This is a genomic window from Natronocella acetinitrilica (genome assembly GCF_024170285.1).
GTDB classification, from domain to species: Bacteria; Pseudomonadota; Gammaproteobacteria; order Nitrococcales; family Aquisalimonadaceae; genus Natronocella; species Natronocella acetinitrilica.
Genome location: NZ_JALJXV010000006.1, coordinates 109,156 through 165,066, shown reverse-complemented (window position 1 = coordinate 165,066; position 55,911 = coordinate 109,156). Strand labels below are relative to the sequence as shown.

General features: G+C 63.2%; 53 protein-coding genes (2 of these 53 cut by a window edge). 26 read left to right on the top strand and 27 right to left on the bottom strand.

What is annotated here, in order from left to right; translation table 11 throughout:
• Both J2T57_RS13305 and J2T57_RS13300 read left to right on the top strand, forming a co-directional pair.
• Positions 1-2,227, top strand: partial view of a hypothetical protein gene (locus J2T57_RS13305; protein WP_253479079.1) — the 3' portion only. 548 nt of this gene lie to the left of the window's left edge; the window shows 2,227 of its 2,775 coding nt (coding positions 549-2,775); its start codon lies off the left edge, out of view; its stop codon occupies positions 2,225-2,227.
• Positions 2,228-2,279: 52 nt separating this feature from the next.
• A complete protein-coding gene (locus J2T57_RS13300) occupies positions 2,280-2,633 on the top strand; it encodes a rhodanese-like domain-containing protein (protein WP_253479077.1) in 354 nt (117 codons plus the stop codon).
• 16 nt (positions 2,634-2,649) lie between these two features.
• On the opposite strand, the gene J2T57_RS13295 is transcribed toward J2T57_RS13300, so the two are convergent.
• Positions 2,650-3,213: a histidine phosphatase family protein gene (locus tag J2T57_RS13295; RefSeq protein WP_253479075.1), complete on the bottom strand. Its 564-nt coding sequence runs from the start codon at positions 3,211-3,213 to the stop codon at positions 2,650-2,652.
• A 69-nt stretch (positions 3,214-3,282) separates the two neighbouring features.
• Here J2T57_RS13295 and J2T57_RS13290 point away from each other — a divergent pair, with 69 nt between their 5' ends.
• Positions 3,283-3,597 (top strand): antibiotic biosynthesis monooxygenase family protein, encoded by a 315-nt coding sequence (locus tag J2T57_RS13290; protein WP_253479073.1) that lies wholly within the window; start codon positions 3,283-3,285, stop codon positions 3,595-3,597.
• Here J2T57_RS13290 and cydC read toward each other — a convergent pair.
• The 5 genes from cydC to J2T57_RS13265 form a co-directional block, all read right to left on the bottom strand.
• Positions 3,569-5,242: a thiol reductant ABC exporter subunit CydC gene (cydC, locus tag J2T57_RS13285; RefSeq protein ID WP_253479071.1), complete on the bottom strand. Its 1,674-nt coding sequence runs from the start codon at positions 5,240-5,242 to the stop codon at positions 3,569-3,571. The genes J2T57_RS13290 and cydC overlap by 29 nt on opposite strands.
• Positions 5,235-6,983 (bottom strand): thiol reductant ABC exporter subunit CydD, encoded by a 1,749-nt coding sequence (cydD, locus tag J2T57_RS13280; RefSeq protein ID WP_253479069.1) that lies wholly within the window; start codon positions 6,981-6,983, stop codon positions 5,235-5,237. The genes cydC and cydD overlap by 8 nt, the downstream gene beginning before the upstream one ends.
• Positions 6,983-7,999 carry a cytochrome d ubiquinol oxidase subunit II gene (cydB, locus tag J2T57_RS13275; protein WP_301289379.1) on the bottom strand — a complete coding sequence of 339 codons (1,017 nt, stop codon included), beginning with the start codon at positions 7,997-7,999 and terminating at the stop codon, positions 6,983-6,985. The genes cydD and cydB overlap by 1 nt, the downstream gene beginning before the upstream one ends.
• 2 nt (positions 8,000-8,001) lie before the next feature.
• Positions 8,002-9,396, bottom strand: coding sequence for a cytochrome ubiquinol oxidase subunit I (locus tag J2T57_RS13270; protein WP_253479067.1), 1,395 nt, complete (start codon positions 9,394-9,396; stop codon positions 8,002-8,004).
• Between the two features lie 76 nt (positions 9,397-9,472).
• Entirely contained in the window at positions 9,473-9,640 is a 168-nt protein-coding gene (locus tag J2T57_RS13265) for a helix-turn-helix domain-containing protein (RefSeq protein WP_253479065.1), read from the bottom strand.
• A 191-nt stretch (positions 9,641-9,831) separates the two neighbouring features.
• Here J2T57_RS13265 and J2T57_RS13260 point away from each other — a divergent pair, with 191 nt between their 5' ends.
• Together J2T57_RS13260 and J2T57_RS13255 are read left to right on the top strand one after the other, a co-directional pair.
• Positions 9,832-11,313 carry a PAS domain-containing sensor histidine kinase gene (locus tag J2T57_RS13260; RefSeq protein ID WP_253479063.1) on the top strand — a complete coding sequence of 494 codons (1,482 nt, stop codon included), beginning with the start codon at positions 9,832-9,834 and terminating at the stop codon, positions 11,311-11,313.
• Entirely contained in the window at positions 11,310-11,960 is a 651-nt protein-coding gene (locus J2T57_RS13255) for a response regulator (protein WP_253479061.1), read from the top strand. The genes J2T57_RS13260 and J2T57_RS13255 overlap by 4 nt, the downstream gene beginning before the upstream one ends.
• Before the next feature lie 21 nt (positions 11,961-11,981).
• On the opposite strand, the gene J2T57_RS13250 is transcribed toward J2T57_RS13255, so the two are convergent.
• Complete coding sequence (locus J2T57_RS13250) at positions 11,982-13,913, bottom strand: ATP-binding cassette domain-containing protein (RefSeq protein WP_253479059.1); 1,932 nt, start codon at positions 13,911-13,913, stop codon at positions 11,982-11,984.
• Positions 13,914-14,028: 115 nt separating this feature from the next.
• On the opposite strand from J2T57_RS13250, the gene J2T57_RS13245 reads away from it, so the two are divergent.
• Complete coding sequence (locus J2T57_RS13245; RefSeq protein WP_301289378.1) at positions 14,029-15,249, top strand: cyclic di-GMP phosphodiesterase; 1,221 nt, start codon at positions 14,029-14,031, stop codon at positions 15,247-15,249.
• Here J2T57_RS13245 and J2T57_RS13240 read toward each other — a convergent pair whose 3' ends face one another.
• Complete coding sequence (locus J2T57_RS13240; RefSeq protein ID WP_253479055.1) at positions 15,250-17,172, bottom strand: ATP-binding cassette domain-containing protein; 1,923 nt, start codon at positions 17,170-17,172, stop codon at positions 15,250-15,252.
• Positions 17,173-17,302: 130 nt separating this feature from the next.
• On the opposite strand from J2T57_RS13240, the gene J2T57_RS13235 reads away from it, so the two are divergent.
• Together J2T57_RS13235 and J2T57_RS13230 are read left to right on the top strand one after the other, a co-directional pair.
• Complete coding sequence (locus J2T57_RS13235) at positions 17,303-19,336, top strand: oxidoreductase (RefSeq protein WP_301289377.1); 2,034 nt, start codon at positions 17,303-17,305, stop codon at positions 19,334-19,336.
• Between the two features lie 16 nt (positions 19,337-19,352).
• Positions 19,353-20,252 carry a DMT family transporter gene (locus J2T57_RS13230; RefSeq protein WP_253479053.1) on the top strand — a complete coding sequence of 300 codons (900 nt, stop codon included), beginning with the start codon at positions 19,353-19,355 and terminating at the stop codon, positions 20,250-20,252.
• 71 nt (positions 20,253-20,323) lie between these two features.
• Here J2T57_RS13230 and J2T57_RS13225 read toward each other — a convergent pair whose 3' ends face one another.
• Positions 20,324-20,983: a hypothetical protein gene (locus J2T57_RS13225; protein WP_253479051.1), complete on the bottom strand. Its 660-nt coding sequence runs from the start codon at positions 20,981-20,983 to the stop codon at positions 20,324-20,326.
• A 142-nt stretch (positions 20,984-21,125) separates the two neighbouring features.
• On the opposite strand from J2T57_RS13225, the gene recQ reads away from it, so the two are divergent.
• On the top strand, positions 21,126-22,955 hold the full coding sequence (recQ, locus tag J2T57_RS13220; RefSeq protein WP_253479049.1) for a DNA helicase RecQ: 1,830 nt from the start codon (positions 21,126-21,128) through the stop codon (positions 22,953-22,955).
• A gap of 28 nt (positions 22,956-22,983) precedes the next feature.
• On the opposite strand, the gene J2T57_RS13215 is transcribed toward recQ, so the two are convergent.
• Genes J2T57_RS13215 through J2T57_RS22440 form a run of 4 tightly spaced genes read right to left on the bottom strand, consistent with a single transcriptional unit; the run spans position 22,984 to position 26,460 of the window.
• Positions 22,984-23,601 (bottom strand): ABC-type transport auxiliary lipoprotein family protein, encoded by a 618-nt coding sequence (locus tag J2T57_RS13215; protein WP_253479047.1) that lies wholly within the window; start codon positions 23,599-23,601, stop codon positions 22,984-22,986.
• Between the two features lie 3 nt (positions 23,602-23,604).
• Complete coding sequence (locus J2T57_RS13210; RefSeq protein ID WP_253479045.1) at positions 23,605-24,531, bottom strand: MlaD family protein; 927 nt, start codon at positions 24,529-24,531, stop codon at positions 23,605-23,607.
• 3 nt (positions 24,532-24,534) lie between these two features.
• A complete protein-coding gene (locus J2T57_RS13205; RefSeq protein ID WP_253479043.1) occupies positions 24,535-25,323 on the bottom strand; it encodes an ABC transporter ATP-binding protein in 789 nt (262 codons plus the stop codon).
• A gap of 3 nt (positions 25,324-25,326) precedes the next feature.
• Positions 25,327-26,460 (bottom strand): MlaE family ABC transporter permease, encoded by a 1,134-nt coding sequence (locus J2T57_RS22440; protein ID WP_253479041.1) that lies wholly within the window; start codon positions 26,458-26,460, stop codon positions 25,327-25,329.
• A 90-nt stretch (positions 26,461-26,550) separates the two neighbouring features.
• On the opposite strand from J2T57_RS22440, the gene J2T57_RS13195 reads away from it, so the two are divergent.
• Positions 26,551-27,435 carry a PHP domain-containing protein gene (locus J2T57_RS13195; protein ID WP_253479040.1) on the top strand — a complete coding sequence of 295 codons (885 nt, stop codon included), beginning with the start codon at positions 26,551-26,553 and terminating at the stop codon, positions 27,433-27,435.
• Here the strand turns inward: J2T57_RS13195 and J2T57_RS13190 are convergent.
• The gene (locus J2T57_RS13190) at positions 27,409-28,308 is read right to left on the bottom strand and encodes a DMT family transporter (RefSeq protein WP_253479038.1); all 900 of its coding nucleotides are present in this window, start codon (positions 28,306-28,308) and stop codon (positions 27,409-27,411) included. The genes J2T57_RS13195 and J2T57_RS13190 overlap by 27 nt on opposite strands.
• A gap of 176 nt (positions 28,309-28,484) precedes the next feature.
• Here J2T57_RS13190 and J2T57_RS13185 point away from each other — a divergent pair, with 176 nt between their 5' ends.
• Genes J2T57_RS13185 through J2T57_RS13175 form a run of 3 tightly spaced genes read left to right on the top strand, consistent with a single transcriptional unit; the run spans position 28,485 to position 29,823 of the window.
• Positions 28,485-28,907 carry a DUF2750 domain-containing protein gene (locus J2T57_RS13185; protein WP_253479036.1) on the top strand — a complete coding sequence of 141 codons (423 nt, stop codon included), beginning with the start codon at positions 28,485-28,487 and terminating at the stop codon, positions 28,905-28,907.
• A complete protein-coding gene (locus tag J2T57_RS13180) occupies positions 28,904-29,350 on the top strand; it encodes a PaaI family thioesterase (protein WP_253479034.1) in 447 nt (148 codons plus the stop codon). The genes J2T57_RS13185 and J2T57_RS13180 overlap by 4 nt, the downstream gene beginning before the upstream one ends.
• Positions 29,347-29,823: a PaaI family thioesterase gene (locus J2T57_RS13175; RefSeq protein WP_253479032.1), complete on the top strand. Its 477-nt coding sequence runs from the start codon at positions 29,347-29,349 to the stop codon at positions 29,821-29,823. The genes J2T57_RS13180 and J2T57_RS13175 overlap by 4 nt, the downstream gene beginning before the upstream one ends.
• Here the strand turns inward: J2T57_RS13175 and J2T57_RS13170 are convergent.
• Entirely contained in the window at positions 29,805-30,119 is a 315-nt protein-coding gene (locus J2T57_RS13170; protein ID WP_253479030.1) for a hypothetical protein, read from the bottom strand. The two genes, J2T57_RS13175 and J2T57_RS13170, sit on opposite strands and share 19 nt — an antisense overlap.
• Positions 30,120-30,220: 101 nt before the next feature.
• Between J2T57_RS13170 and ubiG the strand changes: the two genes are divergently transcribed.
• Together ubiG and J2T57_RS13160 are read left to right on the top strand one after the other, a co-directional pair.
• Complete coding sequence (gene ubiG / locus J2T57_RS13165; RefSeq protein WP_253479028.1) at positions 30,221-30,982, top strand: bifunctional 2-polyprenyl-6-hydroxyphenol methylase/3-demethylubiquinol 3-O-methyltransferase UbiG; 762 nt, start codon at positions 30,221-30,223, stop codon at positions 30,980-30,982.
• Entirely contained in the window at positions 30,979-31,344 is a 366-nt protein-coding gene (locus J2T57_RS13160) for a thiol-disulfide oxidoreductase DCC family protein (RefSeq protein WP_253479026.1), read from the top strand. Before ubiG ends, J2T57_RS13160 begins: the two co-directional genes overlap by 4 nt.
• Positions 31,345-31,381: 37 nt before the next feature.
• On the opposite strand, the gene J2T57_RS13155 is transcribed toward J2T57_RS13160, so the two are convergent.
• Positions 31,382-32,755: a pyridoxal phosphate-dependent aminotransferase gene (locus tag J2T57_RS13155; RefSeq protein ID WP_253479024.1), complete on the bottom strand. Its 1,374-nt coding sequence runs from the start codon at positions 32,753-32,755 to the stop codon at positions 31,382-31,384.
• 294 nt (positions 32,756-33,049) lie between these two features.
• Here J2T57_RS13155 and J2T57_RS13150 point away from each other — a divergent pair, with 294 nt between their 5' ends.
• The 5 genes from J2T57_RS13150 (at position 33,050) to J2T57_RS13130 (ending at position 40,962) form a co-directional block, all read left to right on the top strand.
• Complete coding sequence (locus J2T57_RS13150) at positions 33,050-34,045, top strand: TAXI family TRAP transporter solute-binding subunit (RefSeq protein WP_436262703.1); 996 nt, start codon at positions 33,050-33,052, stop codon at positions 34,043-34,045.
• Positions 34,046-34,144: 99 nt separating this feature from the next.
• On the top strand, positions 34,145-36,907 hold the full coding sequence (locus J2T57_RS13145) for a TRAP transporter permease (RefSeq protein ID WP_436262702.1): 2,763 nt from the start codon (positions 34,145-34,147) through the stop codon (positions 36,905-36,907).
• Between the two features lie 237 nt (positions 36,908-37,144).
• Positions 37,145-38,452 (top strand): conjugal transfer protein TraF, encoded by a 1,308-nt coding sequence (locus J2T57_RS13140; protein WP_253479022.1) that lies wholly within the window; start codon positions 37,145-37,147, stop codon positions 38,450-38,452.
• Positions 38,453-38,460: 8 nt separating this feature from the next.
• Positions 38,461-40,203, top strand: coding sequence for a hypothetical protein (locus J2T57_RS13135; protein WP_253479020.1), 1,743 nt, complete (start codon positions 38,461-38,463; stop codon positions 40,201-40,203).
• A gap of 96 nt (positions 40,204-40,299) precedes the next feature.
• The gene (locus tag J2T57_RS13130; protein WP_253479018.1) at positions 40,300-40,962 is read left to right on the top strand and encodes a 7-cyano-7-deazaguanine/7-aminomethyl-7-deazaguanine transporter; all 663 of its coding nucleotides are present in this window, start codon (positions 40,300-40,302) and stop codon (positions 40,960-40,962) included.
• A 148-nt stretch (positions 40,963-41,110) separates the two neighbouring features.
• Here J2T57_RS13130 and J2T57_RS13125 read toward each other — a convergent pair whose 3' ends face one another.
• Positions 41,111-41,434, bottom strand: coding sequence for a VOC family protein (locus J2T57_RS13125; RefSeq protein WP_253479016.1), 324 nt, complete (start codon positions 41,432-41,434; stop codon positions 41,111-41,113).
• Between the two features lie 293 nt (positions 41,435-41,727).
• Between J2T57_RS13125 and J2T57_RS13120 the strand changes: the two genes are divergently transcribed.
• Positions 41,728-42,456, top strand: a complete 729-nt coding sequence (locus J2T57_RS13120) for a hypothetical protein (protein WP_253479014.1) — start codon at positions 41,728-41,730, stop codon at positions 42,454-42,456.
• On the opposite strand, the gene rlmM is transcribed toward J2T57_RS13120, so the two are convergent.
• Positions 42,440-43,549, bottom strand: coding sequence for a 23S rRNA (cytidine(2498)-2'-O)-methyltransferase RlmM (rlmM, locus tag J2T57_RS13115; protein WP_253479012.1), 1,110 nt, complete (start codon positions 43,547-43,549; stop codon positions 42,440-42,442). The two genes, J2T57_RS13120 and rlmM, sit on opposite strands and share 17 nt — an antisense overlap.
• Positions 43,550-43,644: 95 nt before the next feature.
• Here rlmM and J2T57_RS13110 point away from each other — a divergent pair, with 95 nt between their 5' ends.
• The 4 genes from J2T57_RS13110 (at position 43,645) to J2T57_RS13095 (ending at position 47,666) form a co-directional block, all read left to right on the top strand.
• Positions 43,645-45,105 carry a lyase family protein gene (locus J2T57_RS13110; RefSeq protein ID WP_253479010.1) on the top strand — a complete coding sequence of 487 codons (1,461 nt, stop codon included), beginning with the start codon at positions 43,645-43,647 and terminating at the stop codon, positions 45,103-45,105.
• Positions 45,106-45,207: 102 nt separating this feature from the next.
• Complete coding sequence (locus J2T57_RS13105; RefSeq protein WP_253479008.1) at positions 45,208-45,990, top strand: slipin family protein; 783 nt, start codon at positions 45,208-45,210, stop codon at positions 45,988-45,990.
• Between the two features lie 16 nt (positions 45,991-46,006).
• Positions 46,007-46,891: a site-specific tyrosine recombinase XerD gene (gene xerD, locus J2T57_RS13100; protein ID WP_253479006.1), complete on the top strand. Its 885-nt coding sequence runs from the start codon at positions 46,007-46,009 to the stop codon at positions 46,889-46,891.
• Between the two features lie 46 nt (positions 46,892-46,937).
• Positions 46,938-47,666 carry a DsbC family protein gene (locus J2T57_RS13095; RefSeq protein ID WP_253479004.1) on the top strand — a complete coding sequence of 243 codons (729 nt, stop codon included), beginning with the start codon at positions 46,938-46,940 and terminating at the stop codon, positions 47,664-47,666.
• A gap of 80 nt (positions 47,667-47,746) precedes the next feature.
• Here J2T57_RS13095 and fdxA read toward each other — a convergent pair whose 3' ends face one another.
• The 8 genes from fdxA to J2T57_RS13055 all read right to left on the bottom strand — a co-directional run bounded on the left by fdxA (position 47,747) and on the right by J2T57_RS13055 (position 54,673).
• Entirely contained in the window at positions 47,747-48,070 is a 324-nt protein-coding gene (fdxA, locus tag J2T57_RS13090; protein ID WP_253479002.1) for a ferredoxin FdxA, read from the bottom strand.
• A 108-nt stretch (positions 48,071-48,178) separates the two neighbouring features.
• The gene (mutS, locus tag J2T57_RS13085) at positions 48,179-50,713 is read right to left on the bottom strand and encodes a DNA mismatch repair protein MutS (RefSeq protein ID WP_253479000.1); all 2,535 of its coding nucleotides are present in this window, start codon (positions 50,711-50,713) and stop codon (positions 48,179-48,181) included.
• 17 nt (positions 50,714-50,730) lie between these two features.
• A complete protein-coding gene (locus tag J2T57_RS13080) occupies positions 50,731-51,690 on the bottom strand; it encodes a tyrosine-type recombinase/integrase (protein ID WP_253478998.1) in 960 nt (319 codons plus the stop codon).
• A gap of 35 nt (positions 51,691-51,725) precedes the next feature.
• On the bottom strand, positions 51,726-51,926 hold the full coding sequence (locus J2T57_RS13075) for a DUF4224 domain-containing protein (protein WP_253478996.1): 201 nt from the start codon (positions 51,924-51,926) through the stop codon (positions 51,726-51,728).
• A 2-nt stretch (positions 51,927-51,928) separates the two neighbouring features.
• Positions 51,929-52,435, bottom strand: coding sequence for a PHD finger domain-containing protein (locus J2T57_RS13070; protein ID WP_253478995.1), 507 nt, complete (start codon positions 52,433-52,435; stop codon positions 51,929-51,931).
• Positions 52,432-52,656 (bottom strand): hypothetical protein, encoded by a 225-nt coding sequence (locus J2T57_RS13065; RefSeq protein WP_253478993.1) that lies wholly within the window; start codon positions 52,654-52,656, stop codon positions 52,432-52,434. Before J2T57_RS13065 ends, J2T57_RS13070 begins: the two co-directional genes overlap by 4 nt.
• Entirely contained in the window at positions 52,653-54,101 is a 1,449-nt protein-coding gene (locus J2T57_RS13060; RefSeq protein ID WP_253478992.1) for a DNA cytosine methyltransferase, read from the bottom strand. The genes J2T57_RS13065 and J2T57_RS13060 overlap by 4 nt, the downstream gene beginning before the upstream one ends.
• Positions 54,098-54,673, bottom strand: a complete 576-nt coding sequence (locus J2T57_RS13055; RefSeq protein ID WP_253478990.1) for a hypothetical protein — start codon at positions 54,671-54,673, stop codon at positions 54,098-54,100. The genes J2T57_RS13060 and J2T57_RS13055 overlap by 4 nt, the downstream gene beginning before the upstream one ends.
• A gap of 148 nt (positions 54,674-54,821) precedes the next feature.
• On the opposite strand from J2T57_RS13055, the gene J2T57_RS13050 reads away from it, so the two are divergent.
• Positions 54,822-55,451: a hypothetical protein gene (locus J2T57_RS13050; protein WP_253478988.1), complete on the top strand. Its 630-nt coding sequence runs from the start codon at positions 54,822-54,824 to the stop codon at positions 55,449-55,451.
• 288 nt (positions 55,452-55,739) lie between these two features.
• Here J2T57_RS13050 and J2T57_RS13045 read toward each other — a convergent pair whose 3' ends face one another.
• Positions 55,740-55,911: the 3' portion of a hypothetical protein gene (locus J2T57_RS13045; RefSeq protein WP_253478987.1), read on the bottom strand. It continues 77 nt past the right edge of the window; the window shows 172 of its 249 coding nt (coding positions 78-249); its start codon lies beyond the right edge, outside the window; it ends in the stop codon at positions 55,740-55,742.

The following is a 55,911-nucleotide window of genomic DNA, read 5'->3' as shown; positions in this document are numbered from 1 at the left end:
CACGCTCCTTGCCTTGCTTGCCTTGCAGTTGCCTTACATCCTCTTCGGCCTCATTGATGGCGTTCGTACACCGCTGTTGCGTATCCACGAACCGGTGCTGGTGAGTCCCTACGTGGTACCTGCCTTGGCTGCGCTGGCGTTGCTGGTCATTCCCAGCGGTTGGGCCTACTGGCTGGTGGGTCACGCCCGCGGGGTGACCCGCCGCGAGCTGCGCCTGCAACTGGCCGGACCGGTGCTGCTCGTTCTGCTGGCCGGTTTTGCCATCCACCTGTTTGAACTGCAGGGGAGGTCTCCGGCATCCCTGTTGGCCTGGACCCTTGGCCTGATCGGGATTATCACCCTGGTCATGGCGGGCATGGTGGATCGACAAATGCTCCGACGCTGGCGATTGCGCCGCCCAGGTGAGCGCAATCCGGCCGATGAGCAGGCCAGTCGCCAACGCCAGAAAATCTCGCAGCTGTATCTGCTCCTGCTGCTCGTCTTCGTGGCGTTGCTGGTGATCACCCTGGTGGATTCGGCCGGTGCCAGCATTTTCTGGTGGTTGTTTGCCGCCGAGGGGCTGGATATCGGGCTCACCGGCCTGTTTGCCGGCGGTGCCGGGCTCGTCGGCGTTCTGGCTGCGGTTCAGCAGCTTGTCACCCGGTTCGTGCCGCGCACAGAAAAACGGCCCCCGGCTCCCAAGCTGGTGATCGCCTGGGCGATTGCGATCGTCCTTCTCGCCACCTATCTGCTGGTGATGTCGACAGTCGCCCACGGTATCAGCCAGGGCTATCGGATGCTGACTCCTGCGGTTGCAGCGGATGTGGGCGCCATCGCGCTGCGTGCCGGATTCGCGGTTTTCGTACTGGGACTGGTGGTGTCGTTGCTCGGTCAGTTGCATGGTTTCGTCAATCGATCCGGCCATCATGCCCTATACATGGCGCGATTGACGCGGGCCTATCTGGGAGCGTCAAACCCCAGGCGTCACCGGGGGCCAGACCGTTCCGTGCTGCACGTTGTCGAGGATGATGACGTGGCACTGGCCGATTATCATGCGCCGCTGGGTGAGGCCGCCGGCGCTGCCTGGCGAGCCATGCCGCTGCACCTCATCAACGTGACTGTGAATGAGACCATCGATGGCAGGTCCCAGTTGCAGCAGCGGGATCGCAAGGGAATCGGGCTTGCATTCGGCCCCTGCGGCATGAGTCTCGGGGTGCGTCATCATGCGCTTTTTCCGGTAGCGGGCTCGGAGGGCGGGGCTGATGCAGACAGTTGCACCGTCCTCCCCGAGGATGCCTCCGCTTATCGTGTGTTCGAGTTTCGCCGCCGGGGTGATGAACCACGATGCGCCTGGGAGCGGCTCTCTATCGGGGCGTTGGTTTCGATCTCGGGGGCAGCCTTCAGCACCGGTCTGGGCTCCCGAACCAGTCTGCCCATCAGCGTGTTGTCTGCGCTTGCGAACATTCGCCTGGGCTACTGGTGGTATTCAGGAATTGATCCCGCACTGCGTGGAGACAATCAGCCGCGCCGGTCGGCGGCACGACGGCTGCTGGAGCGTGCGTTTCCTGTCTACAGCTTTCTGATGGCGGAGATGCTGGCCCGGTTCCGGGGCACTTCGCTGGCGCACTGGTACCTCTCCGATGGCGGCCACTTCGAGAATCTTGGCGGTTATGAACTCATTCGGCGGCGCCCCGGGGTGATGGTGCTGGTTGATGCCGAGGCGGATCCGGACTACACCTACCACGGCCTGGCTGGACTCATCCGCAAGGCGCGGCTGGATTTTGATGCAGATATCCGGTTTCTCGGGGTTGAAGAGCTGGCTGCGCTGAATGTTGGCCATCTGTTCGGCAGCCTTGAGCAATTGCGGCGGCAACGCAATCGCAACGAGACCGTCACCGCTTCCGGGGCGGCTGATGCCCCGGCGCGGTCGCTGCGACACTTCGCACTGGCCCGAATCGCCTATGCAGACGAAAACACCGGGACGGCGGGAGGTGAGCACTGGCTGGTCTACGTCAAGCCCACGCTGACCGGGGCTGAACCGGCGGATCTTGCCGAGTACCATGCCAGTAACCCCAGCTTTCCCCATCAACCCACCAGCGATCAGTTCTTCGACGAGAATCAGTGGGAAAGCTACCGTATGCTCGGGGAGTACATGGCTGATCTGTTGTCTCGCGAGCCGGTGCGGGGTGATGGAAGCTGGCATTTTGCCAGTCGTCTGCGTGGCGCCCAGGCAGGCCATGCGTGCTGACCCGGTCAGTATTCGATAAGGTTGCGATACTGTTCTACCAGGGAGATTACCCATGACAACCCCACCCCCGGAGTTTCTTCGCATGGCCGACGAGGCCCGCGAGCGGATCACCGAAGTCTCCCCGGAGGAGGCGAAGCAGAGAATTGCCGCAGGTGCGCTGGTGCTGGATGTGCGGGACAAGGAGGAGTTCGACCAGGGTCACCTGGACGGCGCTGTCAATATCAGTCGCGGTACGCTGGAGATGCGCATCGGTGAGGCCGTGCCGGACAAGGATACCCAGATTGTCTGTCACTGTGCGGCTGGTAATCGGGGTGCGTTGGCGGCGGATAACCTCAAACGCCTCGGCTATACCAATGTAGTCAACGTCGCGGGTGGCCTGCGTGCCATCCAATCATCCGAAGATTAAGGAAGCGCTGAAGTATTCAGTCCGAGGATGGCGCAGGGATGCGCCCTACCTCGATAATGCCGCCATTGTCGTCGGCACGGACTACCACCGCCTCTCCCGAGTTGACCCAGTTACTCACAGTTCCCGTGATGTTCACCTGATGTGTGACCATGACCACTGATGGCCCACCCTGTAGTTCGATAATGGCCTCCCGCATGCCCCGCAAGGCCGTATCGCGCCGATCCCGAAAAGCGAAAAATGAGTCCAGGGCTTCGAGTTCGGTCACCGGACCCAGATCCAGGGCCTCCGCCGTGTCACGCGACCGGCACCATCGGCTGGTGTATACCGTGAGATCGCCAAGACCCTGGGCACGGAACAATTCTCCCATACGCTCTGCCTGACGCCGGCCACCGGCGGACAGATTGCGCTGGGTGGTGCAATCCTCCAGGACAAACCCGGCCGGGTCACCAGTGCCCGGCGCCAGGGCATGGCGCATCAGCACCGCATGTCCCCCTTCCTGGAGTGCTTCCCAGACGGCATCGGTGGCCGTGGCGGCCATCGGCAGTGACAGTAGAAAGAGCAGAAGCAGACGTTTCAGCATAAGCTCAGAGACCAGCGAACGGGGCTTCGGTTCCGGCTTCGATGTCGACGTATCCGGGAGGTGGAAGGCATGTACACGGTGGTCAACAGGGTCTGGGTTGCTTCGGACTGGTGCGAGACGTTCGAAGAGCGGTTTCGCAAACGTGCCGGTGAGGTCAACGGGCAGCCAGGTTTCCTGCGTATGGAGGTATTGCGGCCCCTGAGCGACGGCGCACCCTATCAGGTGCTGACCGTATGGAATGACAAGGCAGCCTTCGACAGCTGGGTAGGCAGCGACGATTTCCGTGCCGCCCATGCCAACCCGATGCCCAAGGAAGCGTTCACCAGGGGTAGCGAGATGGAGCGCTTCGAGACAGTCACAGCGGCGACAGCCGACCCTCGCTGAGGCGCAGCAACCGGTCCATGCGGGGAAAGCGGCTGGGGTCATGGCCTATGACGATGAGACTGCGCTCGCCCACTAGCCGATCGATTCCCCGCAGAACCCGGCGCTCCGTGGTGCCGTCCAGGCCTTCCGTTGGCTCATCCAGCAGAACGATGGCTGCGGGTTTGAGCAGGGTACGGGCCAGTGCCAGCCGCCGTCGCTGACCACCGGACAGGCCGCTGCCTGCTTCGCCAAGCCAGGTCGACAGACCCTCTGCCGAGCGCTGCACCATGCTGGTCAGGTCCACTGCAGCGAGTGCGTCCATGAGTTCATCCTCGTCCGCGGCGGGTCGACCCAGCCGAAGATTCGCGGCAAGGCTGGCAGAGAACAGGGTGGCGCGCTGGTCCAGCAGGGCAAAACAGGCCTGCCGCTGATCGTCGCTGATCTGCCGGAGCGGCGTGTCACCCAGCAGCACATCACCGTGCTCCGGGTCCAGATCCCCCATGAGCACGGACAGCATTGTGCTCTTGCCCGCGCCGCTGGGCCCGACAATGCCGATGCGCTCGCCAGGTTTCAGGGTGAGTGATGCATTGTGCAGGCAGGGTGTCTGGCCGGGTCGGTGGCTGAAGCTCACGCCCTGCAGGATCAGTGTCTTGTCTCCGGGAACAGCTGCGTTGCCGGCGGAAACAGGTTGGCCGCTGTCGGCGAGGCCGCGCAGGCGGCCAGCGGACCAACTGACCCTGCCCAACATCTGGTAGGCCAGTGGCAGGGGGGTTAGCACCTCTCCCAGGGCCAGCAGCCCGAGCACCACTGCCACCATCACCGGCCCGGACACTGAACCGGAAGCCACCGTAATAACGCCTACCACCAGCCCCGCCCATAGCGCTAGCAGCGTCGCCAGGCGCACGCCGGATTCGGCGAGGCTGCGTTGTTGCAGCAGACGCTGTTCGTCCCCGGTGTACTTGTGATCAAGCGCTTCAAGTTCGTTCAATCGGCGAGGGACAGCGCCGAAGGCATGCAGCTCCGCCTGGGCCTGCAGGTCACCAATGACCTGTTGGCGCAAGCTGCTCGCCGTCTCTGCACCTGCCGCGGCGAGGGGGCGACCCGCACGATAGGTGAGCCAGGGCACGAGTAGGGCCGCCGGCAGCAGGACCAGAAGCGCTGCAATCGCCTGAGGCGGTGACAGCCAGGCGATGAAAGCGAGGCCCAGGCACAGCGCCAGCACCGCGGTCACCGTTGGGCCGATGACCCGCAGGTAGAGATGATCCAGGGTGTTGATGTCGGTTGTCACCCGATTGAGCAGTTCACCGTCCCGGAAGCGTGACAGGTGGGCGCGGCTCTGGGGCAGCAGCGCACGAAATAGCCAGGTGCGCAGGTCGGCGAGAATCCGGAACACCGCCTCATGGTTGACGAGTCGCTCGCCATAGCGAGCGACAGCCCGGCTGACCGCAAAGAACCGGATACCGGCCCCCGGGCGGTAAATGTCCAGCGTCATGGCACCCCCGGCGGCGAGAGTGAGCCCCATCAGCCCGGTTGCCGTGATGAACCAGCCGCTTAGTGCCAGCAAGCCGAAGCCTGCGGCGGCTGTAAGCAGCATCAGGGCCGTGCCGGCAGCCAGCCACCAGCGTCGACGGCCGAGCAGGACAAGGAAGAAGCGCAGGTCACCCATTCTGCGACTCCAGGGAGATGCGCTGATCCGCCCAGGGGAACTGATCCGGCTGATGGGTCGCGATGACGATGGTGCAGTCGCCGGCGCTGGCGCGTTGTTGGATTGCGGCGAGTAGGTAGCGACGGCTTTCCGGGTCCAGGCTGGCGGTGGGCTCGTCCAGCAAGAGCAGGTTCGGACGTCTTATCAGCGCGCGGGCAAGGGCGACTCGTTGCGCCTCGCCGCCAGAGAGGCCATGGCCACGTTCGCCAACGAGGCAGTCGAGTCCGCCGGGGAGGTGGTCCGCGAAGCGCAGCACGCCGGCTGCTTCCGCGGCATTGCGGACTGCGTCCTCGCTGGCGTCCGGCAGGCCCAGCAGGATGTTGTCACGAATGCTGCCTGGCAGCAGGTGGGGGGTCTGGCCGAGCCAGGCGGTGCCGCGCTCCAGGGCGCCGGGAGCGTAGTCTTGCAGCGGGACACCATCAATGGTGATCGTGCCTGCCGTGCTTTTCAGAAATCCGGTGGCGAGAAACAGCAGTGTGCTCTTGCCGCAGCCGCTAGTGCCCGTCAGCAGGGTCGTGCTGCCGGCAGCAATCGAGAGGTTCACCGGCTGGGGGAATACCGGTGGGCTGTCGCCGTAGCAAGCCTGCACTGCTTCGAGTTCTATGGTGGGCGCCGCTGGCGGACTCCCATGATAGCCCGAGCGCACCGCCATGGGGCTTGGTTTGGCGAGCAGCGGCGCGAGTTCCGAGGCTGCACCCATGGCTGCTGCCCGGTCGTGGTAGCGCTGACCGAGGTCGCGAAGCGGCGCAAAGAACTCCGGCGCAAGCAGCAGGATGAACAAACCGGAATAGAGGGTCAGCGCCCCGGCGGGACCTATTTGCTGGAATCCCAGCAGGCCGAGGCCGATATAGATTGCGATCATCGCCACGGCCACCGCGCTGAAGAATTCCAGCACCGCCGAAGACAGGAAAGCCACGCGAAGCACGGCCATGGTTCGCCGGCGATAGTCGTCGGATGAAGCAGCAATGTCGCGGGTCGCGGCATCCCCGAGCCCATAGTGCTTGAGCACGGCAAGGCCCTGCAGTCGGTCGAGGAAATGCCCGCTCAGGCGTGCCAGGGCCTGGAACTGGCTGCGGTTGACGGCGGCAGCTCCCATGCCGACCAGTGCCATGAACAGGGGAATCAGGGGCGCCGACAGCAACAGCAGCAGTCCTGCCAGCCAGTCCAGCATGAATACGGTGGCCACGATCCCGAGTGGCACCATGACCGCTTGCATGAGTTGTGGCTGGTAGCGGGCGGCGTAGTCGCCGAGGCTGTCAACCTGCTCGAGCAGGGCGCTGGCCAGTGGCCCGCTCTGGGCCTGGCCGACGCCTACTGGCCCAAGGCTGTAGAGGTGGCGGGCCACCGTAGAGCGGGTTCGCTGCCGGATGTCGGTGAAGACGCCCGCCGCCAGGCGATCACGCCGCCACTCGCAGACGCCGCGTAGCAACAACACAAGCAGCAGAAGGCCAAGTAGCAGAGCCAAGTGGCCTGGCTCCTGCTCGGTAACCAGCACACCGGAGACGGTTGCCGCGATCAGACCCGCCTGGGGAATAACCAGCCAGCCGCCCAGGGTTCCGAGCAGGGCCGTTCTGCGGATGCCTCGCCTGACCGGAGCGAGTTGTTCGCGAAGCCAGCCACTGACGGCCGGGTCCACGCCACCGGCCCGGGGTGGATCCAGGCTGGCATCGGCCTCGGTTTCGGTCCCAAGCGGGGCCGACACTAATGGTAGCCCACCGAATCCCTTGTGACCTTGCCGCGAAATACCCAGTAAGCCCAGGTCGTGTAGCCGAGGATAATGGGAATGACGAACAGCACGCCAAGCAGCAGGAACAGCTGGGAACCCGGTGATGAGGCAGCATCCCAGAGGCTGATATCCGGCTGTATCACGTTGGGCCAAAGGCTGATGGCAAGCCCTGTATAGCAGAGCACGAACAGCCCCAGGGAACAGACAAAGGGCAGGCCATCCTCGCGCAGCCGAATGGCGCGGATCATCAGCAAAGCCAGGCCGACGGTCACCAGCGGTACCGGTGCGAAGTACAGCAGGTTGGGGAACGAGAACCAGCGTGTCGCGATGGCTTCCCGCATCAGCGGCGTCCAGAGGCTCACCAACGCGATGAACAACAGGACCAGCGCGAGCAACAGCGGCGCCCTGGCATACGCCCAGTCCCGAACCTCGTCCTTGGTCTTGAGAATGATCCAGCTACAGCCGATCAGGGAATAGCCGGCCATCAGTCCGAATCCCGTGAGCATGCTGAAGGGTGTCAACCAGTCGAAGCCACCCCCGACAAATCGGGTGCCTTCCACCTCGAAGCCTTGAATGAAGGCGCCCAGGATGACGCCTTGCATGAACGTGGCAAGCATGGATCCGCCGGTAAAGGAGATATCCCAGAGCCACTTGGACTGCTTGGCCTTGAAGCGGAACTCGAAGGCCACACCGCGGAAGATCAGCGCGATCAGCATGAACAGGATCGGCAGGTAAAGGGCCGGCAGCAGTATGGAGTAGACCAGTGGGAAGGCGCCCAGCAGCCCCGCGCCGCCCAGCACCAGCCAGGTCTGGTTGCCATCCCACACCGGTGCCACGGTATTCATCATGGTGTCCCGCGCCGCCTCGTCCGGGGCGAAGGGAAAGAGAATACCAACGCCCAGGTCGAACCCATCCATCAGCACGTACATGAAGACGCCGAAAGCGATGATGGCTGCCCAGACCAGTGTCAGGTCAACGTTCAGTTCTTCCATCGTTACCGCTCCACTGCATCGAAGGGGCTGTCCACCGCAGATAGTGGTCGCGCCGCGCGTCCCTGGCTCTCGGTTTCCGCCTCTTCCTTTTCCGGCCCGCCGCCAAGAATCTTGCTGATATAGTAGCCACCAGCCACGAATATGACCGCGTAGACAATGAAGAACACGATCAGCGACGTCAGTGCCATACCGCCTGTGAGGGACGGCGACAGAGCGTCCTCGGTGCGCATGATCTCATACAGGACCCAGGGCTGACGTCCGATTTCGGTGGTCAGCCAACCGGCCAGCACTGCGATGAAGGGCGCTGGCATCATGGCCACGCACACTTTCTTGAACCAGGGTGTGTCGTAGAGCCTGCCCTTCCAGCGCAGCCAGAGCCCGATCATGGCAACGCCCAGCATGGCCATGCCGATACCCACCATCACCCGGAAGGCCCAGAATACGGGCCCGACCGGCGGCCGGTCCTCCGGCGCCCATTCCTTGAGGCCGGGGACTTCGCCGTCCAGATCGTGAGTCAGTATCAGGCTCGCCAGTCTGGGAATCCCGATTTCAAAGTGATTGGTTTCCGCCGCGGAATCGGGTATCGCAAAGAGCAGCAAGGGTACCCCGCGACTGGTCTCCCAGTTGCCCTCCATGGCAGCGACCTTGGCCGGCTGATGCTCGAAGGTGTCGAGGCCATGCATGTCACCGATGAAGATCTGCATGGGCGCCAGAATGGCCACCAACCACAGGGTCATCGAGAACATCTTCTTTGCGTACTGCTCACTGCGCTGCTTGAGCAAGTACCAGGCGCTGACACCGATGACGAAAAATGCGGTGGTGAGATATGCCGCCAGCACCATGTGTGCAAAGCGGTAGCCGAAGGATGGATTGAAGATCGCCTCCATCCAGCTCACCACATGGACGATTCCATCCCGCATCTCGATGCCGGCGGGGGTCTGCATCCAGCTGTTGGCGGACAGAATCCAGAATGAAGAAATCAGGGTGCCTACCGCCATCATGATGGCGGCCAGCAGATGACCGCCCTGGGGCAGCTTGCTGCGCCCGAACAGCAGGACGCCGAGGAAGGTCGCCTCCAGGAAGAATGCCGTTACCACCTCATAGCTGAGGATCGGCCCCAGGAAATTGGCGGAGGCGTAGGACAGCTCACTCCAGTTGGTACCGAACTGGAATGACATGACGATGCCGGACACCACGCCCATACCGAAGGACACGGCGAACACCTTGATCCACATTTTCGACAGGCGCAGGTAGACCGGGTTACCGGTCTTGAACCACAGGCCTTCGAGCACGGCGATGTAGGAAGCAAGGCCGATGGTGAAAGCTGGGAAAATGATGTGAAACGAGACGACGAACGCGAATTGAATACGGGATAACAATAACGGATCGAGATCCATCCACGCGCACCCTGAGTCAGAAGTTTGACAGGGATTATACAGGGTCAGTGCGCGTCAGACCATGCATTGCACCATTCTAGTGACCGGCCCCTGCACGCTTCTGGTGCGAGCTGCCTCGCCCCACAAGATAGTGGATGGAACCGGGGTGCAGCCCCAGGAGATCCGCAATGCGCTCTGCGGTGTGGCCCTGGCGGTGCAGGTCGAGTGCCATGCGGCGAAGTTCTACGGGAGATTTCCGTGCCATGGTGATGATTTCCTCAATCAGACTGGTTCTTGAAACGGCACGCTACCGGCCTCCGGTGTCGGCGCCATGACAGCCAGGTGACAATGCCGTGACACGACAGCCCCACCCGCATGGGTGCCATGCCATGGCCTTTCTTGCTGTATCGCGAGTAACATCGGACTTTCCATTCAGCCTGAACGGCCGGGTTGCTGATGAATGCATTTGTTTCCACCTCTCTTAACGACGTCGTGGGTCCGGTGAGCCATGACGTGGACCTGGCCGACCTGGTATTCGCCTTCCAGAGCGAGGCCTTGCTGGCACTGGACACGGATGGCCGCATTGTCCGCACCAATCGCGCGTTTGACCGGCTCTGGGGGGGCAAGTCGGAGAGCATGCCCGGTCGCAGTGCAGTAGAACTGTTTCCCGCCCACGATCAGGATAGGGTCCGGCGCTGGATGAAACGGCTGCACGATGACGGGGCACTGACCTGCCCTGTGGCCATCACCCGCGCCGGCGGCCGTGCCATTCAGGTTCAGCTCGAATGGCTGCCCGTGCCCCCGGGCGGCTGGCTCATGCTCCGTGATCACACCTTGCTCGGTGCGCTGGAACAACAGCTCAGCGAGAGCGAACTGCGATTTCGCAGCACCTTCGATTATGCCGCGGTGGGCATGGCCATTGTCGCCCTGCCGGATGGGGAGCTACTGCGCTGCAATGATGTACTGTGCAACCTGCTTGGCCACAGTCAGGCCGGTATGCGTGGCCGCCGCTACGTGGATTTGCTGTTCGCCGATGACCGCGGGCCGTTTCTGAATGCCGTCGCCCGACTTGCCCGAGGCAGCGAGCGCCAGGGCCTGACCCTGGAGCAGCGCTGTATCGCCCGCGAGGGCGATATCCGGTGGGTGCTGTCGAGCCTGGCCGTGCTGCGCAGCGCCTTTGGACAGGCGCAGTACCTGGTGGTGCAGTTGCAGGACCTGACCGGCCGCAAGGACGTGGAGCGCAAACTCGAGGAATCGCGTCAGGAACTGCAACGCCTTTACGCCGCCATGGAGTCGGTGCGTGAGAACGAACAAAAGCGCATTTCCCGAGAGTTGCACGATGAACTCGGGCAGGCCTTGACCGCACTCAAGATGGACATTGCCTGGTTACAGGCCCGCCGGGACCCCGGCCTTGCCGAGGACGCGCGGGAGAAGTTGACCCGTATGCTGGGCCTGGTCGACCGGACCGCGGAAGGTATCCGCCGGCTGGCCGGTGCGCTGCGTCCTGGAGTGCTTGACGATTTTGGTCTCGCTGCCGCTGCCGAGTGGCTGGTGAAGGAGTACGAGGAAAGCGCGGGGGTGCAGGTCGATCTGCACCTCGGGCAGGAGGAGTTCGCGCTGGGCGATGTCGTGGCCACGGCTGTATTCCGGATACTCCAGGAGGCGTTGACCAATATCGCCCGCCATGCTCAGGCCGATCGCGTTGCCGTGCGGCTGGTGCTGGAAGGGGAGATGCTCTGCCTCGAGGTGCGGGATGATGGCCGCGGCTTCGATCCCGAGCAGGCTGGTCTGCTGGAGAGCTACGGCCTGCTTGGCATGCGTGAGCGGGTCAAGCTGCTCGACGGAGTCATCGAAATCAACAGTGAACCCGGGCTTGGCACACGAATAACCGTTCGTGTTCCGGCGACAACGGTGGATCCGTCGGAGGAAAGTTCATGATTCGCGTGTGTCTGGCCGATGATCACACCATTGTGCGTGACGGATTGAAGCAGATCCTGGCGGAGGAGCCGGATATCGAGGTCCGCGGTGAGGCTCATGACGGGGAGCAGACCCTGGCGCTGATGGATCAGGTGGACTGCGATGTCCTGGTGCTGGATATCTCCATGCCGCCGCCCAGTGGGGTAGAGCTGATCCGCCTGTTGCTGGGTTCCCATCCCGGACTGAGCATTCTCATTCTGAGCATGCACAGCGAAAACCAGTACGCCGTGCGCTCGATACGCGCCGGTGCCCGGGGCTATCTGGCCAAGACCAGTGCTGCCGAGCAGTTGGTGTCCGCCATCCGGCGCGTGTCCAGCGGACAGATCTTTCTCAATGCCAACCTCAACCAGAAACTTGCGCTCAACATGCTGACCGACGACGACTCGGAGCCCCACCGCATGCTGTCCAAGCGCGAGTATCACGTTTTCACCCTGCTGGTGGGTGGGCGCACCGTCAGTCAGATCGCCGATGAGCTGGAGGTCTCTTCCAAGACAGTCAGCACGCACAAGACGCGCATTCTGCAGAAAATGGGCATGGACAGCGTCGCCGCCCTGGTGCGCTACGCCATGGAGCATGATCTCATCGAATCCGGCATGGAGGGATCCTGAGGCGCTTCTGGGGGCCTGCACTCAGGCCCGGTCTTCCAGTTCCGTCCAGCGCTCCAGAGCCTGCTCCAGCTCGGCTTCGATCTCGCTCAGTCGGGCGGTGGTCTCCGCGACCACATCGGCGGCATTACGGAAAAACGCAGGGTCTGCCAGTTGCTCGGCAAGAGTGGCCTGCTCCTGTTCCAGGGTTTCGATCTTTCCGGGCAGGTGTTGCAATTCGCGCTGCTCCCGATAATTGAGTTTTGCCCGCCGACGGGGTTGTGCCTCGGGTTTCGACGGTGAGTCGGGTTTGTCAGCCACCAGGTTGTGCATTGCACGGTCGTCGGCCGGCTTGCTCTTGCCTGCCGTCACGCCATGCTGGCTCTCATAGTCACGGTAGCCGCCAACGGTCTCGATGATCCGCCCGTCGCCCTTGAAGACCAGCGAGGACGTGACCACGTTGTCCAGGAACTCCCGGTCGTGACTGACCAGCAGAACCGTCCCCGGAAAGTCCACCAGCAGGGCTTCCAGCAGTTCCAGGGTTTCCAGGTCCAGGTCATTGGTTGGCTCGTCCAGAACCAGTAGATTGGCGGGCCGGGTGAACAGCCTGGCCAGCACCAGGCGGTTGCGTTCGCCGCCGGACAGGGCGCTGATCGGTCCGCGCGCCTGGGCCGGTGTGAACAGGAAATCCTGCAGATACGAGTAGATGTGCCGCTGCTCACCGTTGATGGTGACTGTTTCGGCGCCGCCGGAGACGTTTTCCGCCACGCTGTGGGAGTCGTTCAGGGTCTCCCGCAACTGATCGAAATAGGCCACATCGAGCTGCGTGCCGAGCCGCACGGTGCCCTCGTCCGGTTGCAGGCGTCCCAGCAGCATGTTGAGCAGCGTGCTCTTGCCGCTGCCGTTGGGGCCGATCAGGCCGATCTTGTCTCCGCGCAATATGGTGGTTGAAAAACCCTGCACCACCGCGCGGCCCCCGAAGGCCTTGCTGATGTTGCTGGCCTCCAGCACCAGCTTGCCGGAGCGCCCGCCATCCTGCAGGGCGAAGTCTGCCTTGCCCTGGACAGTGCGCCGCTGGGCGCGCTCCCGGCGCATGGCCTCGAGTGCCCGAACACGACCTTCGTTGCGGGTCCGCCGTGCCTTGATGCCCTGTCTGATCCAACGCTCTTCCTGGGCCAGTTTGCGGTCGAACTCGGCGTGTTGACGGTCCTCGGCCTCGAGTTCCTGGGCCCGGGTGCGAAGAAAACGCTCATAGTCACCGGGATAACTTGTCAGCCGGCCGCGGTCGAGGAGCAGTATCCGGCTTGCGACCCGGCGCAGGAACGCACGGTCGTGGGTGATCAGCAGCAGAGCGCCCGGGTAGTCGAGAATGATGTCTTCAAGCTGGGTAATACCGGCGATGTCGAGATGATTGGTGGGTTCATCGAGCAGCAACAGCTCGGGTTGTTGCACCAGGGCCTGAGCCAGCAGGACTCGGCGGCGCATGCCGCCGGACAGGGACTCATACAGCGCCGCCCCATCAAGGTTCAGGCGACTGAGCGTGGTCTCCACGCGCTGGTGCAGTTGCCAGCCCTCACTTGATTCCAGCGCCTGCTGAACCCGCTGCATCTCCTGGAGGTTTGCGTCGGAAGGGCTTTCGGCAACGGCCTCGGTGGCATGTCCATACTGTTGAAGCAGGGTGCCGGCTTCTCCCAGACCTGCCGCGACCACGTCGTGAATCCGTTCGCCCTGGCCATCGGGCATGGTCTGACCAAGGCGGGCCACGTGGGCGCCGTCGCGCAGGATCAACTGCCCATCCTCCGGCTGCAGTTCGCCACAGAGCACTTTCAGCAGGGTGGATTTGCCTGCTCCGTTGCGGCCCAGCAGCGCGATACGCTCCCCGGCCTCGATGGTGAACGACACCTTGTCGAGCACCGGTTCGGCACCAAATCCAACGGTCAGGTCACGGGCATTGAGCAGCAAAACGGCATCCTTCAATCAGAAAAAAGAGACCCAACGCACAAGTTGAGCCGACGATGGGGCGTAAACTGCGCACCAGAGTAGTGCGTTTACAGCACGACCCGGAACAGGCAGCACAGTATAGGGACTCCTCTTGGGGCTGATAAGAATACCCGTGGAGAATCTTCGCGTCGGCATGTATGTGGCCGAGCTGGACCGTGCCTGGACGGATACCCCGTTCATGTTTCAGGGTTTCACTGTTGACGGTCCCGAAACCCTTGCCGAGCTGAGGCGGCTGTGCCGCCATGTGTATGTTGACCAGACCCTGACGGCGACGACGGTATCAGAGGAACTCGTCGGGGACACGGTCACCGCCACCCCGGTGCAGACCCGCCAGCGTCGTCTGCGTCGGCATGTGCGAGATGGGCTCACCCGACGTGATGCAGCCCATGACTACCTGGGGCGGGTCATGACTGACATCCGCCTGGGTCGGAGCGTCGACGCCGAGGAGGCCCGCGAGCAGGTCACCGGTCTGGTGTCACTGGTGACCAGGGATGCCTCGGCCGCCCTGTGGCTGACGCAGCTCAAGAGTCGCGATGAATACACCTCCTTGCACTGCCTCAACGTCTGCGTACTCAGCATTGCCTTCTGCCGCGAGCTTGGCTACGGCCAGGAAGACCTGAAAACCATCGGGCTCGGGGCCTTGCTGCATGACATCGGCAAGGCGCGGACGCCGCTGGAGATTCTCAACAAGCCAGGCAAGCTGAGCCGTGACGAATTCGCCATCATGCAACGCCATCCGGAGGACGGTTACCGGATGATGCGGGCGGGCGGCAAGGTGCCGGCAGAGGCGCTGGATATCATTCGCCATCACCACGAACGTATCAGCGGCCACGGCTATCCCCAGGGCCGGCTCGGTGGTGAACTGGCGCAACCGGTTCTGGCAGTGGCCATCGCCGATGTCTACGACGCCATGACCAGCGACCGGGTCTATCGCCCGGGCATGGCCAGCGACCTTGCCTTACGCCTGATGTATCGGGAGGCCGAGCAGACTTTCGGCGTGGAACTGATGGAAGCCTTCATCCGCTGTGTCGGCATCTACCCGGTGGGCAGTCTGGTGGAGTTGCGTAACGGCGCGGTCGCTCTGGTGGTCTCGGTTGAACCGGATCGTCGGCTGATGCCGGATGTGCTGCTGCTTCGGGATGCCGAAGGCCAGGATCTGGCCGAACCGGAACGGGTGGACCTCGCCGACAGGACAGATGGCATGCCTGATTCTCCCTGGCACATTCGTGGCGTGGTGCGCGCCGAGCAGGCGGGAGTGGACAATCGCGCGCTGCTTCGCCAGGAAATCGCCCGGCTCGGCATTGCTGTCTGACTATCCGGCTCGCTCCGGCTCCCCTTCGGCCTCTTCCAGCCTTTGCAAGGCTTCCATCCAGGCCTCCTCGGCCTGTTCAAGTTGGCTCGTTGTCGTTGCCTGCTGCTGCAAGAGCTGTTGCAGATGATCGGCGGCGCCCGGGTCGTAAATCGCCGGGTCGGCCAGTTGCTGCTCCAATTCCGCGCTTTCCGCCTGCAGGCGCTCCACCAGGGTTTCATGTTTGCGCACTGATTGCCGCAAGGGCTGCAGTGCCTGTCGTCGCGCCGCCTCCAGTCGGCGCTGCTCCTTGCGTGCCACCGCCGAATTGCCGGACGCGCTTTCTTCATCTCGCTGCCCGGAGTTTGCGACTGTGCGCTCTCCGCTGGTCAGCCAGGCTGCGTAGTCGTCCAGGTCACCGTCAAACTCCGATACACGCCCACCGGACACCAGCAGCAGTCGATCCGTCGCGCTGCGAAGCAGATGCCGATCATGGGCAATCACTACCAGCGCCCCACTGTAATCCTGTAATGCCATGGCCAGGGCGTCGCGCATGTCCAGGTCCAGATGGTTGGTCGGCTCGTCCAGCAACAGCAGGTTGGGCCGCTGGTAGACCACCATGGCCAGGGCGAGCCGCGCCCGTTCGCCACCGGATAGCGGGGCGACGACGCTGGTTGCCATCTCCCCGGGGAAGCCGAAGCCACCGAGGAAGTCCCGGAGTTGCTGCTCCCTGGCCCTGGGGTCCAGGCGCTGCAGATGTAGCAGTGGCGTGGCCGCGCCGTCCAGTTGTTCCAGTTGATGCTGGGCGAAGTAGCCAATGCGCAGGTCCTGGGCGCAGGTGCGCTCACCGCCGCGGCCGGGCAGGTCTCCGGCAATGGTTCGCACCAGGGTGGACTTGCCGGCACCATTGCGCCCCAGCAGCCCGATACGGTCTCCCGGTGACAAGCTCAGGGCCACGCCATGCAGCACCGTCGCGTCGGCATATCCGCAATCGACGCCATCCAGATTGAGGAGGGGGTTGGGCAGCTTGGGCGGGTCCTGAAAGCGGAACCGGAACGCGGATGCCGTGTTCACCGGTGTGATCAGTTCCATGCGCTCCAGCGCCTTGATCCGGCTCTGAGCCTGCCGTGCCTTGGTTGCCTTGGCCCGGAAACGGTCGATGAAGCTGCGAATCCGGGTCAGCTCCTGCTGCTGTCGCTGGTAGGCGTCCTGTTGTTGCTCCAGTCGCGCCGCCCGCTGTGCTTCGAAGGCCGCGTAGTTACCGGTATAGACAGTCAGGCGGTCGTTCTCGATGTGGGCGATGCGGTTGGTGGCGCGGTCAAGAAAATCCCGGTCGTGGGAGATCAGCAGCAGACCTCCCTGGTAATTCTCCAGCCAGCGCTGCAGCCAAATGACCGCATCCAGGTCCAGGTGGTTGGTGGGTTCATCAAGCAGCAGGAGATCCGAGCGGCACATCAGCGCCCGGGCCAGGTTGAGCCGCATCCGCCAGCCGCCGGAATAGCTCGTCACCGGACGCCGTTCATCCCCGGGCACGAAGCCAAGCCCGTGAATGAGTTGCGCCGCCCGGGCTTCGGCGCCATAGCCGCCGATCGCCTCCAGCCGGCCGTGCAGCGTGGCGATCCGCTCCCCCTGTCCGGCCTGTTCCGCATCCAGCAGCGACGACTGGATGTCACGCAGTTCCTGATCGCCGTCCAGGACGTATTCGATCGCCGCGCGCGGGTCGGCGGGTGTCTCCTGGGCCACGTGGGCGATCACAGGATCGCCGATGAACTGGATGTCACCGGTGTCCACGTCCAGTTCGCCGAGAATGGCCGAAAACAGGCTGGACTTGCCGCAGCCATTGGCACCGACGAGACCGCAGCGCTCACCGGCGCGCAAGCTCAGGTTGGCGCCGCTGAACAACTGTTGGCGACCGCGTCGCAGCGCGAGATTCATGAGAGTCAGCATGGCGGCGAGTTTACTAATCTTTCTGCACGGTTTGCCATGTCCCTGCCTTCGTGCCTCCCGGATTAGTCACCATCTGGCCGGGTGTGTACAGTTGCGTGTGCCGCAGCCGACCAACAGACGGACGACCAAAATGACAACCATGGACTCCTATCCGCATCTGCTCGCGCCGCTGGATCTCGGCTTCCTGCAATTGCGCAATCGCGTGCTCATGGGCTCGATGCATACCGGCCTGGAGGATCGGCGTCGGGACTTCGAGAAACTTGCCGTTTTCTATGCGGAGCGAGCCCGGGGCGAGGCGGGATTGATTGTCACCGGCGGCATCGCGCCAAACCGGCGCGGCTGGCTGGCACCTTTCTCGGGCAAGTTGAGTAGCCGCTCGGAGGTCCATCGCCACCGTCTGCTCACCGATGCCGTCCATGACGAGGGCGGCAGGATCTGCATGCAGATCCTGCATGCCGGACGTTACGCCTACCACCCACTGGCTGTCGCGCCCTCGGCGGTACAATCGCCGATCACGCCGTTCCGGCCAAGGGCTCTCAGTGGTCGCGGGGTCCGGGCGCAGATCCGTGCCTACATCCGCTCCGCGGCGCTGGCACGGGAAGCGGGTTATGACGGCGTAGAGGTCATGGGCTCGGAAGGCTACCTCATCAATCAGTTTCTGGTGCCGCGCACCAACCAGCGCAAGGATCAGTGGGGCGGCAGTTTCGAGAACCGCATGCGCTTCCCGGTGGAGATCGTGCGCGGAATTCGGGAATCCGTGGGCCCGGATTTCATCATCATCTACCGCCTGTCCATGCTTGACCTGGTGGAAGAGGGCCACGAGTGGGAGGAGGTCGTCACCCTGGCGAAGGCCGTCGAGCAGGCCGGTGCAACACTGATCAACACCGGCATCGGCTGGCATGAGGCCCGTGTCCCGACGATCCAGACATCTGTTCCCCGTGCAGCCTTCACCTGGATCACGCGGCGGTTGCGGAGCGAGGTGAAGACACCGCTGATTGCTACCAACCGGATCAACATGCCGCAGATCGCCGAGCGCGTGCTGGCCGAAGGCGATGCCGACATGGTCTCCATGGCGCGGCCGTTCCTGGCCGATTCGGACTGGGTGCGCAAGTCGCGGGAAGGGCGCTCGGAGGAGATCAATACCTGTATCGCCTGCAACCAGGCCTGTCTGGATCATATCTTCGAGAAGCAGACCGCCACCTGCCTGGTCAATCCGCGAGCCTGCCATGAGACCGAACTCAACTTCCTGCCGGCACGGATTCCCAAGCGGGTGGCTGTGATTGGCGCTGGCCCCGCCGGGCTGGCCTGCGCAACGGTTCTGGCGGAGCGCGGCCATGAAGTCAGTCTGTTCGATGCCGCTGCCGAGATCGGTGGTCAGTTCAACATGGCAAAGCGCATTCCGGGGAAGGAGGAATTCAGCGAAACCCTGCGCTATTTCGGTGAGCGTATCCGCCAGACCGGGGTTGACCTGCGACTGGAGACCGAGGTTGGCGGCAGTGAACTGCTGGAAGAGGACTTCGAGGAATTCGTCATTGCCACAGGCGTATCTCCTCGGCTGCCGGAGATTCCCGGTTTGCCGCACCGAAAGGCGGTGTCCTATGTTGATGTGCTGCTGCGCGGAGCCCAGGTTGGTCAGCGGGTCGCTATCGTTGGCGCTGGCGGCATCGGCTTCGACGTCGCCGAATTCCTCACCCATGCCGGGCCTTCGCCGAGTCTCGACACCGCGCGCTTTCTTAGCGAGTGGGGTGTTGATCCCGAGTACCGTGCCCGGGGTGCGCTGGCAGAGGCGGCCCCGACCCCTTCGCCGCGGCAGGTTTACCTGCTGCAGCGCAAGGCGGAGAAGCCGGGGGCGCGATTGGGCAAGACCACCGGATGGATCCACCGGCTGACCCTGCGCAACAAGGGTGTCGAGATGCTTGCCGGCGTGCAGTACGAGTCCATTGACGACAGCGGACTGCATCTGCGCCTGGAGGACGGCAGCCAGCGCTTGCTCGACGTTGATACCGTGGTGCTTTGCGCCGGGCAGCTGTCGCGCCAGGAGCTGCTGCGCCCCCTGCGACGCTCTGGGCGGCCCGTGCACGTCATCGGCGGTGCCAGGATCGCGGCGGAACTGGACGCGAAGCGCGCAATTGACGAAGGCAGCCGCCTGGCTGCCGGGCTGTGACAACAGGACAGGCGTCGTGAATCAATCCACTCAGGGGCTGCTGCTGCGGGCCATGCCGGTGCTGTTCGTACTGCTCTGGAGTACCGGCTTCATCGGAGCAAAGTACGGCCTGCCCTACGCGGAGCCATGGACGTTTCTCGCAATCCGGTTTGTTGCGTCGGTGGCCGTGTTGCTGGTCATCGTCCGTCTGGTCGGCGCCGCATGGCCCCGGGATCTGCGCCTCTGGGGCCACGTTGCGGTGACCGGCGTTCTGGTTCACGCCATCTATCTGGGCGGTGTTTTCTACAGCATCTATCGCGGTATGCCTGCGGGCGTGGCGGCCCTGATCGTGGGCCTGCAGCCATTGGTCACGGCATTGCTTGCCCGGCCCTGGTTGGGCGAGCGCATAGCCGCCGTGCAGTGGCTGGGAATCGGGCTCGGCCTGATCGGCATCGTGCTTGTGCTTGGCGACAAGATTGATACCTCTGCCGATGCCCTGTTCGCGGGTTTCGGCCCGGAAGCGATCCTGCTGGCGCTGGTGGCCCTGTTGGCCATTTCCGTTGGCACCATCTATCAGAAACGTCATTGCTCCGGCATTGATCTGCTCACCGGAACCTGCATCCAGTTCGTCGCCGCGGCCGCCGTGACGACTGTCGCTGCCTTTCTGTTCGAGACCAGGGAAGTGCAGTGGGTGCCGCAGTTCGTGTTCGCCCTGACCTGGCTGGTGCTTGGCCTTTCGGTGGCGGCAATCCTGTTATTGATGGCAATGATTCGCCGCGGCGAGGCGTCCCGCGTTGCCAGCCTGTTTTATCTGGTGCCGCCCGTGACGGCGGTGGAGGCGTGGATCCTGTTTGGCGAGCGCCTCGGGCTGGTGGCCATCGTGGGCATTGGCCTCGCGGTGCTGGGGGTCGCTCTCGCCGCCCGATACCGGGCCTAGTGTCCTGAAACAGAAGTTCGCTGCATTTCTGCGCCCCGAAGGCGCGGCTTGGCAAGGCGGCGCTCGCAGTGCTAGCGCCAGCGTTCCACCGCCGTCTGGGCGTTGGCATTGAGGGGGCGGGCCACCAGTCCGGCCTGGGTCACGGTGACCTGAAAGCGGGCCTCGTCACTCATGGGCAGGTAGGCGGCGTTGCCGTAGACGGAATCCAGCCAGGGCATCCAGCGCTGATGTTCGCGGGCCACGCGCCAGAGGTCGATGCCCACACCTTCGGAAAGATCATAGACACTGCGATTCAGGCTGCGCTCGGAGTCCACGTCGCGATAGCGCCCGCTGAGGCGTTCCAGCCGATAGTAGCTGTCCAGCCCACTGATAATGGCTGGCCCCGTCCACTTGAGGATGCGCGCGTCCAGTTGCCACTCATCCCCGCTGATGTCGAAGCGCTGCACGTCGGCGCTGCCCTCGTGGTAGACCAGCGCCGTGTACTGCCGTGGCTGGTTTTCCACGAAGCGGATCTCCATCACGGGTCGTTCATGGGTGAGTCGGTCGTAGCTGTGCAGATTCGCCGCCGCGCCGACGCCCGCCACGCCCACTGCAGCAAGCGCCGCACCGATAGTGCAATGCCCGCAACCGGCAACGATGCGCAGGCGGTAAAGCCGCACGACACCCAACACCAGCAGCCCAGCGCCGCCGGCAGCGACCAGGGCCGCAATCCAGGTGAGGTTGATTCCCATGATGTCGGATTGTCCTCGGCGTTAAGGATGACTGAATCAATAATGCAACAGGGGCTTATGGGAGTAAACGCATGTGAAGTATCAGCTTAGGGGTAGTCGTGACCCCGTCGTCGACGATTCGCGTCTGATACCATTTGCCGCCATGGATGCCATCAGCCAGCCATCGCCGACACAAGTGCTCCGGGACGTTTTCGGTTTCGCGTCATTCCGTCCCTTGCAGGGAGAGGTGATTCACCACGTCAGCGACGGCGGCGACGCCCTGGTCCTGATGCCCACCGGCGGCGGCAAGTCGTTATGTTTTCAGGTTCCTGCCCTGGTGCGCGCTGGTACCGCCATTGTCGTCTCGCCGCTTATCGCCCTCATGCAGGATCAGGTGCAGGCCCTGGTGCAATCGGGAGTGCAGGCAGCCTGCCTGAATTCTGCGCTGACCGCGGAGGAGAGCCGCGCCGTGGAACAGGCGTTGCTGCGCGGTGAGCTTGATCTGCTCTACTGCGCACCAGAACGTTTGCTGACCCCGCGCATGCAGTCCCTGCTCGAGCGCGCGCAGATCTCCCTGTTTGCGATTGATGAAGCCCATTGCGTCTCTCAGTGGGGGCATGACTTCCGGCCGGAATACCTGCAACTCTCCATGCTCCATGAGCGCTTTCCGGCGGTGCCCCGGATTGCCCTGACCGCCACGGCGGATGACCGCACCCGGGAGGAGATTGCCGCCCGGCTCGGGCTCGCGGATGCGCGGCGGTTTATCGGCAGTTTTGATCGGCCCAACATCCGCTACACGGTGACCCCCAAGAATAACGCGCGGCAGCAGCTGGAGCAGTTCCTGCGGCGGGAGCATCCGGGGGATGCCGGCATCGTCTACTGCCTGTCACGCCGGCGGGTGGATGAGACCGCGGAGTGGTTGCGGGAGCGCGGATGGAATGCCTTGCCCTATCACGCCGGCTTGTCGGCGGAGCAGCGCCAGACCAATCAGCAGCGATTCATCAGCGATGACGGCGTCATCATGGTGGCGACCATTGCCTTCGGCATGGGAATCGACAAGCCGGATGTGCGTTTCGTGGCGCACCTGGACTTGCCACGCAGCCTGGAGGCCTATTACCAGGAAACGGGCCGGGCAGGGCGTGACGGTTTGCCTGCCAGCGCATGGATGGTCTATGGCCACCAGGACGTGGCCATGCTGCGCCAGTTGCTGGAAGAGTCGGCCGCTTCAGACGAGCGCAAACGCGTCGAGAGGCAAAAGCTCGAAGCGATGCTCGCCTTCTGCGAAGGCACGGTTTGCCGGCGGCAGCGGCTGTTGGCCTATTTTGACGAGACCCTGCCCGAACCCTGCGGCAACTGTGATACCTGCCTCTGGCCACCGACCACCTGGGATGCCACCGAGGCGGCGCGCATGGCGCTTTCCTGCGTGTACCGGACCGGGCAGCGCTTCGGCGTGGCGCACCTGGTGGACGTGTTGACCGGCAAGGACAGTGACCGGATCAAGCGTTTCGGCCACGACCAGCAGAGCACCTGGGGCATCGGCAGCGCCCACTCCGCCAAGGTCTGGCGTTCCGTGTTCCGGCAGTTGCTGGCCTTCGGCTATCTCACTGTCGATGCCGATGGCTATGGGAGTCTGCGCTTGTCGGAGCGTTGTCGCGGGTTGTTGCGCGGTGATGAGACGCTGACGCTGCGGCGCGACCCCGAAGGCCGGAGCAAGCGGAGCGGCACGCTGGGGCGACGCTTCATCGACGAGAAGAGCGAACGGCTCTGGGATGCACTGCGAGCCTGCCGTCGCCGTCTGGCGGATGAGCAGGGTGTGCCTCCGTACATGATCTTCCACGACAGCACGCTGCAGGCGATGGCGGAACAGCGTCCGGCGACGATGGCGGAATTTGCCGCCCTGCCCGGCGTTGGAGAGACCAAGCGGGCACGTTATGCCGAGGCATTCATCGCGGCGCTGGCCGATCCGGATTCGGAGCTTTCCGGCGTCACCTGAGCCGTGTAACGGACGGCGAACGGCCGGGTCATTCGGCGTCGGCCAGCGCCTGAACGATCACGGTGCGAATTCGCTCGATGGCCTCATCCAGGGCGCGATTGCCGGCCTCGACCCCGGCACCGGGCCCGGAGGCTGTCATTGGCTCCCGCAGACTGATCACCCGGGATGCGAGAACGCTGCGCTGGTCCTGATCCAGCACTTGCACACGCAGTCGCAGAACGGCGTGGGGGGTGTTGCCACGATAGTCATGCTCCAGGGCGAGCAGTTCCGTCTCCAACCGATACCGGGCTGAGAGTTGTGTGGGCGCCCGCAGTATCACGTCGGCGGTTCCGGCTGCTTCCAGCCCGTCGATCAGGGCAGTCTGCAGTTGCCGTGTCGGCCGGTCTATCCACCGGCTGCGGGCATAGTAACGCGGTTCGTAATCGGCTTCGCGATAGAGCATCGCGGTGGTATCCAGGTTGGCCTCGGCGCGCACCCGGGCGACGATCAGCCCGCCGGCTGCCGCAGGGCTGTTGGCTGCGGGCGGGTTATTCATGCGAAGTTCCCAGAAGGTCGATGCCTCTTCCGGGGTGTTGAGTGCCATGCAGCCGCCCAGCAACAGGGCGGCGCAGAGGCTCGTCAGATACCGTAGTGCATTGCCCGGCATGGGTTACTCCTCTCCAGGTCCGGGTTCCCGGCGGGGCCGTCCGAAGATCAGCAGGTTGGGATTCTCCGCCAATTCGTTGGCCAGCCGGCTCATCCCGCTGGTGAGATCCTCGATTTCCCGCATCAGTTCATTGAGCTGGGGCAGGGTGGCGCGTCCCAGTTCATCGAGGCTACGGGCGCCTTCACGGCTTGCGATGGCAACCTCATTGCCGGCAACACCCAGGTCTTGTGCCAGCGTCTGGAAGGACAGTAGCGTGTCGTCTACCCGGGCCAGCGTCTCCGGCAGCCGGGTGCCCAGTTCCCCGGTGTCGTCCAGCAGCTTGTTGGCACCTTCCAGCACACCGTCCAGGCGTCGCGTGGTGGTGGTCAGTTCCGTGGTGAGCTCATCCACGTTGCCGAGAATATTGCCGAAGGCGGTCAGGTTGTCCTCGCTGAGCACGGCGCGGATGGATTCCTCAATGCTTTCCAGGGTGCGCAGGCCCTGGGTCAGTGCATCATCCAGTCGGCTGATCAGCGACGGCGCGGTGCCGATCACGGGATAGGGTTCGCCATCGGGCTGTGGAGGAGGCGCCGCATCCACGGTGCCGCCGGTGAGCTCCATGAGACTGATGCCGGTCAGTCCCTGGCTGGTGATCTGGGCCAGGGTGTCCTCGCGCAACGGGGTGCCGGGGCGGATATCCACCAGTATGTGGACTTGCTCCGGGTCATCGTCGTAGAGCCGAACGTCGCGAATCCTGCCCACGGTGACGCCGCGATAGGTAACGGGGGAGTTCCTGTTCAGGCCGCTGACCGACTCACGGGAATAGACGGAATAGGTCTCATAGTCGTACGTGGTGAAGTCGGCAGTGAGCCAGATGGCCCCGGCTGCAAGGGTTGCGCCCAGCACCAGCACGAACAATCCCACCAACGTGTAGCTGACTTTCGTCTCCATGGGTCAGTCTCCCTGGACGCTCTCGTCGTTTTCCGGTCGTCCGCCCTGGCGCGGTCCCTGGAAATAGGCTCTGATCTCGGTCTCGTCGGAGCGGCTGATGTCCGCAATGCTTGCCGCCATGAGAACACGTTTGCGGGCCAGAAACGCCACCCGGTCTGAAATGCGCCACAGTGAATCCAGATCATGGGTGACCAATACGACTGTGAGTCCGAGAAGATCACGCAGTTCCAGAATCCGATCGTCGAATGCCGCTGCCGTGACAGGGTCAAGCCCGGCGGTGGGTTCGTCAAGAAACAGCAATGCCGGGTCCAGTGCAAGTGCCCGGGCCAATGCGGCGCGTTTTACCATGCCACCGCTGAGTTCAGCCGGTTTCTTGTGGCAGCCATCCTGCGGAAAACCCGCCAGGCTTAGCTTGATCATTGCCAGTTCCGCCCGACTGCTGCGGTCCAGCCGGGTATGCTCCTTGAGTGGAAACTCCACGTTCTCCAGTACCGACATGCCGGTGAACAGGGCGCCCTGCTGAAACATGATCCCGATATCAGCACGAAAATCCCGCAGGCGCTCGCCCCTGAGTTTGCGGTGATCCTCCCCGAACAGGCGAATCGAGCCTTTGGTCGGCTCCATTAGCAGGCTCAATTCCCGCAGCAGCACGGTCTTGCCCGAGCCGCTGCCGCCGACGATAGCCAGCACCTCACGCTCTGTCACGTCCAGGTCCAGGGCATCATGGATGGTCTGGCCGCCCAGCACCGTGCCCAGACCGCGCACTTCGATGACCGCTTTACGTGTGGCCATGACTCAGATTCCCACCTGGGTGAAGATCACCGCGAAGATGGCGTCGAGTACAATGACGAGGAAAATGCCCTGGACCACGCTGCGGGTCGTCGCATGGCCGACGCTGGCGGTGCCGCCGCGGGCAGCAAAACCCTGGTAGCAGGCAATCAGGGCGATGGTGGCGGCGAATATCGGGGCCTTGATGATCCCCACCCAGAGGTTGCTGCTCGCGACCTGCTCCGGGACCCGTTGCAAGAAGTCCGCGGCCGGGATATCGAAGAAGGTGGTGGCCACCACCAGGCCGCCGAGCAGACCCATGGCATTGGCAAGGATTGTCAGCAGGGGGAGGACCAGAACCAGGCCAATCACCTTTGGCAGCACCAGCATCTCGTAGGGGCCGACACCCAGGCTGCGCAGGGCGTCGATTTCCTCGGTGATGCGCATGGTCGCGATCTGCGCGGTGTAGGAGGACCCGGTGCGCCCTGCAACGATGATCGCGGTCATCAGTGGGCCCATCTCCCGGAGTATCGTGATTGCCACCAACTCCACCATGAAGATGGTCGCGCCGAAATCTTCCAGCGGTGTACCGCCCTGGTAGGCAATAACCACACCGGTGAGAAAGGACAGTAACGCGAGAATCGGAACGGCGCGGGCGCCGGCGAGTTCCATTTCCGCGATGATCTGCTTCCACCGCAGCCGGTGAGGCATCAGCAGGGAAGGCAGGCTGCGGGCGGCCACGTCTCCCACAAAGCTCAGAAAGCCCAGCAACAGCCGGAGTTCGTGGACCGTGACTTCGCCCACGGTGGCGATGAAGTTGAGGGTTCGCGATTGTTCGGGCGGCGGTTTCGCATGTCGTGCAGCCAGCGCCATGAGCTGTTTGTGGCGCTCCGGCACCAGGCTGGTATCAACAGTGGCACCGCCGCGCTCAAGCTCCGCGAGAATGCGGTTCAGATAATAGCCGCCCGCCGTGTCCATGAGCCCCACGCCGCTGGTATCCAGGCTGATACGTTCGGCGCCGGCACGCAGACGCCGCAGCCGGGTGCGCAGGGGAAACAGACGCAGCGAGGTCCAGGCGCCGGTGCAGACAAGCTGCCCATCCCTCAGTTGGAGGTTGGCCCTGGCCTGGTTGGGAGAGGTGGTTGTTTCGTCTTCCTGCACAGACTCTGTTCCGCGTTCCTTTTTTCGGGTGACACCGCCCCAGGGCGCAAGACGTTATCATAGACAACCCTGTATGGAGTGCGAGTTGCCATGTCTGTTGCATCCAGCATTGATCTGCACGCCCATTCAACCGCTTCCGATGGACGCCTGCCCCCGGCTGAACTGGTTGAGCGGGCGGCCGGAGCCGGTGTTCGCGTTCTGGCTCTGACCGATCATGACACGCTGAGCGGTCTGCCCGAGGCGTTGACTGCGGCTGGGCCGTTGGGGATGCAGCTTGTTGCCGGTGTCGAGATCTCCACCCTGTGGGAGCGGCGCGAGATCCACGTGGTGGGGCTCGGTGTTGATCCGGCCGATGCCCGCCTGACAGACGGCCTGGACTGGAATCAGCAGTTGCGCCGGCAGCGCTTCGCCCAGATGGTGGAGAGGCTGGAGCAGAAGGGCGGCATCACCGGCCTTGGCGGCGTCATGGAAGAGGAGGTCGCGGGTCAGCCCGGACGCCTGCATCTGGCACGTCACCTGGTGGAGCACGGCTGGGCCCGGACCGTGCAGCAGGCCTTCGACCGCTATCTGCGTCGCGGGCGCGCCGGTTATGTGCGAGCCGAGTGGATGTCGCTGGAGTCGGCGGTATCCCTGATTCGTGCTGCTGGCGGCATCGCGGTGCTCGCCCACCCCCTCGCCTACAAGCTCACCGGCGCGTGGATGCAGCGCCTGCTAACCGCCTTCACCCAGGCGGGTGGTCAGGGCCTTGAGGTGGTGGTTGGCACTGCAGACCGTCGTCGCGTCGACCAGTCGCTGGGGTACGCCCTGCGACACGGTTTGCTGGGCTCGGTGGGCTCGGATTTCCACGGTCCCAACCCCGCCGGCATCGAACCGGGGCGACTACTGCCTTTGCCTGCCGCAGTCGCACCTGTCTGGGCAGAGCTGAGCGATTGCCATGGCCGGCCCGTATCAGCGGCGGTGGACCCAGGTCGATAAGTACAGACCGATCAGGATCAGCAGCGCACCGATGCCATGAAATATCTCGAGATGTTCACCGAGAAAGGCGATGGACAGTGCCGCGCCGAACACTGGCAACAGGTAAATGAACATGGACGCGCGGGCCGGCCCGAGGATCGATACGCCATAGTTCCAGCCCAGGTAGGCACCCAGGGATGGAAAAACACCCACGTACATGAGTGCCAGGACGAGGCTGCGGTCGAGTACGAAACCCTGCCGGAGAATCAGCCATTCAATCGTGTAGAAGGTCAGCGCCACAGGCAAGGCCAGTGCCACGATTGCGGTCAGCAGGACGACAGGATGCAGCCGGATTCCGAAGCGCTGCAGCAAGACGGAGTAGAGCCCCCAGCTCGTCACCGCAAGCAGCATGAGCAGGTCGCCGGCGCGGAATTGCAGCTCAAGCAGGGTGGATGGCCTGCCCTCGCTGATGATGACCAGTAGACCGGGTATCGCGATGGCCAACCCCAGCGTTTGGCTGCGGCTCAAGCTGGTGCCAAGTATCAGGAAACTGATGGCACCGATGACGATAGGCATGGTTGCGCCGACCAGGGTGATGTTCACCGCCGTTGTGGTGTGCGCCGCAAGATAGAGAATCGTGTTGAACATGCCGGCACTGAGAAATGCCAGCACAAACAATTTGCCGACATTGTTGCGCAGGGTGGGTGCGGCCTCTCGCAGGTGGGGCAGGGCGAAGGGCAGTATGACCAGGAACGCGATGACCCAGCGCCAGAACGATAGCGCCATGGGCGGAATCAGGTCGATGACGCCCCGGCCCACAACCGCATTGCCGGCCCAGAACAGGGCGGCCATGACCAGGGCCAGGGGCGCGAGAATTGTCAGTTGCCGCTGCACGGAGTACCCCGGAGGATTCGAAACCGTGCGCATTGCACCACAACAGGCGGGGAAAGTCTGCAATCGGACTAATTCCGCGGGTGCCCGGACGGCCACGATCAAGGCGTCGCAACCGCTTTCGTATCGGCCATGGTTGCGCGTACAGTAGCGCCCATTCGCAAGCCGGAGAGACCATCATGGACATGACTGATTTCTCGTCGCTGGATCCAGCCATGCAGGGTTTCCTGCAGGAGGCGGTGGAGAACGGAACCGTCTATGCGCTGCAGGACGATGAGGGCTGGGCCTTGACCGAATCCACTGAGGATCCCGATGTCATGGTGCTACCGCTCTGGTCCAGTGTTGAAGGCGCGGACGCCGCGGCAACCGGTGAGTGGAGTATCTATTCGTCCACGGCAATCGCGCTGGACGAATTGCTGGAGGACTGGCTACCAGGGCTTCAGCAGGATGGCCTGCGCGTTGGCGTGAACTGGGATGCCGCCCTGGACGGTGTCGAGCTGCCGCCCCTGGAACTCCAGGCAGACCTGGAAGCCGTCATTGTTGCTGCCGACGAATCCGGTCTCTGGGATGACGACGATGAATCCGATGGGGCGTCTCCATGACCGACGATGCCAGCGCCTTGCAGTGGGAGGTGGCGCGGCATTTCTTCTCCCTGCTGCCCCACGGCCGTCGGCTGGGCATCGAACTGGATCAGGTGGGGGCGAGTAGTCTGTCGACCCGTCTTGCCTATCGCGACGAACTGGTGGGTAATCCCGGCACGGGAGTCATCCACGGTGGTGTGATCACCACCGCTATCGACCAGACCAGTGGTGCCGCCGCCATTATTGCCATTGATCCGCCCGAGGCGGTGGCCACCCTTGATCTGCGCATCGATCATCTGCGAACCGCCCAGCCAGGTCGAACGCTGCATTGCGAGGCGATCTGCTACAAGGTGACCCGCAGCGTTGCTTTCGTGCGCTGTGTGGCCCATGACGGCGATGACGACAACCCGGTTGCGGTCAGCATGAGTAGCTTCATGCGGCTGGGGCAGGCGATATCGGCATGATGGACGTGCTTGAAATCGTGGCGGATGCGCGACGTCGCGGCGACCATGCGGCGGTCATGGGCCTGTTTCCCTACGGCGAGTTTCTCGGGATCGATTTTCGCGAGCAGGACGAGGAGCTGATCTTCCGTCTGCGCTACAGCCACGACAATATCGGCAACCCACGGTTACCCGCCCTGCATGGTGGTGTTATTGGTGCCTTCGCCGAGCACGCCGCCATCGTCCACATGCTGTGGACGTTCGAGACAGCCGTGGTTCCGAGAATCATCGATTTCTCCATCGACTATCTGCGTCCTGGCAGGCCTGAACACGTGTACGCGGCTTGTACCGTATTGCGCCAGGGCCAGCGGGTGGTCAATGCGGCGGTGGAGTGCTGGCAGGGGGCGGAGTCACGGACAGTGGTGGCGACGGCGCGAGGCCACTTCCTGCTGAGTCGCCAGTCCACGGTTGCCGACGGTCAGTCGTCACGTTCCTGACGGGCCTTCTCGGCCTTCAGCCAGAGTATGCAGGCCGCTGGCACATGCACCACGGCCGCCGAGGCCAGAAAGACCAGGAAGAAGTTCAGCCCGGGGCTGGTCAGCCCGACTACACGAGCCGTGATCCAGCCGAAAGCCACTGCTGTCGCTCCAAGGATGATGCGCGTGTTGCGCAGGGCACGACCCGGTGGGACACGACGCGCCAACTCCCGATGCACGTAATAGGCGGCGGCGCCGAACAGGCCAATCAGGGCGAGCAGAACCAGGTTGGGGGCGAGGGTTGCACTTGTTTCCATGGCGGGCATTGTGCCCTTGCGAGATCGCTCTCGCCACCCCGAAGGAACGCCGCACGGAAGCGCTTGTCCGAGTTCGTACGAGTTCTGTTTGCGGAGTCATCATGCGCCAGGAATCAGTGAATGACGCCACCGTTGACCCGGCCGAGGTCGACCGTTATCGCCGGCTGGCCGACATGTGGTGGCAGGAGGACGGCAAGCTCTGGCCGCTGCACGTTCTGAACCAACTGCGTACGACATGGATTCGCGATCAACTCTGCCGCGCCCTTGACCAGGATGCCACCGCCGAGCAGCCCCTGCAGGGGCTGCGGGTGCTGGATATCGGCTGCGGCGGCGGGTTGCTCAGTGAGTCCATGGCGAGAATGGGTGCCACCGTCCATGGGGTTGACGTGGTCGACACCAACATCATGGTGGCGCAGGGTCATGCAAGGGAGCAGGGGCTTTCCATCGATTATCAGGTGGCCACCGCCGAGGCGCTGGCCACGCGGAGCGAACAGTATGACGTCGTGCTCAATATGGAGGTGGTCGAGCACGTGGCGGATCTGTCCGCATTCATGCAAGCGGTAAACGCGTTGGTGCGCCCCGGCGGGTATACCTTCGTCGCCACCATTAATCGCAACATGATCTCGTTCGTGGTCGCGATTGTCGGTGCGGAATACCTGTTCCGCCTGCTGCCCAGGGGCACCCACCAGTGGCGACGTTTTCCGACGCCGGCCGAACTCACCGCGCTGCTGCAAGAGGGCAGGCTTGCGGTTGTCGAGCGCACCGGCGTCAAGGTCAACCCGCTGAACCGCCGCATGTGGTTGTCGCCATCCCTCAGCGTCAACTACATGCTGATGGCGCGGCGCGAGGAGAAGGCAAAATGAGTACGCCAAGACGCCCCGTGGTCTTTTATGACGGTGGATGCCCCATCTGCCGGCGGGAGATCGCCCACTATCGACGGCTGGATCGGAATGATGCCATCGACTGGCGTGACATTGTTGCCGAGCCCGAGGCTCTGGATGGGACCGGCGTGGACTGGGACACTGCCATGCGGCGTTTCCATGCGCTGGATGAGCAGGGCCGTCTGCGCAGCGGCGTCGACGGCTTCGCCATGGTCTGGGCTCAGCTGCCTTACTGGCGCTGGCTGGCACGCGTGGTGCGTGGTCTGGGCCTGTTGCGGCCCCTTGAGGCGCTGTATCGCTGGTATGCGCCACGGCGATACGCGCGTCGTTGTCCCATCGACTAGTCGGGCTAATGGGGCTGCCAACGTCTGTTAAGGGACCTCAGCCGTTGGCGTTTACCCACTCGACAAGGCGATCAATTCCGTCAGTCACATTGGGGCAGTAGGTCTGCAGAAATGCGAGGTCGAGTTCCTGCTGGAATTCGGGTTCCTCAGCCGCAGCCAGCGCTCTTGCTCCGTCAAAATCCACATAGGCCATACGGACTGACAGCTCGGTTTCCGGCCGCCCGAATGCACTGCCTGGCAGCATGGCAACACCGGTGTCCTCCAGAATGCGGTCGCAGAGATCGGCGCTGGTGCGAATGCCCTTGGTGGCGAAGGCTTCGCGATGGCGGCTGAAATCCGGGAACAGGTAGAAGCCGCCCTTGGGTTTGGGCATGCCGCAGCCGGCCTTGCTGGTGAGTTGTTGCCAGCAGTGGTTGCCCAGAGCGCGCAGTATGCGCCGCGACTGATTGAGGTAGCGCTCGATCTCGAGCCCGCCGGAGAATCCACGGACTGCCGCATACTGGATTGGTGCCGCCGTGGAGGTAAAGGTCTCGCTGGCCACCACCGCCATGGCATCAAGCAGCCAGCGCAGTCCACGCGGGAAGGCGAAGGTGCCGAGCCGCCAGCCCCCGGCGCCGCACCATTTGCTGAGCCCGCCGCTGATGATGGTGCCCTCGGGATAGAAGCGCGCCGCAGACACATGCTGGCCCCGGTGGTGGACCCCGCCGTAAATCTCATCCGAGAGCAGTACCACCTTGTAGCGCCGCGCCACGGCCGCAAGCGCCTTCAGTTCGTCGGCGGTGTAGGTGTCGCCAGTGGGATTGTTGGGATAGTTCAGGATCAGGATCCGCGGTCGGGTGGGATCCTTCTTGCAGAGCTTCTCCAATTCTTCGGGCAGCAGTCGCCAGTCGTTCTCGGCGCGGGTATCCAGCCAGCGGATCTGACGGCCGATGATATGTGCCTGGGGCGCATAGGACACCCAGCTCGGCGTGGGGATGACCAGATCGCCGTAGTAGACGAGTTGCAGGATGAACATCAGTTCCTTCGACCCGGGGCCGATCAGCACATCGTCGGCGTTGACCTCGATCCCCTGGGTGCGGCGGTGATAATCGGCCACCGCCTCTCGCAGTGTTCGCAGCCCCTTGACCGGCAGGTAGTCCTTCTGGTGAGCATTGCTCTTGAGCTCGTTCTCAACCGGCTCGGGGACGGGGAAGGGCGACTGGCCCAGGCCAAAACGGAATACGTGGCGGCCCGAGGCGGCAAGTTCCGCGCTGCGCTCGTTGATGGCCAGAGTGGCGGACTGGCCCAGGCCCCGCACATTCAAATTCAGATGGATATCAGGCGACTGCCCGCGGCGTCCGGTGCTGGTCCTGTCGTTCACGATACTCTCCATGGGTTTGTTCTTCGGCGTGCTGTCGTGTCGCGGTGACATGAAAGCTTGTACATTTTTCTGTCTGTGGATATTACTAGTAGGGCGATTGCAGGGTGCGGCTGTTGTGTAACGCCCTCTGCAGTAGGGTAGACGATGCCCCCGCAGCAGGCACGTCTCGCAAGGCGGTGGCGTGGGGGACGCCGTTGGATCAACGATCTGCCGAACCGGGCAAACGACGGTAGCGTTGTCGGCAATCGCATATATAGTGTCAGTAAGGGTGGCGTAGCAGTCCCGCTGCTGCCATCAGAAGTGCCAACACATGGAATAAACCAAAAGAGATCTAGGAGGTTCACCTTGGCAACGCGAATTGGACGTTTTGGAGTGCATGGTCTGGCCGCCGGCCTGCTGGTCGCGGCCTCTACGCTGGCCGCCTCACCCAGCGCCGAAGCGCAGCAGCGTTTTACGACGATCGGTACAGGTGGCGTGACCGGCGTTTACTACCCGACCGGCGGAGCAATCTGCCGTTTGCTGAACCAGGGCCGTAGCGAGCACGGTATTCGCTGCTCAGCGGAGTCCACCGCCGGTTCCATCTTCAACCTGAACTCCCTGCGGGAGGGTGAGCTCGAGTTCGGTGTCGTGCAATCCGACTGGCAGTACCACTCGTACAATGGTTCGGATCAGTTCGAGGATCAGGGTGCCCACGAGGAACTGCGGGCGGTCTTCTCCCTGCATCCCGAGCCCTTCACCGTCGTGGCGCATCCCGACGCCGGCGTGACGGACTTCGAACAGATTCGCGGCAAGCGGGTGAATATCGGCAACCCGGGTTCCGGTCAGCGCGGCACCGTCGAGCGTCTGATGGACGAGTACGGCTGGTCGACAAGTGATTTCTCCCTGGCTTCGGAATTGCCGTCCCGGGAACAGGCTGCGGCACTGTGTGACGGTCGTATCGACATCATTCTGTTCACGGTGGGTCATCCATCCGGCTCCATCCAGGAGCCCATAGCGACCTGTAATGCGCGCCTGGTGAACGTCACGGGCGAGGTCGTGGACAACCTGGTGGAAGAGAACCCGTATTACTTCCACGCGACGTTGCCGGCGGGCATGTACCCGAACCATGACGAGGACATCCGCACCTTCGGTGTCGGTGCTACCCTGGTGACGTCGGCCGATGTAGACGATGACGTGGTCTATCACCTGGTTCGCGCCGTCTTCGAGAACTTCGAGACCTTCCAGGGTCTGCATCCGGCATTCTCCGTGCTCGACAAGGAAGAAATGGTCAGCGCCGGTCTGTCCGCACCGCTGCACCCGGGCGCCGAGCGTTACTACCGTGAGGCTGGCCTGATCGACTAAGGCCGGTTGGTATGTAGAGAGCCATCGCACGGCGGCCGCTGGCCGCCGTGTTTTTTACGGCCATCGAATAAGAAAAAGGGCAGAACAGGGAGATGACAGGTGTCGGAAAAAACTGCGGCTGAACCTGGTAACAACGGCACGGAAGAAATGCTCAAGGTGGACGTGGGCGGGCGAGAGCCCATGGGCTATACCGCCAAGCTCCTGTATCTGACCGCACTTGCCTGGTCTCTTTTCCAGGTATGGATCGCGTCACCCATCCCCTACATGATCGGCTGGGGTATCACGTCCGATACCGAAGCACGCTCCGTGCACCTGGCCTTTGCGTTGGTCCTTGCCTTCCTCGCTTTTCCGGGGCTGACGACTTCTCAACGGGGCGGCCTGCGGCTCACAGGCTGGCTATATGTCGTCGCAGCCGTTGCGACGCTTGCCTATGCCACAGCCCTGCAATTCGACATGGCGGTGGGCACACGGCCCATAGTCATGCTATGCATGGGCATTGTGTTTGCCCTGGCGGCCTATTCAAGCCTGGTGCCGTCCGACCCCAGACGAATTCCCCTGGCGGACTGGGCGCTGGCCCTGGCCGCCGGCTTCTGTGCCTTGTACCTCTTCCTGTACTACGCAGAGATCGGAAGCAGGTCCGGGCGCCCGTCGATGATGGATCTCATCGTCACGGGCGTTGGGATGGTGACCCTGCTGGAGGCGACGCGACGCGCGCTGGGCCCGGCGCTCACCATCATCGCTGTGATCTTCCTGGTCTACACCTTCCTCGGCCCCTACATGCCCGACCTGATCGCCCATCGGGGCGCATCGTTCAACCGGGCCGCTTCCCAGTACTGGCTGTCCAACGAGGGTGTGTTCGGTATCGCCTTGGGGGTGTCCACCAGTTTCGTGTTCCTGTTCGTGCTGTTCGGCGCATTGCTTGATCGCGCAGGGGCGGGCAACTACTTCATACAGGTGGCCTTTTCACTGCTGGGTCATCTGCGTGGTGGGCCGGCAAAGGCCGCGGTGGTGGCCTCTGGCATGACTGGGCTGATCTCCGGCTCCTCCATCGCCAATACGGTGACCACCGGGACATTCACCATACCGTTGATGAAGCGGGTTGGCTTCAAGGCCGAGAAAGCCGGTGCGGTTGAGGTGGCCAGCTCCGTCAACGGGCAATTGATGCCGCCCGTCATGGGGGCGGCGGCCTTCCTGATGGTGGAGTACGTGGGCATCCCTTACGTGGAAGTCATACGCCACGCATTTCTGCCGGCAATCATCTCCTACATTGCACTGATCTACATCGTGCATCTCGAGGCCATGAAGGCGGACATGAAGGGCATTCCGCCCAAGGTACAAACACCCTTCTGGAACAAGCTGTTCGCCTACTCAACCACGGTTCTCGGCTTGCTGATCCTGTCGGGCGTGGTGTATTACGGTATCGGATGGCTGCGGGTCGTGTTCGGCGATTTCGCCAATGTCATTGTTGGGGTCGGTGTTTTCGCTGCCTATATCGGCTTGCTATGGAACGCCTCTCGCTTCCCCGAGTTACATGTCGACGACCCGAACGCACCGATCTTCGAGCTGCCCGAGCCCAAAGCGACCATCAACAGCGGGCTGCACTTCATACTGCCCTTGGTGGTGCTGATCTGGGCCCTGATCGTCGAACGCCTCTCTCCGGGGCTGGCGGCGTTCTGGGCGGTGACCTTCCTGATCTTCATTGTGCTGACGCAACGCCCGATCATGGCTTTCTTCCGTCGTCGCGGCGAGTTCATGGCGGCTTTCCGGGTCGGGGTCTGGGATTTGCTCGACGGCATGGTGCAGGGTGCCCGCAACATGGTGGGTATCGGCGTCGCCACTGCTGCGGCAGGCATCATTGTCGGCACCGTGGCCATGACCGGCGTGGGGCTTGTGCTGACCGAAGTGGTGGAAACCCTCTCCGGAGGCAACCTGATGGTAATGCTGGTGATGGTGGCCATGTTGAGCCTGATTCTCGGGCTAGGCCTGCCCACCACCGCGAACTACATCATCGTTGCCACGCTGATGGCACCCATCGTGGTGGATCTGGGCGCACAGTCCGGTCTGATTGTGCCGCTTATTGCGGTGCATCTGTTCGTGTTCTATTTCGGCATCATGGCGGATGTGACGCCACCGGTGGGTCTGGCATCGTTTGCTGCTGCCGCCGTGTCACGGGGTGATCCCATCTGGACCGGGGTGTACGCGTTCTACTACAGCTTGCGGACGGTGGCACTTCCCTTCCTGTTCATCTTCAACACGCAGTTGTTGCTCATGGATATCGGCGGGCCGGTGGACCTGATACTGACCTTTGTCAGTGCGACCATTGCAATGCTGGTATTCGCGGCGGCTACCCAGGGATGGTTCGTCACCCGCTCGCGATGGTACGAGGCCGCTGCCTTGCTGCTGGTCGCCTTCACCCTGTTCCGGCCCGGGTTCTGGATGGACATGATCCACCCGGAGTATGACCAGCTCTCCGCGACCCAGCTTGAGGAAATGGTGGAGCAGGAGCCGGCAGGTGGCCACCTGCGCATGTGGGTGGAGGGAATCGACGCCGAAGGCCGCGACATCTCCAAGGCGGTGATGCTGCCCCTGGGTAGCGACGAGGGCTCCGTGAGCGATCGGTTGCAGCGCGCCGGCATCCTCACCATGGCCATGGGTGAGCAGGTGCAGATCAGCAATGTGCGCTTCGGTAGCCAGGCGGACCGCCTCGGTCTGGACATGGGGATGCAGATCACCGGTTTACTTGTCCCGGCGGATCGGCCCGATCGCCGACTGTTCTTCATCCCGGCGCTCGTCTTGCTGGCGCTAATCTGGTGGATACAGAAACGCCGCCGGGACCGGGAAGCAGTCCCAGTCACTGCTTGACCGCCGCAGCGAGGCGAATCTAAGGCAAGGACCAGATGATGCCCTTCCAACGGAGTGCCGCGAACCGCGGTGCTCCGTTTTTTTTGCGGATGAACTGCCAACCCGATCGCAGTCGTTGTGAAGTGTTTGGCGGTATGGTCGCCCCGAATGGTTCGTCTGTGTGCGGTGTCTCGCCGGGCACAGCCAGCAGGTCATAAAGACACCGGGTCGTAAACCCGGACACTTCAGGGGCAGGGCATGAAACCACTGCGTTTATCCTTTCTGGCCGGCACGGCCGCTTTTTGCGTGTTTGCAACCCAGGCTCAAGCCGGGCCTGATTTGATCCGCTCAGGCCCCGCCTTGACCTACGGCAATGTGAGCGCGCCGGGCACCGCCACATCGGTGATCGGCAATCCCGCTGCCGGTTCTGGTGCAGAGCGCCCCGGATTCCGCTTTGCGCTGATCGGCCCAGTGGCACTCGGTTATGAACTGGGCGACGCTGACGATTTTTCCGAGGAGGTGGAGGATCTGCTGGACATCCTCGACCGGGACGATATCGGTCAGGGTGAGGCCCAGGACATCATCGATCGTTTCCAGGGCCTGCTGCGGGATTTTGGCAAGGAAGGCTATATCAAGGTCAACGGTTCGGCGCAGGTCCCGTTCACTCCGTTCGTGGTCTCCAACGAGACCCTGGGTGGCACGGTCTCCCTGGACATCCGCTACGGCGGCCAGGCCCGGGTGAGTTTTCTTGATGATCCCCTAGTGTACAACAGCGATCAGGATATCATCGAGACCGAATCAGCCGTCTACGTCAAGGGCGGGCGTTGGCGCGAAGTTGGCGTGAGCTATGGCCGCCCGGTACTCGAACTGCCGGAAGGTCGGCTGCATGCCGGAGTCCGTCTGGTTCACTACGAGGCGGAGCTGTCCAAGACGGTGATCGCCCTGCAGGACGTGGACAGCGACGAAGATCTGGGTGACGTGCTCAGCGATGAGTACGACGCCAACACCCGCAGGAGCAGTGCGTTCGGGCTGGACGTGGGCGTGCTCTGGGTTGCATCCAACTATCAGTTGGGTGCAACCCTGGCGAATCTCAACAGCCCGGAGTTCGACTACCCGCGTATCGGAAGAAGCTGTGATCGTCTCAGCGGGCTGCGGCAGGCCAACTGCCAGTCAGCCGCTTTCTTCGGCGACCGGATCGATCTCAACGAAACCTACGAAATGGCGCCGAAGCTGACGGTAGAGGGTGCCTGGTTTCCGTTTGCCACCCGGCGCTGGATGCTGGCTGGCTCCCTGGACGTCAACGAGACCAATGACCCCATCGGTGATCCGCACCGCTGGCTGAGCGTTTCCGGCGGCTACATCCCCGACAGCTGGCTGATGCCTGGCTTCAGGGCCGGTTTCCATCGCAATTTCTCCGGCAGCGAGCTGAACTATGTGAGCCTGGGTACGACCCTGTTTCGTGTGTTCACCCTGGATGTTGCCTGGACGCTGGACAGCGTCGACGTGGACGGCGACAGCTATCCCCGCAGTGCGGCGGTGAGCGCCGGACTCGAGCTGGCTTTTTGAGGTTTCGAATGATGAAAAAGGAATCGACAGGTATGCGTATCAAGCAGTTCGGGTTCGCCGGCATTGGTCTGGCAGGCGCACTGGCGCTGGCTGGCTGCTTGAGCGCCAGTGATCAGGATGACGGCAGCAACAGTGGCTCCCGCTACCAGATGAGTGGTGCCGTGGTGGACGGCCGGGTTGCCGGGGCTGTCGTCTGGGTAGACCTCAACGACAATGGTCGGCTCGATGGCAGCGAACCCTCTGCGCTCACCGATCGCTTCGGGTTCTATTCGTACCGGCCAGAAATCCGCAACAGCCAGGGCGAAACGGTGGCGGCGGCGCGGGATTACTGTCGTGAAGGCCCGGCGCGGCATTGTCTGCGCATGCGGCCGGGTACGATCTCAGCAGATACCGTGACCGTGCGCGCCATTGGCGGATTCGACCTGGCCACCCAGCAGCCCTTGTCAGGTGTGCTGTCCACCCAACGTGGCAAGCCGCGGCGGAACGACGGCGACAATCTGGCCGCCGGCGTTATCACGCCTGGCACCTCGCTGGGTCTGACGGACGATCAGGTGCTGCTTGCCCTTGACGATATCGAGACAGCGCAACTGCTGGTGGCGGATTTCTACGCCGAGATCGAGGCTGTGCTCGAGGGCGACTTGCTGCCCGCGTCCGCTACGACCGCGGCCTTGTTCAGTCTCAGCCTCAATGAATTGGTCAGGCTGCTGTTGCAGGCCCTGGAAGCCGAAGGCGTGGATGTGGACGCTGCTGCCCGGGTAGCCTACGACGCCATCGCGACCACCTGGCAGGAATTTCAGGCTGCGACACCCGACCTCTTGCTGTCGGATCTGCTGAAGGACGCGGACGCGATCAATGCGATCGCCGAGGAGATCCGAAGCCGGGTGAGTGGGGCAATGACTGGTCAGGCGCTTGCAAGCCGGGTGACGATACAGCGCAGCATCATCACGGCAGAGCCGCAGGCACCCATGGCAACTCAACCCACCGATCTGGTCGAGCTGCTGCTGACATCTCGATCCCTGGCTGCGCTTCTGGGCCAGGATGGAGTCAATGGCACCCAGTCTGCCCCCGCTTTCGGTGACCAGACGCAGATCGACACGCTGGCGCAGAATGTCAGTGCGCTGGTCGATGCCATCAAGCACGAACTGAACGGCGGTGAACTCGACCGTGTCACCAGCGAGTCGCTGAAAATCGCGGTGACCGGGCGCGATCTGATCAATCAGACACTGACTCCGGAAGATCTTGAGGAGATTGCCGGCTTCGCCACCCTGCCCAGGATTCTGCCCGAAGAGATCGATGGCACTTACCTCTGGGTGACCGCCGTCGAGAACGATCAGTTGCGTGGCCTGGCGAGCCTGTTCTTCCTGCCCGGTGATGAGCCGGGTGCAGGCGATATGCGTGGCTGCATTGCCTACGCAGAGTCCGGCCCGCTTGGTGACCCTGATGCCGAGGTGCTGTATCTGGAAGACGCAGGCTGGGCCCGGTTGAACGGGGCTACCCTGCAACTCGACCTGCCGTTGCTCTCCGGCCGGGATCGCAGCGTCACCATGCAGGTGCTGGGTGGAGACAATGACGACATGCCGGAAGCCTTCCGGCTGGCATATCGGGGCTCGACGCTGGAATGGAACGTCCAGGATGCAGAGAGTGCGGGTTTTGTCGACTCCCCGAAAGTGTTCGCAGACTATGCAGCTGATGGACTGTCACCGCCGGCAAGTCGTGCCGATTGCCGGGCGCTCATCCAGGCAGCGGATTAAAGTGTCCCGGACAGTCGACCGGAATTCGGCTTGTGCTGGATTCCGGTCTTTTTTTGAGTAAACTTTGCGACCTTCGCCCAGACACCGGACATCGCCATGAATCTGCCAGCCGATCATTCCCGTGACCCCTTCCTGCCGGGTTCCCGACGGCTGTACTTCGTGCTGGCCAGTCTGCATGTGCTGGTGATCGCGGCCAGTAACTATCTGGTGCAGATCCCGTTTCAGATCTTCGGTTTCCATACCACCTGGGGGGCGTTGTCCTTTCCGCTGATCTTCGTGGTGACCGACCTCACGGTTCGTATCTACGGAAAGGAGTTGGCTCGCCGGGTGATTCTCAGCGTGATGTTCCCGGCCCTGGTGCTGTCCTACGTATTCTCGGTACTGTTCCAGGGCGGTGCCTTCCAGGGCTTCGGCAACCTGAGCGAGTTCAACCTGTTCGTTGCCCGCATCGCCTTTGCCAGTTTCCTCGCCTACTTCGTCGGCCAGTTGCTGGATGCCAACGTGTTCGACCGCATTCGCGGCTTTGGTCCCTGGTGGTTTGCCCCCGCGGTCTCAACCATGCTGGCCAACGCCGTGGATACGGCGATGTTCTTCTCGGCCGCGTTCTACCGCAGCCCCGACCCCTTCATGGCGGCCAACTGGGTGGAGATAGCGCTGGTGGACTACGTGTTCAAGCTGGGCTTCAGCATCCTGTTCTTCCTGCCGATCTACAAACTGGCGCTGAACCGCATGACGCGGCAGATACCCGCTGCCGCCTGAGGGTTCGGGTCAGGACTGGCCCCACTGACCGCTGCGGCGAATGCTGCCCCAGTCACTGGATCAGGCTGCGTCGGCGACCTGGGGTGTGCGCTGCGGTATCTTGCATGCGAGAGATTGTTCTCGACGGGATCGTCCGTTGACGAAGTGATTAGAAGTCGGGCTTGTAGTTGCTGGCCGGCCAGATGGCGGCGATCTCGGCGGCCTGGTCGTGGGCCGAAAAGCGCTCCCAGACCAGCCCGTTCACGTCATGCTCGATGGACAGCGTCTCTGCCTGGGGGTCCTCCCAGCCCAGATGTCGCAGTTCACCCGGTGCCGCCGGTGCATAACGGATCGACAGGTTGAGGCGGTCGGTGCGCCACAGTGCATACTCACCAGCGATCACCAGAACGGGCTCCTGACCGAGGCGCTGTGTGTAGTCCTCCACCGATGCCGCGATGTCGGCAACCCCGATGGCAATGTGGAATCGCCGCATGGTCTTCTCCTTGTGGCGGGCGCCTGCGGTTCGCGCTTGCGCGTTTGTCGGCCACTTGCTACTGTTTTTACAAGTTTACTTGAGTTTATCGTGATGGCGGACGGCGATTTGAAATCCCTGCGATTTACCTACCCTTGGCCCAGCTTTGAGGCCCGGGGGAGGTAGTCGTCAGTTCGCTAACAACCGCTTGACTGGTGACCGCCATGGCCTGAATCCCCCGGGGCCGGGACAGGGGATTCGTATTGCGCCATGGCGGTTTTGCGTTCATTAACGCTGATAACCAGGAGAGCACCATGACCGAGCAGCATCCACCTCTGGCCCCGGAAACCCTGGCACGCCTCTATGCCCGTCGTGATCTGACTGATCCGCTGCAGGGCGATCATGCAATGCAGTTGCTCATCGGCGAAATCGAGACGGCGGCGGCAAACGGCGGGGCTGGGTATCTGCGCCTGCGTCTGCACCCCGTGCGCGGTGCGCGGCCAGGTGAAACACCGGGGGCACGCCTGGCCTGTGATCCACGGGACCTTCTCGAACAGGCGATCTGCACTTGTCCACCGCTCAATGCTGATGCGCCGACCACCCTGATCGCCCGCGGCCCGGTGCACGGCCACGATAGCGATGGACACCTTCGACTCCATGGTCATCAGATGACCATCTGGCGGCTGGGCGGGGGGCGGACGGCCGAACTGGACCTGAACGAACTGCTTCCCCGCTTGCTGCGATCGGCGGTGCCGGATGCCTGCTACCGCATGCAGCCGACTTCTGATCCATGCCTCGAGCGCTGTTTCTCGATACAGATGCGCCTGCAGGGCGATTGGCATGTGATCGGCCGGCTCGGACGGCTGTCGCATCATCGATACGGCCCGGTGACTACGCTGCTGCTGGAGTTGGACGAACTGCTCGCCCTGCGCAAGGTTCTGCCTGACGCGGCGCTGCTCTACCAGTCCGCGACGGCGGTGCAGGGGCAAATGCTGGACCTCGCTCCCTGGCGGGCCATGGAAGGGATCAGCCGCGCCGGGTAACCCGTGCGTGGACTGTGACTTCCTCGCGATCGTGGTAGAGCTGCCGGGTGCGCACTGAGATCGCTGATGACTCGCCATTGGCGGCGGCGTGGAATGCTTCCAGGCAGTCCAGCACATGTTGGTAGCGGCGCTTCATCGGCAGCTTGAGATTGAAGATTGCTTCCCGGCAATCGCCGCGCGCGAACCATTGCCCCATCAGCCGCGCGATTCGCATTGGCTGTTCCACCACGTCGCAGACCATAAGATCAACTGGTCGTGACGGGCGATAACGGAACGCATCGCCGCGAACATGATCAACAAGACCGGTTTCCATCAGCTGAGCATCCATCAGGCCGTTGTCCACGGCCTGTACCCGCATGCCTCGCTGGGTCAGTTGCCATGTCCAGCCGCCGGGGGCTGCGCCCAGGTCAACCGCATGGCGCCCTGGCCTGATACGGGCGAGCTGTTCTTCAGGAGAGAGAAACACCTTGAGGGCTTCCTCGAGTTTGAGGGTAGAGCGGCTGGGTGCGGCCCTGGGCATTTTCAAGCGGGGGATGCCCGCCGGCCAGGGGCAGGTTACACCCGGGCGCCCCAGGCCCAGGAACACCGTGGCGGAATCGACGAAGAACAGGTGCAGTGCTGCGCTTGCCCCATTGCCAAGCCCATGACCGGCCTGCGCGAGACCCTTGCGCATGGGGCCCGCGAAGCTGCGACAGAACCGCGACAGCGACTTGCCGTCGTTGGTGTCCGGGAAGTCGATTTGCAGTCCGGCGAATTCGCGGGGTGAGTCAGGCAACTGTTCGAGAATGGCGGCCACGCGATCACCCGGGGGTAGCTGATCGATGCGGGTGATCAACGAGATGCATTGTCGGGTGAAAACCCAGTCCCGCCAGTCGGGTCTGGCATTCAGCAGCGTGTTGATGCTGCCGGTCACCGCGTGAAATTGGAGCCAGCCAGTTCCTGACCGGGTTTCACAGTAGCCAGCGACGCCTGCGGTATCTTCAGCGATAGCCATGACCTCGGCCGCCGCATCACCTTCAAAGCCTGCCCTGCAGAGCATCAGCAGGCTTCTGGCCTCGAATTCGACAATGTTTCGGGTAGCTGGCTCTTGCATCGACGGCAGTCTACCGTAGCCTGCGTTTCCGGGCTCGCATCCCCTTGTGGGGCGTGGGACACTAACCGGCCGAGGCGTGCCAAGGGTGGCGATGCATGCAATCAGTGGAAGCCGTCATACTTGATAGCCGCGGGCTGACCTCCGGCACCCTGGAGCAGATCGCCGTGGGCGGCGCCGGGCTTGTACTCGGGCCTGAGCTGCGGGCCCGCGTCAGTGCTGCCCGGCAGTCTTGTGCGGCCCCCCGGTCCCGGCCGGCCGTGAATGCTGCCAACAACGCGTGGCGCCGCGCGTCGCCCCGGGCAATGGATCCGCCAGATCACAGTTCGTCGATGACGGGTGTGACTGAGGAGCTGCGCGCCATCATGGCGACCCGGGCGGCGACGCTTGCGGTGGATCCCGATCCTCACGGCCTGGCAGAGTTGGATCTACTGCTGGGCATGCTCGCAAGGCATGCGCTACCGACGCTTCCAGCAAATCTAACCGCTCCGGATATGGATGATCTGCTGGAGGCGCTTTCGACATCCCTCACCGGGGTCGGTCGTCTCCGGCTAGCTGATGGCAGCCATTGCGGCGCGCTCAGCTTCATCCGCTCCATGTCGTTATCGCCGCTGGTGGTGTCCGTCTCCGATAGTCGTCGGGAGGAGGCCCGGGCCGCTCTCGTCGCGTTGAACCATGTGCGTATGGACAGAGCCTGCCGTTGGGCGGTGGTGTTGACCCTGTCGGCCGCGGAGTGCATGCGCCTTCAGGGGCTGCCTGGACGAATCACTCGTGTCAGCATCGGCCCGCAACTCGGCCAGCGGCGGGTTGGCGGGTGGCTTGCGGGCCTGCAGGCGGATCAGCGCAACGGTGCGGCGATTATCGTCGTCAGTAACGCAGCAGTCGGCGAGCAGGGTCCGCAGAGCGGCTGTCACGATCCCATCGGCTGTACCCCGAGCCTCTACGGCGCTGTCCTCGACGCCATCGCACAGCATCATGCAGTTTCCGAGCGGCTACTACGCGCCGGCCCGCTCCATGATGCAACGCTTGAGGAAGAGCTGTCCCGCTGCACGGATGCCCTCGGCAACGCGGTGGTCTCTCTGGCCATGCACGCTCATCAGCGACTGGCAGGGCTGACCGATCCGGTGATCGCTGGCGGCTACCCTGCGTCTGGAGGTAATGGCGGGGCTGAACTCGCGCATGCGCTGATGGGTGCGCAGTTTGACGCATCGGCCTTGCTGCTGGAGATGCATGAGCGCCCCAGCGACCAACGACAATATGCTGATTGCTCGGCCACTCTCGATGGCAGGCTTCGCCGTTGCAGTCACCTGATCGATCTGCTTTATCAGGTGTTGGCGGTGGAGGCGCTGGCCACAGCCTGGGTGATGGATCAGTCCGCCTTGAATCCGCCCGGTCATGGCGTCGTGTCCCGGTCTACCATGCAGATGCGTAATCTCGCGCAAAGCGGCGGTCGCGTTGGTCGTCAGGAAAAGGCTTCTGCGGCGGATGTCCATGCGTTGGCGGCGGATCTGCGCCGTCCGGGGGCGCTGGCGCCATGGGCGGCGGCAGTGTCGGCCTGACGCGGCAGGGAACCAGCCGACCTGTGCTATGGTCGGTTTCCGAGTTGAACCCGTTTTGCGTTGCACCGATTCGGGGGTCTGATTGTGCTAACCGGAGGTTACATGGAAACGATTCTCCTCGTCCTCGGCGCGGCAGTCGTCGCGCTTGTGGCGTCAGCGATTCGCGTACTGCGGGAATACGAGCGCGGTGTCATCTTCCAGCTCGGTCGATTCTGGAAGGTCAAGGGGCCCGGTCTGATCATCGTGATCCCGATCATCCAGCAGATGGTGCGTATCGATCTGCGAACGGTGGTCATGGACGTTCCCAGCCAGGACGTCATCTCCAAGGACAACGTGTCGGTCGCGGTCAATGCGGTGTTGTACTTCCGCGTTGTCGATCCGCAGCGCACGGTGATCAATGTCGAGGATTACTTTGCCGCCACCAGCCAGCTTGCCCAGACCACGCTGCGCTCCGTGCTCGGTCAGCATGACCTGGACGAGATGCTTGCAGAGCGGGATAAGCTGAACAGCGATATCCAGGCCATTCTTGACGAGCAGACCGATGCCTGGGGTATCAAGGTACTCAATGTCGAGATCAAGCACGTGGACATCAACGAGACAATGATCCGTGCCATTGCCCAGCAGGCCGAGGCAGAGCGGAGCCGGCGGGCGAAGATCATCCATGCCGAGGGTGAGATGCAGGCCGCGCAAAAGCTGCAGGATGCGGCGAACATACTCTCCGGCAACCCCCAGGCACTGCAGCTTCGCTATCTGCAGACCCTGAGCAGCATCGCCGGCGAGCAGAATTCCACCATCGTCTTCCCGGTCCCCATAGAAATGATGACTGCCTTTGGTGCCCAGGTTGGCAAGGCCCAGCGCAAGCAGGGGGATGACGACAAGGGCTGAACCCGGCGACCTTGTCATGGAACGCGTCGTTGACAGGTTTCTCGATGCGCTCTGGGTGGAACGGGGTCTCAGCCGACAGACCCTGTCTGCCTACGGCAGCGATCTGCGTGCCTTCGGCCGCTGGCTTGAGGCGCGAGACGGGGCGCTGCTCACCGCATCGAGAGAGGACGTGCTCGGTTATCTCGCGGTGAAAGTCCAGGCCGGTGCCAAGCCACGCAGTACCGCACGCCTGTTATCCAGCCTGCGCCGCTTCTATCGCTGGCAGATCCGGGAAGGGCGGCTGCAGGTTGACCCCACCACGGACGTCGCCGCCCCGCGTCTGGGCCGCCCATTGCCTGAGGCTCTGGGTGAGTCCGATGTCGAGGCGCTGCTGATGGCCCCCGACACCTCCGATCCGCTGGGTCTGCGGGATCGGGCCATGCTCGAACTGCTCTATGCCACGGGTCTGCGCGTCTCGGAGCTGGTCGGCCTGGCGGTAACCCAACTCGGTTTGCGCCAGGGGGTCGTTCGTGTCATCGGCAAGGGTGACAAGGAGCGTCTCGTACCCATGGGGGAGGAGGCACAGGGTTGGGTCGAGGAGTACCTCGGCCACGGCCGTCCGGCGCTGATGGGTGCGCGTCAAAGTAACGACCTGTTCGTCACGGCCCGCGGTGCCGCCATGACACGACAGGGCTTCTGGTATCGTATCAAGCACTATGCTGCCGTTGCGGGGGTGCGTGGCTCACTCTCGCCCCACACCCTGCGGCATTCCTTTGCGACCCATCTGATCAATCATGGTGCCGACCTGCGCGTGGTACAGTTGCTGCTCGGTCACAGCGACCTCTCGACAACGCAGATCTATACCCACGTTGCCCGGCACAGGCTGCAGGACCTGCATCGTCTGCACCATCCCCGAGGGTGATGGCCAGCACAGGTGCCACATCAATAGACGAACTCCGGAGACCAGCATGAAGACGTTATCAAGACTCGTGATCGGCAGCCTTGCCCTGTTGCTGTTCACGGCTGCAAGCGCCAACGACGAGGTGCGCGAACGCATCGAGCAACGCATGGCAGAGGCCGGCGTCAATGCCGAGATACAGCAGCTTGCGGAATCACCGATTCCGGGCCTCTACATGGTGATGCTCGATGGCCAGGTACTGTACTTCTCCGAAGATGGCCGTTACCTGGTGCAGGGCGAGATGCTTGATCTCGAAGCCCGCCGGCCGGTGGCGGACACCATGCGGGAAGGGATGCGCGCCGAACGCCTGGCAGCCTACGATACCGACAACATGATCATCTACCCGGCGCAGGGCGAAACCGAGCATGTGGTGACGGTGTTCACCGACATCGACTGCCCATTCTGCCAGCGCATGCACCGCAATATCGGGGATTACACTGCACTGGGCATCGAGGTGCGCTACATACAGTTTCCCCGGGCGGGCGTGAATTCCGCCTCCTACCACAAGGCGGTCTCCGTCTGGTGTGCCGATGATCAGCAGGACGCGATGAATCGCGCCAAGGCCGGTGACACCATGCAGCGCAGCGACTGTGACAATCCTGTGGCCGACCAGCTTGATCTTGCCCGGGAGCTCGGTGTGGATGCGACGCCCACGTTCATCAGCGAGCATGGGGTGGTGCAGCGCGGTCTCGTCGACGCCCAGGCACTGAAAGCCCTGCTGGACGAGACCGCACGGTAGAAACCTTCGTCTTCAACGCCACAAAAAGACCCGCTACGGATATCGTGAGCGGGCCTTTTTGTGAATGCTTCAGCGCTTCCCTAGCGTTCCAGCAGCTTGAGCTTGTCCGGTTTGCCGTCCCATTCCTCGGCATCCGCCGGGGGATCCCTTTGTTCCGTGATGACCGGCCACTCCTGGGAGAGCTCCGCATTCAGGGCCAGGAAATGGTGCTGGTCTGCAGGTAGATCATCCTCGGAGACAATGGCCTCCGCCGGGCACTCCGGTTCGCACAGGGTGCAGTCGATGCACTCGTCGGGATCGATCACCAGGTAGTTCGGCCCTTCATGGAAACAGTCCACGGGGCAGACTTCCACGCAATCCGTGTATTTGCACTTGATGCAGTTTTCCGTGACGACAAAGGTCATGGGTTGCTCCGATGTTCAAGGCGGTCTGGACGTCCGGTGCCTGATTGGCAGGTAGCGTAAGATACATGCTTGTGGCGAGAAAATTAACCGACAGCTTGTCCGGATTTGTCAGGGTTGTTTGTCGGCCAGGGTCCTGAGGGCATACATGAGTTCCAGCGCCTGCCTGGGGGTGAGCTCATCCGGGTCCAGGTCACGCAGCCTGTCCCGTAATGGATCGGGTGCCGGGGTGTTGAACAGGGCGAGTTGCCCGCCCGTGCCCGGAGCCACGGCGCGGTTGTCCTGCTCGAGTCGCGCCAGCTTTTCTCTGGCCGAGGCGATCACCTCGCCGGGTATGCCGGCCAGGGCCGCCACCTGCAGGCCATAGCTCTGGTTGGCAGGGCCGTCCTTCAGGGCATGCAGAAAGACAATGCGGTCATCATGCTCCACGGCGTCCAGATGCACGTTTGCCACGGCCGGGAACTGCTCCGGCAGGCTGGTCATCTCGAAGTAATGGGTGGCGAAGAGCGTGAACGACCGCAGCCGCCTCGCCAGCCAGGCAGCGGACGCCCAGGCCAGGGACAGGCCGTCGAAGGTGCTGGTGCCGCGGCCGATTTCGTCCAGCAGTACCAGGCTCTGGTCCGTGGCGTTGTTGAGGATGTTCGCGGTTTCCGTCATCTCCACCATGAACGTGGATCGCCCGCCCGCCAGATCGTCGGAGGCGCCGATACGGGTGAAGATGCGGTCCACCGGGCCAAGGGTTGCGCGCTTCGCAGGCACGTGGCTGCCCATGCAGGCGAGTAGGGTGATCAGCGCCACCTGCCGCATATAAGTGGATTTGCCACCCATGTTCGGACCGGTAACGATCAGCATCCGGCGATCGTCGGAGAGCCGGGAGTCATTGGGCACGAATGAGGTGGAGAGGACACGCTCGACCACCGGATGGCGGCCTTCCTCGATCACGATGCCCGGCTCATCGGTGAGCCCCGGACGCACGTAATTCAGCGACTCGGAGCGCTCGGCCAGTGCGCAGAGCGTATCCAGTTCCGCGACGGCCCCGGCCGCGCGCTGCAAAGGCTCCAGCACCTCGTTCAGGCTGTCCAGCAGTAATTCGTAGAGCGCCTTCTCCCGCGCCAGGGCGCGCTCCCGGGCACTCAATACCTTGTCCTCGAAAGCCTTGAGTTCCGGCGTGATGTAGCGTTCCGCGCCCTTCAACGTCTGACGACGGATATAGCGCTCGGGAACCGCGGCGGCATTGGCCTTGCTGACTTCGATGTAAAAACCGTGGACGCGGTTGTAGTTGACCTTCAGGTTGGCGATGCCGGTCGCCTCGCGCTCGCGGGACTCAAGTTCCAGCAGGTAGCCATCGGCATTGCGGCTCAGGCCGCGCAGTTCATCCAGCTCGGCATCGAAACCGTTGGCAATCACGCCGCCGTCGCGGAGCACCGTGGGCGGATTGTCGATGATCGCCTCGCGCAGGTGGTGGGCGGTGGCAGGTTGTGGCTGCAATCGTTCCGCGAGATCAGCCAGCGGAGTGTCTTCCGCAGCAGGCAGGCCGGCCTGCATGTGGGGCAGGCGCTCAAGACCCAGACGCAGCCCCTCCAGGTCGCGGGGCCGGGCCGAGCGCAGCGCGATGCGGGCGACGATACGCTCAAGGTCGGCAATGCCGCGTAGCAGTTCCCGCAGCGGCTCGAAGTCCCGCCTGGCCAGAAGCAGATCCAGCGCGTCATGGCGCTGCCGGATCACGCTGCGATCACGCAGTGGCCGGTTGATCCAGCGCCGCAGCATGCGGGAGCCCATGGCGGTGACGGTGGAGTCCAGCACCCAGGCCAGGGTGTGCTCCTGCCCCCCGCCAAGATTGCGCTCAAGCTCCAGATTACGACGACTGGCGGCGTCGATGATTACCGCCTCGTCCTGCCGTTCCACCTTCAGCGCCCGGATGTGTGGCATGGCGGCCCGTTGGGTGTCAGACACATATTGCAGCAGGCTGCCCGCAGCCCGAATGGCGAGCTCCATGGCCTCGCAGCCGAAGCCGGACAGGTCACGGGTGCCGAACTGGGCGTTCAGCAGTCGGCGGCAGGTTTCGATCTCGAAATGCCAGGGGGCGCGGCGGGTGAGGCCTGCGCGATCACCCAGAATGGCGGGCGCACCCTGGTCCTCGTCATAGAGGATTTCCGCCGGGCGCAGGCGTTCGATTTCCGCCGCCAGGGCCCCGTCACCCTGCAACTCCTGCACCGAGAAGCGGCCGCCGGAGAGCTCCAGCACTGCAAGTCCGTGATGGCCTTCCGTTGACACCACCGCCGCCAGCAGATTGCTCTGCCGTTCCGGAAGCAGCGCATCCTCGGTCAGCGTCCCCGGGGTGACAATGCGGGTGACCCGGCGCTCCACCGGGCCCTTTGCGGTGGCAGGGTCGCCCACCTGCTCGCAGATCGCCACGGATTCCCCCAGGCGAACCAGTCGCGCCAGGTAGTTGTCGGCGGAATGGTAGGGAACACCGGCCATGGGGATCGGCTCCCCGGCGGACTGGCCGCGGGCCGTGAGGGTGATGTCGAGCAGTCGGGCGGCTCGCCTGGCGTCGTCGTAGAACAGCTCGTAGAAGTCCCCCATCCTGTAGAACAGCAGGATGTCCGGATGCTCCGCCTTGATGCGCAGAAACTGCTGCATCATCGGCGTGTGCTTGTTTATCAATGACTTGGCGTCGATTTTGCCCCTCCTGAATTAGACTGTCTAAAACTCGGGCCTTCAACAAGGGTGGTTTCTCGGCCGCGGAGGTAGCGATTCGTTTGCGCCTCCGTGGTGTGCCCGGCCAGTGCCTGGGCGTTCTTCCCCTGTCGCTTCGTGTCGGTTATCGATTTTGCACGGATGTCGTGCCAGCCGACGTCGGCCACTCCTGCTCGCTCAGCCGCACGGTGCAGCAGATCACGTGCCCCGCGGTAAGAACGGATTTTCCCATTGCGTTGGCCCAGCAGGTAGAGGCGAGTTGTTCCGTGAAGGCCCTTTGCTCGCGCTATGGCATCGCGCAGCCCTGAGTTCATGGCGACCGTCAGTCGCTTGCCTGTCTTCTCCTGCTGGAAGGCGATGCCTTCTTCGGAGATCTGACTCAGGCGGATGGATAAAATATCTCCTATCCGTTGGCCGGTGTAATACGCAACGTCCATGATGCAGCGCAAGGCCGGGGACGCCGTCAGATAGATCGCGTCCCACTCCTCATCGGTCAGATAACGATCCCGCTTCTTTTCACGGTGTCTCGGAATGCTCAACACGGGATTGGATTCACGCATGCCGGTGACAACGGCGTGGTCGAATGCCATTTTCAGCAGGCTGCGCATCCGGTTCGCCAGATTCGGCGTTTTGCGGAAATGATCCATCAGTTGGCCGATGTGGTGCGGTTTGACGTCGGAGACGGTGAATTCCACGAGCGCTTCCTTGAGCCGATCACCGCCCATCTGATATTGCCGTAGCGTGTTGGACGACACCCCACGCTCGCTCGCTTGTGCGATCGCCGTGTCGATGAGGCCAGACATGTTGCCTTGCGGCGTGGCAGTAAGCCGCGCGTATTCTTGCAACGCGCTGGGCAGGTCGCCGGCGAGGCGAACCCATCGGTTCTGCCTGACCAGGTAATAGGCACCGTGTTTCTGGTACATGCATGCCGGCAGGTGGCGATTGGTTTTTCGGCGTCTCATGGCAGCCGCAGCCGTGGCTCTCTCGGGCGATCGATGTTATCACCGCCCAGCCGGTGTTCTACTACCGATCGCAGCACCTTCGGCCTGTTTCGCGCATTAACCTCGAAGGCGTATCGGCGAGACAAAAGCCACTCCCGCTGTTTCGGGGGCGACTTGTAGCCGGTTAACTCTTCGAGCTCGTCATCGGTGAGGAACATGGCTACGCGGTGTCCTCCATGTCCAGGCTCTCATAGCAGTAGGGGCAGAGTGAGCCGTGGTCGACCGAAGCGTCGAGGCAATTTGCGTGAACTTCCGCGCCGCATTTTTCGCATTCACCTGTTTGGTCGGGGCCGTAGGGGTCGTCGCAGAACTGGCACTGCTGCCCAACTCGCAGTCCCATGCTGTATTGCAGGGCCTGATCGTCTAGCTCGCACCACATGTCTTCGCCTGGGCCCGAGCCGATGAACAGCTTGTGTGCGGTTATGGCCAGCTGTTCGTGAGTGACCGGCATGGGCTCCGGTTGCGTCGACCGGTAGGCATCCGGAACGCCGAGCTTCAGTGCCAGTTCACGGCATTTGTCCGCGTCTGGGAGGGGACTTTTGCCGCTGGCCATGCTGAACAGCTGAGCTTCCACGGATGCGCGGCGGTTGAGGTCTTCGCCGACGTTTCGCCACACGCGCCACCGCGCATGGAGGCGTTGGAGTTTGCGGTGGCTGCTGGTGATCATGCTCGTGTGGTCTCCTCAAAAAGCCCCAACTGCTGTCGTCTCGGGTCGCTCTGCAGCCGCTCCAGCTCGTCATCGGCGCGCAGCTTTTCCGCAGCCTCAAGGGCATCAGCCAGCTGGTGCATGGTTGGCCGCAGCTCGCGGTAGCGATCGTCGCTGGCCGCGGCCATCTCGTTCCACACCGAGCGGTATTGGCGGCGAAGATCGTCGATGCTGGTACTCATGCCGCACCTCGTTGCTGTTGCTCGTGCGCGAAGTTCGCCGACACCAGGGCACGCGGCCACACCGGCGGGACGCTGTTGCCGCACATGCGCACCTGTGCGTATTTCGGCAGTGGCTTGCCTTCCGGGCCCTGGTCGATGACGTAGTCAGGCGGGAAGCCGTTGGCGTTGAACAGCTCGCGGGGCTGGAGCATGCGCATGCCGATGTCGGTGATGACATAGGTGGCGCCGTCGATCTGGACGGTGACCAGCTGCAGACGGTCTTTGGTGGTGCATGTTGGGGCTGGCTGGCGTAGGTCTCGCCCAGTCTCGCCGCTACCGCTGCCGTAGTAGGGGGCCATGAAGGCGGCCACTGCATACATGTGTGCCCCGCCGGCGGTTATCGTGTGCAGAGGCTTGTCCGCCTCATTGAAGGGCTTGCCGGCGTTTCGCATCGTCATCATGTACGGAGCCATGCTGGCGGCAACCAGGCTGTGGTGGTCAACCGTCGTGATGGTGCCAATGGGTCTGCCGACGGTGTGCCCGATCACGCCGCCGTAGTGCTTGGCGAGGAAGGCGGTGACCAGTGCATGCCGGTTTTCTGTGGTGATCGTGCTCAGCGGTTGGGTCGCAGCCCATGTCGAGCCAGTGCGTGCACTGGCATGGTCAATGGCGATAATGAACGGCTCGGCTGCCTCGATGACGTAACGCTTCATCCCCTGCGCGATGCGGCGCATGGTGTTCTCGGCCAGCGGGCGTTTGCGCTCGAAGATGGAGTGGCAGGGCAGGCTCCAGTCGATGCACTCTGCCGCCGTGCGGTACGGCAGTCGCCGCCGACGCTTTACGGCTATGGATTCTGCGGGGCCGTGGCTCGGCTTTGGCCACACGATGGGGCGTCCGTCTCGCCGGGCGATGACGAACAGCCGCTTGCGGATGGTGGGGGCGCCGTAATCGCAGGCGCGCAGCACGCGGGCCTCTACCTGGTAGCCCAGGCGTTCCAGCTGAGCGATCCATTGCCGGAAGGTCTGGCCCTTGCGCACCGCGCAGGGCATGCCTTCCGGCGTTAGCGGCCCCCAGTCGGCGAACTCTTCGACGTTCTCCAGCATGATGACCCGGGGCCGTATCCGGCGGGCCCATTTGATGACCACCCACGCGAGTCCGCGCCGGCCGCTGCTGACGGGCTTGCCGCCCTTGGCCTTGCTGTGGTGGGTGCAGTCGGGGCTGGCCCACAGCAGGCCCACTGGCTGATTGCGGGTGACCGCTACGGGATGCACGCGGAACACGGATTCGCAGAAGTGTTCGGTGCCCGGGTGGTTCGCGGCGTGCATCGCGACGGCCTGCGGATCGTGGTTGACGGCCACGTCCACGGGCCGATCGAGGGCCTGCTCAATACCCAGGCTGGCGCCACCGCCGCCGGCGAACAGATCCACCACGATCTCGTGGCCCAGGTTGAGGCCCTGCTGCATCATGCCCGCACCTCTCGCCCAGGCCGGTAGAGCGGCGCCCGGCCGGCATCACGCCCCAGTGGTGCGTCTAGCCACCACTCCCGGTCGTGCGTCATCTGGAAGGGCTGGTAGTAGGTGACCGTGGGGTAGTGTGTTTCGAGGCTGCTGGTTTCCGCGAACTGCGCACGCAGGAAACCCCAACCTTTGGGCCGCCCGCAGCGCCGCCTCACGAGGGGGCCCGTGATGATCAGCGTCCAGGTGTCGCGCTCGGTGTGGCGAATGCGGTGGAAGTCGCCCGCGCGGATGCGGTTGGGCCGCCCTGGGAAGATCTGCCGGTGATGGCTGATCCACCCGCCTTCGGGTGACAGGCAGCGCACGCGCTCCTCAAGGTAGCCGCCCACCAGGCAAATGGAGACGGCGTTCCACGGGTGATCGTGCACCTCGACGTCGCCATCGCCGCTGACGAACCGGTGCAGGTAGATGCGGCGCTCGCCAAGCTGGCGCACAAAGTAGCGCTCTAGGTAGGGCGAGCCGTCCCTGCTGATCAGCTTGCAGGGCATGTTGGCCGTGAGGCCGTAGAGGAGGGCGCGGAGCATCAGCCGACTTCGCCGATGTAGATGCTGAACGTCCGACTGAGGAGCCCGTAGATCTTTGTCGCGATCATTGAGCGTTTTCGGTCGTTGCGACTATCCCTGTTATGTGCGAAACGAGTCATAGGGCGACTCCGAGAGAGGGGGAGTGACAATGCCAATAGAAGTCGAATTGGTCGGGCAAGGTGTTAATTGGGCCGCATGGGTCCACGCAGCCCTCACGCTTACAGCTGTGGTAGTTGCGATCGTTTTGCCGCAGTGGCAGCTGCGAAGACAGGAAATTAAGGATTTCCAGACCCTTGAGAAGCGGCATGTCGTGGCGTTGCAGGCCCTTTATCACGAGGTGCGCTTGTTGGATCATCTGTTCGGACAATTGGTCCTCGAACTCCAGAAGGTTGAGGATCCATTGCAGTCGACACTTTTGAGGAATGTTGCGTATGGCAATGACGAGTTGAGCGGAACACTTCCTCGGTCGGTTGCGGAGAGCCGCTATAAAATTGTCGCTGACCTCCATGCTGACGCTGCTTCGCTCTATGCGAGCACCCTTGTTCGATTTCGAACAGTGATGCAAATTCTCGAGACAACCTTCGGGCACCCGGAGGATCCTCGATACCCAGCCTTGGCCTATGACGAAATGAAAAAATCTCGCGTGTTCGGTCGCCTTCGTGAGGAAGTGAGTATGGGATGGAGCGACGCCAAAGAATTTGCACTTGAGGCGGAGCAAAAAGCGCCGCGCCTGCGAGAGCTTTCGTTCCGTGCGCCGACAGGTGAGGCGAAAAACTAGCAATCTCGTCATGGTTCTCCCTCTCGTTAAAGCTGCCGGTGCCACGGTCATTAGGTGGTGGAGCCGGCCAATCGGGCAGTTGTGTCGGCGGATGCCAGCCGCCCTCCTGGAATGCAGATGGCTAGCAGCCACCCCACCACTTGCACGGGCCCACCAGGTGGCGGCGGTTGGAGTCGCGGCGTGGGGGAAGGAGTAAACCCCGTGTCGCGGTGCCGTGCTGCGCGTGACGTGCGCCTCCGGCGGTGGCCTGGGGGTGAGGTCTCGCCCCATTCACCGCTGCGGGTGTTATCACACCGCCCGCTGGTGGCCCCCGTGGTGGGGGCTACTCGCAATGTTCGTCCCCGCTTCGCGCCGCGTGGCCAGCCAGCGCTCTGCGGCTGCCAGCACGCGGCGGTAGTGCGCCCGGCGCTTGTTGAGCGTGCGTATGGCGAATGACCTGGCCGCCGGGTCGGCCATGGTG

What these genes read in the sequence shown, in the direction of transcription:
- J2T57_RS13300 (WP_253479077.1), top strand. Translation starts at nt 2,280, where the DNA reads ATGACAACCCCACCCCCGGAGTTTCTTCGCATGGCCGACGAGGCCCGC.
- J2T57_RS13295 (WP_253479075.1), bottom strand. Translation starts at nt 3,213, where the DNA reads ATGCTGAAACGTCTGCTTCTGCTCTTTCTACTGTCACTGCCGATGGCC.
- J2T57_RS13290 (WP_253479073.1), top strand. Translation starts at nt 3,283, where the DNA reads ATGTACACGGTGGTCAACAGGGTCTGGGTTGCTTCGGACTGGTGCGAG.
- cydC (WP_253479071.1), bottom strand. Translation starts at nt 5,242, where the DNA reads ATGGGTGACCTGCGCTTCTTCCTTGTCCTGCTCGGCCGTCGACGCTGG.
- cydB (WP_301289379.1), bottom strand. Translation starts at nt 7,999, where the DNA reads ATGGAAGAACTGAACGTTGACCTGACACTGGTCTGGGCAGCCATCATC.
- J2T57_RS13270 (WP_253479067.1), bottom strand. Translation starts at nt 9,396, where the DNA reads ATGGATCTCGATCCGTTATTGTTATCCCGTATTCAATTCGCGTTCGTC.
- J2T57_RS13265 (WP_253479065.1), bottom strand. Translation starts at nt 9,640, where the DNA reads ATGGCACGGAAATCTCCCGTAGAACTTCGCCGCATGGCACTCGACCTG.
- J2T57_RS13260 (WP_253479063.1), top strand. Translation starts at nt 9,832, where the DNA reads ATGAATGCATTTGTTTCCACCTCTCTTAACGACGTCGTGGGTCCGGTG.
- J2T57_RS13255 (WP_253479061.1), top strand. Translation starts at nt 11,310, where the DNA reads ATGATTCGCGTGTGTCTGGCCGATGATCACACCATTGTGCGTGACGGA.
- J2T57_RS13240 (WP_253479055.1), bottom strand. Translation starts at nt 17,172, where the DNA reads ATGCTGACTCTCATGAATCTCGCGCTGCGACGCGGTCGCCAACAGTTG.
- J2T57_RS13235 (WP_301289377.1), top strand. Translation starts at nt 17,303, where the DNA reads ATGACAACCATGGACTCCTATCCGCATCTGCTCGCGCCGCTGGATCTC.
- J2T57_RS13225 (WP_253479051.1), bottom strand. Translation starts at nt 20,983, where the DNA reads ATGGGAATCAACCTCACCTGGATTGCGGCCCTGGTCGCTGCCGGCGGC.
- recQ (WP_253479049.1), top strand. Translation starts at nt 21,126, where the DNA reads ATGGATGCCATCAGCCAGCCATCGCCGACACAAGTGCTCCGGGACGTT.
- J2T57_RS13215 (WP_253479047.1), bottom strand. Translation starts at nt 23,601, where the DNA reads ATGCCGGGCAATGCACTACGGTATCTGACGAGCCTCTGCGCCGCCCTG.
- J2T57_RS13210 (WP_253479045.1), bottom strand. Translation starts at nt 24,531, where the DNA reads ATGGAGACGAAAGTCAGCTACACGTTGGTGGGATTGTTCGTGCTGGTG.
- J2T57_RS13205 (WP_253479043.1), bottom strand. Translation starts at nt 25,323, where the DNA reads ATGGCCACACGTAAAGCGGTCATCGAAGTGCGCGGTCTGGGCACGGTG.
- J2T57_RS13195 (WP_253479040.1), top strand. Translation starts at nt 26,551, where the DNA reads ATGTCTGTTGCATCCAGCATTGATCTGCACGCCCATTCAACCGCTTCC.
- J2T57_RS13185 (WP_253479036.1), top strand. Translation starts at nt 28,485, where the DNA reads ATGGACATGACTGATTTCTCGTCGCTGGATCCAGCCATGCAGGGTTTC.
- J2T57_RS13180 (WP_253479034.1), top strand. Translation starts at nt 28,904, where the DNA reads ATGACCGACGATGCCAGCGCCTTGCAGTGGGAGGTGGCGCGGCATTTC.
- J2T57_RS13175 (WP_253479032.1), top strand. Translation starts at nt 29,347, where the DNA reads ATGATGGACGTGCTTGAAATCGTGGCGGATGCGCGACGTCGCGGCGAC.
- J2T57_RS13170 (WP_253479030.1), bottom strand. Translation starts at nt 30,119, where the DNA reads ATGGAAACAAGTGCAACCCTCGCCCCCAACCTGGTTCTGCTCGCCCTG.
- ubiG (WP_253479028.1), top strand. Translation starts at nt 30,221, where the DNA reads ATGCGCCAGGAATCAGTGAATGACGCCACCGTTGACCCGGCCGAGGTC.
- J2T57_RS13160 (WP_253479026.1), top strand. Translation starts at nt 30,979, where the DNA reads ATGAGTACGCCAAGACGCCCCGTGGTCTTTTATGACGGTGGATGCCCC.
- J2T57_RS13155 (WP_253479024.1), bottom strand. Translation starts at nt 32,755, where the DNA reads ATGTCACCGCGACACGACAGCACGCCGAAGAACAAACCCATGGAGAGT.
- J2T57_RS13140 (WP_253479022.1), top strand. Translation starts at nt 37,145, where the DNA reads ATGAAACCACTGCGTTTATCCTTTCTGGCCGGCACGGCCGCTTTTTGC.
- J2T57_RS13135 (WP_253479020.1), top strand. Translation starts at nt 38,461, where the DNA reads ATGATGAAAAAGGAATCGACAGGTATGCGTATCAAGCAGTTCGGGTTC.
- J2T57_RS13130 (WP_253479018.1), top strand. Translation starts at nt 40,300, where the DNA reads ATGAATCTGCCAGCCGATCATTCCCGTGACCCCTTCCTGCCGGGTTCC.
- J2T57_RS13125 (WP_253479016.1), bottom strand. Translation starts at nt 41,434, where the DNA reads ATGCGGCGATTCCACATTGCCATCGGGGTTGCCGACATCGCGGCATCG.
- J2T57_RS13120 (WP_253479014.1), top strand. Translation starts at nt 41,728, where the DNA reads ATGACCGAGCAGCATCCACCTCTGGCCCCGGAAACCCTGGCACGCCTC.
- rlmM (WP_253479012.1), bottom strand. Translation starts at nt 43,549, where the DNA reads ATGCAAGAGCCAGCTACCCGAAACATTGTCGAATTCGAGGCCAGAAGC.
- J2T57_RS13110 (WP_253479010.1), top strand. Translation starts at nt 43,645, where the DNA reads ATGCAATCAGTGGAAGCCGTCATACTTGATAGCCGCGGGCTGACCTCC.
- J2T57_RS13105 (WP_253479008.1), top strand. Translation starts at nt 45,208, where the DNA reads ATGGAAACGATTCTCCTCGTCCTCGGCGCGGCAGTCGTCGCGCTTGTG.
- xerD (WP_253479006.1), top strand. Translation starts at nt 46,007, where the DNA reads ATGGAACGCGTCGTTGACAGGTTTCTCGATGCGCTCTGGGTGGAACGG.
- J2T57_RS13095 (WP_253479004.1), top strand. Translation starts at nt 46,938, where the DNA reads ATGAAGACGTTATCAAGACTCGTGATCGGCAGCCTTGCCCTGTTGCTG.
- fdxA (WP_253479002.1), bottom strand. Translation starts at nt 48,070, where the DNA reads ATGACCTTTGTCGTCACGGAAAACTGCATCAAGTGCAAATACACGGAT.
- mutS (WP_253479000.1), bottom strand. Translation starts at nt 50,713, where the DNA reads ATGATGCAGCAGTTTCTGCGCATCAAGGCGGAGCATCCGGACATCCTG.
- J2T57_RS13080 (WP_253478998.1), bottom strand. Translation starts at nt 51,690, where the DNA reads ATGTACCAGAAACACGGTGCCTATTACCTGGTCAGGCAGAACCGATGG.
- J2T57_RS13075 (WP_253478996.1), bottom strand. Translation starts at nt 51,926, where the DNA reads ATGTTCCTCACCGATGACGAGCTCGAAGAGTTAACCGGCTACAAGTCG.
- J2T57_RS13070 (WP_253478995.1), bottom strand. Translation starts at nt 52,435, where the DNA reads ATGATCACCAGCAGCCACCGCAAACTCCAACGCCTCCATGCGCGGTGG.
- J2T57_RS13065 (WP_253478993.1), bottom strand. Translation starts at nt 52,656, where the DNA reads ATGAGTACCAGCATCGACGATCTTCGCCGCCAATACCGCTCGGTGTGG.
- J2T57_RS13060 (WP_253478992.1), bottom strand. Translation starts at nt 54,101, where the DNA reads ATGATGCAGCAGGGCCTCAACCTGGGCCACGAGATCGTGGTGGATCTG.
- J2T57_RS13055 (WP_253478990.1), bottom strand. Translation starts at nt 54,673, where the DNA reads ATGCTCCGCGCCCTCCTCTACGGCCTCACGGCCAACATGCCCTGCAAG.
- J2T57_RS13050 (WP_253478988.1), top strand. Translation starts at nt 54,822, where the DNA reads ATGCCAATAGAAGTCGAATTGGTCGGGCAAGGTGTTAATTGGGCCGCA.